The sequence below is a fragment of the Clostridium sp. YIM B02551 genome (assembly GCF_022324735.1).
Lineage (GTDB): Bacteria > Bacillota > Clostridia > Clostridiales > Clostridiaceae > Clostridium_T > Clostridium_T paridis.
The window spans coordinates 1-57,671 of sequence record NZ_JAKGTF010000014.1 but is presented as its reverse complement, the minus strand read 5'-3'; the positions used below and the strand labels follow the sequence as shown (position 1 = coordinate 57,671).

57 protein-coding genes, 1 tRNA gene and 2 other annotated features (1 of these 60 running past the window's edge) are annotated in these 57,671 nt (G+C 29.9%); of the genes, 50 read left to right on the top strand and 8 right to left on the bottom strand.

The window, feature by feature from the left end; genetic code table 11:
- The 3 genes in view from L1S47_RS16470 to L1S47_RS16460 are tightly spaced (at most 52 nt apart) and all read left to right on the top strand, a layout consistent with a single transcriptional unit that may run on beyond the window.
- On the top strand, positions 1–65 hold the 3' portion of the coding sequence (locus L1S47_RS16470; RefSeq protein ID WP_238884886.1) for an ABC transporter ATP-binding protein. It extends 943 nt beyond the left edge of the window; the window shows 65 of its 1,008 coding nt (coding positions 944–1,008); the start codon falls outside the window, past its left edge; its stop codon occupies positions 63–65.
- Positions 66–68: 3 nt separating this feature from the next.
- Positions 69–1,043: an ABC transporter ATP-binding protein gene (locus tag L1S47_RS16465; RefSeq protein ID WP_238884884.1), complete on the top strand. Its 975-nt coding sequence runs from the start codon at positions 69–71 to the stop codon at positions 1,041–1,043.
- 52 nt (positions 1,044–1,095) lie between these two features.
- Positions 1,096–2,742, top strand: a complete 1,647-nt coding sequence (locus L1S47_RS16460) for a peptide ABC transporter substrate-binding protein (protein WP_238884882.1) — start codon at positions 1,096–1,098, stop codon at positions 2,740–2,742.
- 79 nt (positions 2,743–2,821) lie between these two features.
- Here L1S47_RS16460 and dapB read toward each other — a convergent pair whose 3' ends face one another.
- The 3 genes from dapB to L1S47_RS16445 form a co-directional block, all read right to left on the bottom strand.
- Entirely contained in the window at positions 2,822–3,583 is a 762-nt protein-coding gene (gene dapB, locus L1S47_RS16455) for a 4-hydroxy-tetrahydrodipicolinate reductase (RefSeq protein ID WP_238884880.1), read from the bottom strand.
- 10 nt (positions 3,584–3,593) lie between these two features.
- A complete protein-coding gene (dapA, locus tag L1S47_RS16450; RefSeq protein WP_238884878.1) occupies positions 3,594–4,475 on the bottom strand; it encodes a 4-hydroxy-tetrahydrodipicolinate synthase in 882 nt (293 codons plus the stop codon).
- A 124-nt stretch (positions 4,476–4,599) separates the two neighbouring features.
- Entirely contained in the window at positions 4,600–5,589 is a 990-nt protein-coding gene (locus L1S47_RS16445; protein WP_238884876.1) for an aspartate-semialdehyde dehydrogenase, read from the bottom strand.
- A gap of 269 nt (positions 5,590–5,858) precedes the next feature.
- Between L1S47_RS16445 and L1S47_RS16440 the strand changes: the two genes are divergently transcribed.
- From L1S47_RS16440 to hslO, 3 genes are all read left to right on the top strand, one after another.
- On the top strand, positions 5,859–6,110 hold the full coding sequence (locus L1S47_RS16440; protein WP_202766459.1) for a small, acid-soluble spore protein, alpha/beta type: 252 nt from the start codon (positions 5,859–5,861) through the stop codon (positions 6,108–6,110).
- Between the two features lie 62 nt (positions 6,111–6,172).
- Positions 6,173–6,910, top strand: coding sequence for a class I SAM-dependent methyltransferase (locus L1S47_RS16435; protein ID WP_238884868.1), 738 nt, complete (start codon positions 6,173–6,175; stop codon positions 6,908–6,910).
- 12 nt (positions 6,911–6,922) lie between these two features.
- The gene (hslO, locus tag L1S47_RS16430) at positions 6,923–7,813 is read left to right on the top strand and encodes an Hsp33 family molecular chaperone HslO (RefSeq protein ID WP_202766457.1); all 891 of its coding nucleotides are present in this window, start codon (positions 6,923–6,925) and stop codon (positions 7,811–7,813) included.
- A gap of 49 nt (positions 7,814–7,862) precedes the next feature.
- On the opposite strand, the gene L1S47_RS16425 is transcribed toward hslO, so the two are convergent.
- A tRNA-Cys gene (locus L1S47_RS16425) sits at positions 7,863–7,936 on the bottom strand.
- Between the two features lie 120 nt (positions 7,937–8,056).
- The gene (locus L1S47_RS16420) at positions 8,057–8,764 is read right to left on the bottom strand and encodes a DUF6873 family GME fold protein (protein ID WP_238884866.1); all 708 of its coding nucleotides are present in this window, start codon (positions 8,762–8,764) and stop codon (positions 8,057–8,059) included.
- A gap of 143 nt (positions 8,765–8,907) precedes the next feature.
- Here L1S47_RS16420 and ytxC point away from each other — a divergent pair, with 143 nt between their 5' ends.
- From ytxC to L1S47_RS16355, 13 genes are all read left to right on the top strand, one after another.
- A complete protein-coding gene (ytxC, locus tag L1S47_RS16415) occupies positions 8,908–9,801 on the top strand; it encodes a putative sporulation protein YtxC (protein ID WP_238884864.1) in 894 nt (297 codons plus the stop codon).
- Between the two features lie 232 nt (positions 9,802–10,033).
- Positions 10,034–10,151, top strand: a sequence feature (ribosomal protein L20 leader region).
- 20 nt (positions 10,152–10,171) lie between these two features.
- Positions 10,172–10,693 (top strand): translation initiation factor IF-3, encoded by a 522-nt coding sequence (infC, locus tag L1S47_RS16410; protein ID WP_202766454.1) that lies wholly within the window; start codon positions 10,172–10,174, stop codon positions 10,691–10,693.
- A 19-nt stretch (positions 10,694–10,712) separates the two neighbouring features.
- Positions 10,713–10,910 (top strand): 50S ribosomal protein L35, encoded by a 198-nt coding sequence (gene rpmI / locus L1S47_RS16405; protein ID WP_202766453.1) that lies wholly within the window; start codon positions 10,713–10,715, stop codon positions 10,908–10,910.
- Between the two features lie 27 nt (positions 10,911–10,937).
- Positions 10,938–11,297 carry a 50S ribosomal protein L20 gene (gene rplT / locus L1S47_RS16400; protein ID WP_202766452.1) on the top strand — a complete coding sequence of 120 codons (360 nt, stop codon included), beginning with the start codon at positions 10,938–10,940 and terminating at the stop codon, positions 11,295–11,297.
- A 144-nt stretch (positions 11,298–11,441) separates the two neighbouring features.
- Positions 11,442–12,788: a TrkH family potassium uptake protein gene (locus L1S47_RS16395; protein ID WP_238884862.1), complete on the top strand. Its 1,347-nt coding sequence runs from the start codon at positions 11,442–11,444 to the stop codon at positions 12,786–12,788.
- Positions 12,789–12,798: 10 nt separating this feature from the next.
- Positions 12,799–13,467: a TrkA family potassium uptake protein gene (locus L1S47_RS16390; RefSeq protein ID WP_202766450.1), complete on the top strand. Its 669-nt coding sequence runs from the start codon at positions 12,799–12,801 to the stop codon at positions 13,465–13,467.
- A 15-nt stretch (positions 13,468–13,482) separates the two neighbouring features.
- The gene (locus L1S47_RS16385) at positions 13,483–14,274 is read left to right on the top strand and encodes an RNA methyltransferase (RefSeq protein WP_238884860.1); all 792 of its coding nucleotides are present in this window, start codon (positions 13,483–13,485) and stop codon (positions 14,272–14,274) included.
- A gap of 38 nt (positions 14,275–14,312) precedes the next feature.
- Positions 14,313–14,570, top strand: a binding site (T-box leader).
- 175 nt (positions 14,571–14,745) lie between these two features.
- Positions 14,746–15,765: a phenylalanine--tRNA ligase subunit alpha gene (gene pheS / locus L1S47_RS16380; protein WP_238884857.1), complete on the top strand. Its 1,020-nt coding sequence runs from the start codon at positions 14,746–14,748 to the stop codon at positions 15,763–15,765.
- 19 nt (positions 15,766–15,784) lie between these two features.
- Positions 15,785–18,169: a phenylalanine--tRNA ligase subunit beta gene (pheT, locus tag L1S47_RS16375; protein ID WP_238884834.1), complete on the top strand. Its 2,385-nt coding sequence runs from the start codon at positions 15,785–15,787 to the stop codon at positions 18,167–18,169.
- A 215-nt stretch (positions 18,170–18,384) separates the two neighbouring features.
- On the top strand, positions 18,385–18,930 hold the full coding sequence (gene zapA / locus L1S47_RS16370; RefSeq protein WP_238884832.1) for a cell division protein ZapA: 546 nt from the start codon (positions 18,385–18,387) through the stop codon (positions 18,928–18,930).
- Between the two features lie 81 nt (positions 18,931–19,011).
- The gene (locus tag L1S47_RS16365; RefSeq protein ID WP_238884830.1) at positions 19,012–21,345 is read left to right on the top strand and encodes a U32 family peptidase; all 2,334 of its coding nucleotides are present in this window, start codon (positions 19,012–19,014) and stop codon (positions 21,343–21,345) included.
- An 11-nt stretch (positions 21,346–21,356) separates the two neighbouring features.
- Positions 21,357–23,714: an endonuclease MutS2 gene (locus L1S47_RS16360; RefSeq protein ID WP_238884822.1), complete on the top strand. Its 2,358-nt coding sequence runs from the start codon at positions 21,357–21,359 to the stop codon at positions 23,712–23,714.
- Positions 23,715–23,745: 31 nt separating this feature from the next.
- Positions 23,746–24,189, top strand: coding sequence for a DUF523 domain-containing protein (locus L1S47_RS16355; RefSeq protein ID WP_238884820.1), 444 nt, complete (start codon positions 23,746–23,748; stop codon positions 24,187–24,189).
- Between the two features lie 48 nt (positions 24,190–24,237).
- Here L1S47_RS16355 and L1S47_RS16350 read toward each other — a convergent pair whose 3' ends face one another.
- Positions 24,238–25,701, bottom strand: a complete 1,464-nt coding sequence (locus L1S47_RS16350; protein WP_238884817.1) for an aminotransferase class I/II-fold pyridoxal phosphate-dependent enzyme — start codon at positions 25,699–25,701, stop codon at positions 24,238–24,240.
- Positions 25,702–25,838: 137 nt separating this feature from the next.
- Here L1S47_RS16350 and L1S47_RS16345 point away from each other — a divergent pair, with 137 nt between their 5' ends.
- The 9 genes from L1S47_RS16345 (at position 25,839) to L1S47_RS16305 (ending at position 36,380) form a co-directional block, all read left to right on the top strand.
- Positions 25,839–26,429 carry a 50S ribosomal protein L25 gene (locus tag L1S47_RS16345; RefSeq protein ID WP_238884815.1) on the top strand — a complete coding sequence of 197 codons (591 nt, stop codon included), beginning with the start codon at positions 25,839–25,841 and terminating at the stop codon, positions 26,427–26,429.
- 256 nt (positions 26,430–26,685) lie between these two features.
- A complete protein-coding gene (locus L1S47_RS16340; protein WP_238884812.1) occupies positions 26,686–28,419 on the top strand; it encodes a phospho-sugar mutase in 1,734 nt (577 codons plus the stop codon).
- Positions 28,420–28,483: 64 nt separating this feature from the next.
- A complete protein-coding gene (locus L1S47_RS16335) occupies positions 28,484–29,572 on the top strand; it encodes a M48 family metallopeptidase (protein ID WP_238884810.1) in 1,089 nt (362 codons plus the stop codon).
- Positions 29,573–29,794: 222 nt separating this feature from the next.
- Positions 29,795–30,514, top strand: coding sequence for a WecB/TagA/CpsF family glycosyltransferase (locus L1S47_RS16330; RefSeq protein ID WP_202766439.1), 720 nt, complete (start codon positions 29,795–29,797; stop codon positions 30,512–30,514).
- Positions 30,514–32,043, top strand: a complete 1,530-nt coding sequence (murJ, locus tag L1S47_RS16325; protein ID WP_238884808.1) for a murein biosynthesis integral membrane protein MurJ — start codon at positions 30,514–30,516, stop codon at positions 32,041–32,043. The genes L1S47_RS16330 and murJ overlap by 1 nt, the downstream gene beginning before the upstream one ends.
- Positions 32,043–33,317 (top strand): glycosyltransferase, encoded by a 1,275-nt coding sequence (locus tag L1S47_RS16320; protein WP_238884806.1) that lies wholly within the window; start codon positions 32,043–32,045, stop codon positions 33,315–33,317. The genes murJ and L1S47_RS16320 overlap by 1 nt, the downstream gene beginning before the upstream one ends.
- A 3-nt stretch (positions 33,318–33,320) precedes the next feature.
- Positions 33,321–34,454: a glycosyltransferase gene (locus tag L1S47_RS16315; protein WP_238884795.1), complete on the top strand. Its 1,134-nt coding sequence runs from the start codon at positions 33,321–33,323 to the stop codon at positions 34,452–34,454.
- Complete coding sequence (locus L1S47_RS16310; RefSeq protein ID WP_238884793.1) at positions 34,454–35,707, top strand: O-antigen ligase; 1,254 nt, start codon at positions 34,454–34,456, stop codon at positions 35,705–35,707. Before L1S47_RS16315 ends, L1S47_RS16310 begins: the two co-directional genes overlap by 1 nt.
- A gap of 28 nt (positions 35,708–35,735) precedes the next feature.
- Complete coding sequence (locus tag L1S47_RS16305; protein ID WP_238884790.1) at positions 35,736–36,380, top strand: cyclodeaminase/cyclohydrolase family protein; 645 nt, start codon at positions 35,736–35,738, stop codon at positions 36,378–36,380.
- A 22-nt stretch (positions 36,381–36,402) separates the two neighbouring features.
- Here the strand turns inward: L1S47_RS16305 and pdaA are convergent, their stop codons facing one another.
- On the bottom strand, positions 36,403–37,176 hold the full coding sequence (gene pdaA / locus L1S47_RS16300; RefSeq protein WP_238884786.1) for a delta-lactam-biosynthetic de-N-acetylase: 774 nt from the start codon (positions 37,174–37,176) through the stop codon (positions 36,403–36,405).
- A 144-nt stretch (positions 37,177–37,320) separates the two neighbouring features.
- Between pdaA and ychF the strand changes: the two genes are divergently transcribed.
- The 22 genes from ychF (at position 37,321) to L1S47_RS16190 (ending at position 57,331) form a co-directional block, all read left to right on the top strand.
- Positions 37,321–38,418, top strand: coding sequence for a redox-regulated ATPase YchF (ychF, locus tag L1S47_RS16295; RefSeq protein ID WP_238884784.1), 1,098 nt, complete (start codon positions 37,321–37,323; stop codon positions 38,416–38,418).
- 258 nt (positions 38,419–38,676) lie between these two features.
- Positions 38,677–39,105, top strand: coding sequence for a division/cell wall cluster transcriptional repressor MraZ (gene mraZ, locus L1S47_RS16290; protein ID WP_238884782.1), 429 nt, complete (start codon positions 38,677–38,679; stop codon positions 39,103–39,105).
- 11 nt (positions 39,106–39,116) lie between these two features.
- Entirely contained in the window at positions 39,117–40,049 is a 933-nt protein-coding gene (gene rsmH, locus L1S47_RS16285; RefSeq protein ID WP_238884780.1) for a 16S rRNA (cytosine(1402)-N(4))-methyltransferase RsmH, read from the top strand.
- Positions 40,050–40,075: 26 nt separating this feature from the next.
- A complete protein-coding gene (locus L1S47_RS16280; protein ID WP_238884778.1) occupies positions 40,076–40,570 on the top strand; it encodes a cell division protein FtsL in 495 nt (164 codons plus the stop codon).
- An 83-nt stretch (positions 40,571–40,653) separates the two neighbouring features.
- Entirely contained in the window at positions 40,654–42,810 is a 2,157-nt protein-coding gene (locus L1S47_RS16275; protein ID WP_238885053.1) for a stage V sporulation protein D, read from the top strand.
- An 85-nt stretch (positions 42,811–42,895) separates the two neighbouring features.
- Positions 42,896–44,353, top strand: a complete 1,458-nt coding sequence (locus L1S47_RS16270; RefSeq protein ID WP_238884776.1) for a UDP-N-acetylmuramoyl-L-alanyl-D-glutamate--2,6-diaminopimelate ligase — start codon at positions 42,896–42,898, stop codon at positions 44,351–44,353.
- 9 nt (positions 44,354–44,362) lie between these two features.
- Positions 44,363–45,715 carry a UDP-N-acetylmuramoyl-tripeptide--D-alanyl-D-alanine ligase gene (gene murF / locus L1S47_RS16265; RefSeq protein WP_238884774.1) on the top strand — a complete coding sequence of 451 codons (1,353 nt, stop codon included), beginning with the start codon at positions 44,363–44,365 and terminating at the stop codon, positions 45,713–45,715.
- A gap of 24 nt (positions 45,716–45,739) precedes the next feature.
- The gene (gene mraY / locus L1S47_RS16260) at positions 45,740–46,711 is read left to right on the top strand and encodes a phospho-N-acetylmuramoyl-pentapeptide-transferase (RefSeq protein WP_202766426.1); all 972 of its coding nucleotides are present in this window, start codon (positions 45,740–45,742) and stop codon (positions 46,709–46,711) included.
- Positions 46,712–46,731: 20 nt separating this feature from the next.
- Positions 46,732–47,853 (top strand): stage V sporulation protein E, encoded by a 1,122-nt coding sequence (spoVE, locus tag L1S47_RS16255; RefSeq protein ID WP_202766425.1) that lies wholly within the window; start codon positions 46,732–46,734, stop codon positions 47,851–47,853.
- Between the two features lie 110 nt (positions 47,854–47,963).
- Positions 47,964–48,719 carry an FtsQ-type POTRA domain-containing protein gene (locus L1S47_RS16250; protein ID WP_238884766.1) on the top strand — a complete coding sequence of 252 codons (756 nt, stop codon included), beginning with the start codon at positions 47,964–47,966 and terminating at the stop codon, positions 48,717–48,719.
- A 10-nt stretch (positions 48,720–48,729) separates the two neighbouring features.
- Positions 48,730–49,452: a DUF881 domain-containing protein gene (locus tag L1S47_RS16245; protein WP_202766423.1), complete on the top strand. Its 723-nt coding sequence runs from the start codon at positions 48,730–48,732 to the stop codon at positions 49,450–49,452.
- Between the two features lie 12 nt (positions 49,453–49,464).
- The gene (locus L1S47_RS16240; RefSeq protein ID WP_202766422.1) at positions 49,465–49,803 is read left to right on the top strand and encodes a small basic family protein; all 339 of its coding nucleotides are present in this window, start codon (positions 49,465–49,467) and stop codon (positions 49,801–49,803) included.
- A gap of 13 nt (positions 49,804–49,816) precedes the next feature.
- Positions 49,817–50,554: a DUF881 domain-containing protein gene (locus tag L1S47_RS16235; RefSeq protein WP_238884758.1), complete on the top strand. Its 738-nt coding sequence runs from the start codon at positions 49,817–49,819 to the stop codon at positions 50,552–50,554.
- A gap of 406 nt (positions 50,555–50,960) precedes the next feature.
- On the top strand, positions 50,961–51,620 hold the full coding sequence (locus tag L1S47_RS16230; RefSeq protein ID WP_238884750.1) for a YggS family pyridoxal phosphate-dependent enzyme: 660 nt from the start codon (positions 50,961–50,963) through the stop codon (positions 51,618–51,620).
- 14 nt (positions 51,621–51,634) lie between these two features.
- A complete protein-coding gene (locus L1S47_RS16225; RefSeq protein WP_202766419.1) occupies positions 51,635–52,084 on the top strand; it encodes a cell division protein SepF in 450 nt (149 codons plus the stop codon).
- Positions 52,085–52,157: 73 nt separating this feature from the next.
- Positions 52,158–52,409, top strand: a complete 252-nt coding sequence (locus tag L1S47_RS16220; RefSeq protein ID WP_373689102.1) for a YggT family protein — start codon at positions 52,158–52,160, stop codon at positions 52,407–52,409.
- Positions 52,410–52,412: 3 nt separating this feature from the next.
- Entirely contained in the window at positions 52,413–53,180 is a 768-nt protein-coding gene (locus L1S47_RS16215; protein ID WP_238884742.1) for an RNA-binding protein, read from the top strand.
- 16 nt (positions 53,181–53,196) lie between these two features.
- Positions 53,197–53,793, top strand: coding sequence for a DivIVA domain-containing protein (locus L1S47_RS16210; protein WP_202766416.1), 597 nt, complete (start codon positions 53,197–53,199; stop codon positions 53,791–53,793).
- A 310-nt stretch (positions 53,794–54,103) separates the two neighbouring features.
- Positions 54,104–54,721, top strand: coding sequence for a TraR/DksA C4-type zinc finger protein (locus L1S47_RS16205; RefSeq protein ID WP_238884736.1), 618 nt, complete (start codon positions 54,104–54,106; stop codon positions 54,719–54,721).
- A gap of 26 nt (positions 54,722–54,747) precedes the next feature.
- Positions 54,748–55,656: an RluA family pseudouridine synthase gene (locus L1S47_RS16200; protein ID WP_238884733.1), complete on the top strand. Its 909-nt coding sequence runs from the start codon at positions 54,748–54,750 to the stop codon at positions 55,654–55,656.
- 8 nt (positions 55,657–55,664) lie between these two features.
- The gene (gene pyrR / locus L1S47_RS16195; RefSeq protein ID WP_238884731.1) at positions 55,665–56,201 is read left to right on the top strand and encodes a bifunctional pyr operon transcriptional regulator/uracil phosphoribosyltransferase PyrR; all 537 of its coding nucleotides are present in this window, start codon (positions 55,665–55,667) and stop codon (positions 56,199–56,201) included.
- A gap of 14 nt (positions 56,202–56,215) precedes the next feature.
- Complete coding sequence (locus L1S47_RS16190) at positions 56,216–57,331, top strand: class I SAM-dependent RNA methyltransferase (protein WP_238884729.1); 1,116 nt, start codon at positions 56,216–56,218, stop codon at positions 57,329–57,331.
- Positions 57,332–57,390: 59 nt separating this feature from the next.
- Here the strand turns inward: L1S47_RS16190 and L1S47_RS16185 are convergent.
- Positions 57,391–57,671, bottom strand: a 281-nt coding sequence (locus L1S47_RS16185; protein ID WP_238884727.1) for an IS3 family transposase, incomplete at its 5' end; no start/stop codon positions are given.

The window sequence follows — 57,671 nt, the reverse complement described above, 5'->3', positions numbered from 1 at the left end:
CTGCTTGTTGGTTAAATCATCCAAATGCGCCTAAGGTAGAGTCACCTATTAAGAAGGGAGAATAACCAATGAAAGAAAATAAAGTGATTTTAGAAGTAAAAGAGTTAAGTAAATTCTTTCCTGCTAACAAAGGAATATTTTCTAAAAAAAGCTATGTTAAAGCAGTTGATAGAGTTAGTTTCTCCATAAATAGGGGTGAAACTTTAGGTTTAGTAGGTGAATCAGGATGTGGTAAAACTACAACTGGTAGAACTGTACTTAAGTTATATAATCCTACTTCAGGTAGCATAATTTATGATGGTAAAGATATTACTAATTTATCAACTAAAGAAATGATACCATATAGAAAAAAAATGCAAATGATATTCCAAGATCCATATGCATCATTAAATCCAAGAATGACTGTTGGAGATATTGTTGCAGAAGCTTTGGATATTCATAATATATTGCAAGGTAATGAAAAATTAGATAGAGTAAGAGATCTGTTGAATAAAGTTGGATTAAATGGAGACCATATTAACAGATATCCACATGAATTCTCAGGTGGACAAAGACAAAGGATAGGAATAGCTAGAGCATTAGCTGTTGAACCAGATTTTATTGTCTGTGATGAGCCGATTTCAGCTTTAGATGTATCTATTCAAGCGCAAGTTGTTAATATGCTTGAAACATTACAAGAAGAATTAGGACTGACTTATTTATTCATTGCGCATGATTTATCAATGGTAAAACATATTTCTACACACATTGGGGTAATGTATTTAGGTAGAATGGTAGAAAAAGCAGAAAGCAATAAACTTTATGCAAAGCCACTTCATCCTTATACTCAAGCTTTATTATCAGCGATTCCAATCCCTGATCCAGATGAAGCTAAGGAGAAAAAGAGAATAGTTTTAGAAGGAGATATTCCTTCACCTATCGATCCTCCACCAGGATGTAGATTTAGAGGAAGATGTAAATATGCTAAGCCTATTTGCGCTGAGGTAGATCCAGAAATGAAGGATGTTGGAGACGGCCACTTTGTTGCCTGTCACTTATATTAAGCTTATAATTGCAAAGCAATTATTATAAATAATTTATTAAGGGGGAAAATTTATGAAAAAGACTCAGTTAAAAAGAGTTTTTGCTACTTCTTTAGCAGTAGCATTAAGCTTATCTGTATTAGCTGGATGTGGAAAGAAAGAAGATGCATCAGCTAACGTTCCTCAAGTTATAAAATATAACTTAGGTGCGGATCCTAAAACTTTAGATCCAGCTCTAAATTCTGCAGTTGATGGAGCTATAGTTTTAGTTAATACTTTTGAAGGATTAATGAAACTAGATGAAAAGGATAAACCAATACCAGGTGTTGCAGAAAAATATGATGTAAGTGCTGATGGTTTAACTTATACTTTCCACTTAAGAGATTCTAAGTGGTCAGATGGTTCAGCTGTAACAGCTAAGGATTTTGAATATGCTTGGTTAAGAGCATTAGATCCAGCTACAGCTGCTGAATATGCTTACCAAATGTATTACATTAAAAATGGTGAAGCTTTCAACACTGGAAAAGCTAAGAAAGAAGATGTAGGAGTTAAAGCTATAGATGATAAAACTCTTGAAGTTAAGTTAGAAAAACCAACTTCATACTTCTTATCATTAATGGCATTCCCAACATACTTCCCAGTAAAACAAGATGTTGTTTCTAAGGATAAGGATTGGGCTACAAAACCTGAAACTTATATCACTAATGGTGCATTTAAGATGAAAGAATGGAAGCCAAAGGATTCTATCACTTTTGTTAAGAATGATAACTATTATGATACAAAAGATGTTAGCTTATCAGAAATTGATTATAAATTAATTTCTGATGAAACATCAGCATGGGCTTCATACAAAGCAGGAGATCTTGATATGACAGATACAGTTCCTTCTGTTGAAGTACAAAATGCTTTAGCTGATAAAACAGCTACAAACTTCCCTAACTTAGGATCATATTACTATCACTTTAATGTGTCTGATAATGCTAAAAATGTAAACGCAGATGCTGCAAAAGTATTAGCAAATGTTAAGGTTAGAGAAGCATTAAACCTTGCAGTAAACAGAAAAGATATAACAGAAAAAGTAACTAAGGGTGGTCAAATTCCTGCATTCTCATTCGTACCTCAAGGTATTACAGATGCTAATGGAAAAGACTTTTCTAGTAAGCAATACTTTAATCCAGAGGGTGATGTTGCTAAAGCTAAACAATTATTAGCTGAAGCTGGTTACGCAGATGGTAAGGGATTCCCAACTTTAGAATTATTATATAACTCTGAAGGTGGTCATAAAGATATAGCTCAAGCTATTCAAGATATGTGGAAGAAGAACTTAGGTATTAACGTTGAACTTAAGAACCAAGAATGGAAAGTATTCCAAGTTACAAGAAAGCAAAAGAACTATGAACTTGCTAGAGGTGGTTGGTTAGGTGACTACGTTGATCCAATGACATTCTTAGATATGTGGACTTCTGATTCAGGTCAAAACGACTCTGGATACAAGAACGCAGATTACGATGCTTTAATAGAAAAAGCTAAATCAGAAACTGATGCAGCAAAGAGATCAGATTATATGCATCAAGCTGAAGATCTATTAATGAAAGATCTTCCAATACTACCAATCTACTACTATACAGCAGTTAAAGGTGTTAAAGACTATGTTAAAGGTGTAAGAGTTTCTCCATTAGGATTCATATACTTTGACAAAGTAACTATAGCTAAACACTAAAAAATAAAAAAAGAGGCGTAACGCCTCTTTTTTATTTTTCAAACTATAGAATAGAAAAAGTACTGCAAATGCAGTACTTTTAAAACTTTAGATTTAAAACGTCATCCATATTATAAAGCGAAGGTGAAGTAATACCAGCCATATATTCACACGCTTTTAAAGCACCTACAGCAAATACTTCTCTTGATATTGCTTTATGAGTAAGTTCTATAACTTCTCCAGTTCCTGCAAAAATAACTTCATGATCGCCAACAATACCTCCGCCTCTTACAGCGTGAATTCCAATTTCAGAATGTTGTCTTTTTGCAAGACCATCTCTACCATTTACAAAGTGAGTTTCCTCTTTAATTGAATCCTTTATAGTATCAGCTAATAGAACAGCCGTACCGGAGGGAGAGTCTAATTTTTGATTATGATGTTTTTCCACGATTTCAATATCATAATTATCATATAAAAATGGAGTTACTTTTCTTAATATATTATTAATTAGATTAATTCCTATACTCATATTAGCAGAACGGAATATTGGAATTGTTTTTGAAGTAGTACTTATTAATTTTAAAGCTTCCTCATCAAAGCCTGTAGAGCATATAACAATTGGCTTATTGTTTTTAATTGAAAAATTAAGCAAGTTATTAAGTGCTGCAGCAGATGAAAAATCTAGTAGAACATCATATTCTATATTACATTCATCTAAAGATGAGAAAATAGGGTATTTAAGCTCTGGTGCAGTATATTTATCAATGCCACCTACAATTTCTAAGTTAGGAAAGTTGGCGCACGTTGCAGTAATTACTTTCCCCATTCTTCCTGAACAACCATGTAGTAATATTCTTATCATAACAGTCCTCCTATTTTACAAGACCATGCTTTTTTAAAGATTCTAATAACTTAAGTTTATTTTCTTCTTCCATATTATAAAGTGGTAGTCTAAGATCTCCAACCTCATAACCCATTAAATTTAATGCTGTTTTAACAGGAATAGGGTTTGTTTCAATAAACAAATTATTTGTAAGGGTCAGATAATCTAATTGTAATTCTAAGGCACCTTGTAAATCTCCATCAAAATAACGACTACACATTGTGTGAACAACAGAAGGTACAATATTTGATAAAACAGATATTACGCCTTTACCACCTAAAGATAATATTGGGAGTATTTGATCATCATTTCCTGAATATATATCTATTTTTCCTCTTAATTTAGATGCAATTTCTACAATCTGGCTTATATTACCAGAGGCTTCTTTAACTGCTACAATATTTTTAAGTTTAGAAAGTTCCTCTAAAGATTTAGGCGTAATATTCATACCAGTTCTTGATGGAACATTATAAACTATAATTGGTATATTTATTGAATCATTTATTGCCTTAAAATGTTCAAACAAACCTCTTTTTGAAGTTTTATTATAGTAAGGGTTTATAACTAAAACACCATCAACACCTATGCTTTCAGCCCAAACACTCATTTCTATTGAAGCCTTTGTATTGTTTGTTCCTGTACCAGCAATTACGGGAATGCGTTTATTAACTTTTTCTACAGTAAATGATATGGTAGCTTTGCGTTCTGCTTCTGTCATGGTAGAAGCTTCGCCAGTTGTACCACAAACAATAATAGCATCTGTTCCTTCTTGTATTTGCCATTCAATTAATTCTTCAAGTTTATTAAAATTAACGCCTTCATTATCAAAGGGAGTTATTATAGCAACACCTGCACCAGTAAAAATAGACATGGGGTTTACCTCCAAATTTATATTCATAGGAAAGAATAAGTTTTTTTATCCTATGTATAGTATTATAAATGTATTTCAATAAAGAAGGGTAAAAATATTCAATACCTTTACCCTTTATTGATTCTTATTTTTTTGAAATAATAAGTTCAGCTATTTGTATAGCATTAAGAGCAGCGCCTTTTCTGATGTTATCAGCAACAACCCAAAGATTTAAACCATTATCTATGGAAAAATCTCTTCTAATTCTACCAACAAAAACATCATCTTTTCCACTAAATAAAAGTGGGGTAGGGTATTTATCTTCTTTGATATTATCATATACAACCACACCAGTAGAGTTGCTTAGAAGAGAAAAAATATCTTCTATTTTATAATCATTTATAAGTTCTAAGTTTATACTCTCGGAATGAGAATTTAATACTGGAACCCTTACAGTAGTAGCTGTAATCTTTAAATCTTGATTATGAAGTATTTTCTTTGTTTCTTCAATCATTTTAATTTCTTCTTTAGTATAGCCATTCTCTAAAAATACGTCGATTTGAGGAATAACATTTCCTGCAATTGGATAAGGAAACTTTTTAGGTGCATTACCTTTTATTCCATCCTCTAAATCTTTAATGCCTTGAACGCCAGCCCCAGAAACTGCTTGATAAGTAGAATAAACAATTCTTTTAATACCGTACTTATCTTGAATTGGCTTTAAAGCAACCATAGCTTGAATTGTTGAACAGTTTGGATTTGCTATTATTCCTTTGTGCCAACTAATATCTTCAGGATTTACTTCTGGTACCACTAATGGTACTTCAGGATCCATTCTCCAAGCACTTGAGTTATCAATTACTGTAGCCCCATATTTAGAAAAGATAGGAGCAAATGTTTTTGAAGTATCTCCCCCTGCTGAAAATAGAGCAAAGTCAATTTTCTTATCTTTTATGTTTTTTTCTACAGTAGCTTCTACAAGGATATCTTGTCCTTTGAACTTTAAAGTTTTTCCTTCACTTCTCTCAGAAGCAAAAAGATAAAGTTCTTTTACTGGAAAATTTCTTTCCTCAAGAATTTCAATGAATTTTCTACCTACGTTTCCAGTAGCCCCAACTATTGCCACGTTATACAAAATAATCCCCTCCTAAATATTATATAGGGTTTTTATAGAAAACTTAATTTATTCTTGTTTGAAAATGTCAGCTTGTGGACATTTTCAGGCATGAATAAATTATTAGTTGAACTTAAAACCCTAAAAATGATTTTAAAATCATCATAATTTTACTATAGTGAAATGTCACATAAATATCAAGTTTTTTAGAAAATTTATATCATATGTAGGTATATTTTTTAAATTTTAATAGCAGAATAGAAGATGAAATAACTTTATGGGGGTAAATTATGACAAAAACACCACTTAAAAAGATTATTAAGTCTAAAATTAAAGCTAATAAACAATTAACTGAAGCAGAATTATTAAGAGAAAAAATTAAATATGAAATTGCTGATGAGTTAGGACTTAAAGAGAAAGTGGATGAATTTGGCTGGTCAGGACTTACAGCAGAAGAAACAGGAAGAATTGGGGGTATAATGACAAAAAGAAAAAGAATGCTTAAAATTCCTAGCAATGATGAAATTTTAGGTAGAAAATAAGTTGACTTATGATATTATAATTTATAATATAATTTAGTAAGATTTTCTTTGGGGGACATATTATGAGTCAATATAAAAATTTATCCAATATATATGATAATTTAATATATGAGGATATAGATTATGAAAAAATATCAGATTTTATTATGAATGTTGCTAAGTTACATAATATTAATAATGATAAATACTTAGATCTAGCAACAGGAACAGGAAATGTAGCAAAATATATATGCAAAAATTTTAGAGAAAACTTTCTTGTAGATTTATCGGAAGAAATGTTAATGGAAGCTGGCGAAAAAGTAAGGAAAAATAAAAGTAATGCTAAAGTAGTATTGCAAGACATGAGGTATCTTGAATTAAATAGAAAATTTAATTTAATAACTTGTGTTTTAGATTCTACTAATTATATTTTATCTACTGAAGATTTAAGACTATATTTTAATGGGGTATATAATCATCTTGAGGATAATGGGATTTTTATATTCGATATAAATTCTAGTTATAAGATTAAAGAGGTATTAGGAAATAATATTTTTAATTATAATACAGATGAAATATTTTATTCTTGGGAAAACTATATAGAGGATAATGTAGTTGAAATGGAGCTTACTTTTTTTGTTAAAGAGGGTACTAATTATAGAAGATTTGAGGAGTATCATAGAGAAAGGGCTTATGAAGAAAAAGAGATTGAGGATATTATATCATCTATTGGATTTGAAATTTTAGGTAAGCATGATGACTACACTGAGACTTCAGTAATGCCTGAATCAGAAAGAATTGTATATATATTAAAAAAATAGGAGGAATTATAAATGGAAGATAGAATTATTAAAGCCACTGCAAAAGGTGGTTATATTAGAATAATTGCAGGTCAAACAACAAATTTAGTTCAAGAAGGTGCCAGAATCCATGATTGCACACCCACTGCTGCATCTGCGCTAGGTAGAATGTTAACTGGGGCTGCGCTTATGAGTACAATGTTAAAATCTGATAAAGAGGTAATTACATTGCAAATTAAGGGGGGAGGAGAAGCTAAGGGAGTTACTGTTACAGCATATAGTGATGCTACAGTTAAAGGATTTATAGGAAATCCTTATGTTAACCCACCTTTAAATTCAGTAGGTAAGCTAGATGTTGGAGGAGCTATAGGGAAAAATGGTAGTTTAACAGTTATTAAAGATCTTGGCTTAAAAGATCCATATGTTGGACAAGTTCCGATTCATTCTGGAGAAATTGCAGAAGACCTTTCTTATTATTTTACAGTTTCGGAGCAAACACCTTCAGCAGTAGCGTTAGGTGTGTTAGTTGATAGAGATTATTCAATTAAGGCGTCAGGTGGATTTATTATTCAAATGATGCCCGGTGCAGATGAGTTTATTGCAGATATAATAACCTATAGACTTGAAGAAATACCTCAACTAACATCTATGCTTTCACAAGGAAAGAGTATCGAGGATATAATTAAATATATATTCGAGGATATGGACTTAAAAATAAACGAGACAATTTATCCAGAGTATAAATGTAACTGCTCAAGAGAAAGAATGGAAAGAGCATTTTTAAGTATTGGAGAAAAAGATTTAACTGAAATTTATGAAGAAGGTAAAGAAGAAGAGTTAATATGTCATTTCTGTAATACAGCTTATAAGTTTACCAATGAAGAGGTAGGAGAGCTGTTAAAGCAAGTTAAGAAAGATAAATAAAGAGTTGTTTAAACATAAAAAAGCAGAGTGGAAACTCTGCTTTTTTGTTTGGAGGCGCCACCCGGATTTGAACCGGGGGTAAAGGTTTTGCAGACCTCTGCCTTACCACTTGGCTATAGCGCCATGATTTATAAATCTATTTTAGATATTTCAAATATAAAAGTCAATAAAGGAATATATATTTTTTTTGCAACTTAAAATTATATTCAACATGTATTAGTTTTATACATAAAATAATATAGCTTAAGATAAAGTGAATAGAGACCCACGATCGACTAAGGGCCCTTTTCTAAGACATATAGGTTCGATATCATATTTTTTTAAGAATTTTATAACTTCATTCCCTTGATTGTAATAAGATAAATCGCCGAAAATGCCAAGTTCGTTAGAAGATAATAACCCAGTTGAACCCCCAATGAATCCATAGTTTAAACCTGGAAGAAGAATATCTCCTGGATTTAATAGAAGTATATCAAAACCATATTCTATTAATGTTTTATAAATTCCTTTATCTGAGGTAATTAAAGCTTTCTCTCTTAAGATTACTGTGGAGCACTTAGCATATCCTTGTTTTATATTTATTTTTACTTTATCTTTTGAAAAATCTAATAAGGAAGAATCTGTATACTTTAGATTATGAATTAAATAACTTTTTAGAACTATAGCATTTAAAGAAATATTTTCAGGGTATGTGGAACCTATAAATCCATTAGAAAGTTTGAATTTAATATTTAGGTTATTTAATTGTTCTAAAAATGTTGAATCTATATCTTTATTAATAATTAATGAAAAATCTTCTGAATTAATTAATGAAAGTTGAATATCTGGGTGTCCATCAATAGCATTGTATAGTTTAGAGAATTTTGGAACCTTTATTATACTATCTACATATTTTGATAAGTTAGTCATTTCTTCATCAGAAGTTCTATAGTCGACAAAAGCTATATTCATTATCTCACATCCTAATAAATCTCTTAATTTAAGGATAATGTCATATGAGGATTTAATCAATAGAATTGTCGATAATTGATAATTTATTTCTGTATATGCTATGAAAATTAATACATACTATAGGTAAGAAGGGAGTGAATATAATGCTTGTTCTTTCTTTAGCATATGATGGTGAAGTGAATTTCATAGAAGATATACAAGAAATAAGAGCCCTTTTTAAAGAGAAAAATATCCATTTAGGTGTTTCAGAGAGTCTTGAAGGAGAGACTCATTTTATAAAGATTTTTTGTGATGAAGAAGAAGATAAGAAGATATTAAATCTAATTCAATTATATATAAGTAATATACTTTATAAGTTGGTAATAAATACGTATAAAAATAAAGCTTTATTTGAATATTTAAATGATACTTTTTTCTTTTTAAAGCATGATGAGATATTAGAAGTTGAAGATAGAATAATGAAAATTCTTAATGGAGACGAAATAATTAAAGACGAAAATTCTGTATACTGTTATAATAGAATAAATAATATAATTGAAAAGATTAAAATATGCATGGAAGAAAATCATAATATAAATATAAATGGATTTATAACCTTCAGAATGAAGGAATTGGCGTTAGATATAGAAGATATTATTGATAAAGTAGTTGAGAAATACTTAGTTGAAAAAGAATACAAAGAATTTATTAAGCTTCTTAAGTATTTTGTTGATATTCAAGAGAGTAAAATTAAAGAGGTCAATTTAATAGTTCAAGATGAAGGCATTTATAGAATAATCGATGAAAGTGGAAAAGATTTATATGAAGATTTTTTAAAGGAAATTGGTGAGTGTAAGTTAGGAAGTAATACAAATATGGAGGATGTTATCATAAGTGGTCTTATTACTAATGCTCCACAAAATATCATTATCCATAGAAGAGAATTTTGCCAGAATCCTGAGTTCCTAGAAACAATCGAGCAAGTATTTGAGAGTAGGGTTATATATTGTGAAGGTTGCAAATCATGTGTTTCTAGTAGAGTAAAAATTAAAAAGTAAAAAAATCTCAAGGCGATTATGAACCGTCGATTTTTTTCTCGCATCTGCCTTTACAAACGCATGTGAGGAAAACTTGGCAGGCGACTAATTCTATTTTTATTCTTTAATGTAGTCTAGTAAATATTTAGATTATAATTCAAACTTATAATGTTATCCAAAATCTTAAAATATTATAAATTGCTAAAAAATAAAAAAAGTGTTGACAATATTGGGATATCAGAATATAATAATTTAAGTAAAGAAGAAACAGCCGTTTCTCACCTTACAGCATTGCTAGTAGGGTTATGTTATCCCATATAATTTTTGAATTGGATAATTAAGGACGGCGTATGCCGTCCTTTTATTGTTTTTATGGGTATATTTATCGGAGGTGAACAATATTAATAAGAATTTTGCTGTTAATGAAGAAATTAGAGAAAAAGAAATTAGAGTTATTGCTGATGACGGTGAACAGTTAGGAGTAATATCTACTAAGGAAGCTTTAAGGATTGCTGAGGAAAAGGACTTAGACTTAGTTATGATTTCACCAACTGCGAATCCACCAGTATGTAAAATCATGGACTTAGGTAAGTACATCTACGAACAATCTAAAAAAGAAAAAGAAGCTAAGAAAAAGCAAAACGTTATTAATTTGAAAGAAGTAAGAATGAGTCCAACAATTGAGGAACACGACATTAATATAAAAGCAAATAATGCTCGTAAGTTCTTAGATGATGGAGATAAAGTAAAGATTACCGTAAGATTTAGAGGAAGAGAAGCTGATTATTCACACGTAGGTAGAAAAATACTAGATAACTTCTTCTCAAAATTAGAAGAGGTTTGTGTGATAGAAAAGGCAGCTAAGTTAGAGGGCCGTAATATGACAATGATTTTGGCTCCAAAGAAAGTGTAACTGAGAGGAGGATTTTATCATGCCAAAAATGAAAACTCATAGAGGTGCAGCAAAGAGATTTAAGAAGACAGGTACAGGAAAATTAAAGAGAGCTAAAGCTTTCAAGAGCCATATCTTAACAAAGAAAAGCTCAAAGAGAAAGAGAAATCTTAGAACTACAGCATATGTATCACCAGCACAAGAAAAAGTAATGAAGAAATTATTACCATATCTATAATAGAGTAGATCGTAGGAGGTTTAAAATATGGCAAGAGTTAAGAGAGCTGTGAACGCTCGTAAGAATCATAAAAAAGTTTTAAAACTTGCAAAAGGATATTACGGTGGAAAAAGCAGATTATTTAGAACAGCTAATGAATCAGTAATTAGAGCATTAAGAAATGCTTATGTAGGAAGAAAGTTAAAGAAAAGAGACTATAGAAGTCTTTGGATAGCAAGAATAAATGCAGCTACAAGAATAAATGGACTTTCATACTCAAAGTTCATGAATGGAATTAAGTTAGCTGGACTTGATATAAATAGAAAAATGTTATCTGAAATTGCTATTAATGATCCAAAAGCATTTGCAGATTTAGTTGAAATAGCAAAAAAACAAATTAACGGATAATATATAAAATGCGGCTTAGGTCGCATTTTTGTTTTATATAATGATAAAAACTTTATTGGACAATTAATATAACCATTACCATTACCATTTATTTGGGTTATAATAGAAGTATTATTATATTTTGTTGTTTTTGGAGTGATAGTTATGCAGTATAAATTAACAAAAAATATTGGATTTAACGCAGTTCAGGTACTGTCATTAGGTTTCTTTACAGTAATACTAATAGGCGGAATTATACTTTCTCTTCCAATTGCTTCGGCAAATGGAGAATATACAAATTTTATAGATGCGCTATTTACTTCTACAACTTCTGTGTGTGTAACTGGTCTCGTAACAGTCGATACTGGAACACATTGGAATTACTTTGGTAAGACAGTTATAATGTTATTAATTGAGATTGGTGGACTTGGATTTATGTCCTTTGCCACTTTAATAGCAATTATTATAGGTAAAAAAATAACATTAAAAGAAAGGCTTCTTATGCAAGAAGCAATGAATACTTTTAGCTTTCAAGGTATGGTTAAAATGGTGAAATATGTACTAGTATTTACATTTTCAGTGCAGCTTCTTGGAGCATTACTTTTAGCTACTCAGTTTATTCCAGAACTTGGAGTAGGGAAAGGGATTTATTATAGTATATTTCACTCAGTTTCGGCATTTTGCAATGCGGGAATAGATATAATTGGAAATTTCAATTCAGTCACAGCATATCATAACAATCCAGTAATATTGCTTACAATAAGTTTTCTTATAATAATTGGTGGGCTCGGATTTACTGTATGGACAGAGATATATAATTTAAAATCCTTTAGGAAAATTACAACTCATTCAAAGGTCGTAATACTAGTAACAGCAATATTATTAATTGGTGGAACTGTTTTAATGCTGGCATTTGAATGGAATAATCCTAATACTATGAAGGGCTTTTCCATGCCAGAAAAGTTATTAAACTCATGGTTTGCATCTGTATCACCAAGAACAGCAGGATTTAATTCCATATCAACAGATGGAATGTCAGGTGCTGGGAAGTTTTTGACAATTGTACTTATGTTTATAGGTGGATCTCCAGGGTCAACAGCTGGCGGAATTAAAACAACAACTCTAGGGATTCTAGTCTTAACATTAATAGGAGTAGTAAAAGGTAGAGAAGATACCGAGGTCTTTGGCAAAAGATTCTCAAAAGATTTAGTATATAAGGCATTTACAGTATTCTTTGTTGGACTTACTATAGTAATTATTATGACAATGTTATTATCTATTACTGAAGTAGGTGCATCTTTTGAATATATATTATATGAGGTGACGTCTGCATTTGGAACTGTAGGATTAACTCTTGGATTAACACCAAATCTTACATGGATAGGGAAGCTACTAATAATCTTTACTATGTATTTAGGAAGAGTTGGGCCTCTTACAGTTGCATTAGCATTAACTAAAATCAAAACTAGTAAAGGTATAAGATATCCAGAGGATAAGGTTTTAATAGGATAGGAGAGAAATTATGAGTAATAAACAATTTGTAGTTATAGGTTTAGGTAGATTTGGAACTTCAGTAGCCAAAACATTATATAGCTTGGGTCATGATGTGTTAGTAATAGATAAAGATGAAGAGTTAATACAAGAAATATCGGATTCAGTAACTCATGCAGTACAAATGGACTCTACAGATGAAAATGCATTGAGAACTTTAGGAATAAGAAATTTTGATGTGGCTGTTATAACTATAGGGTCTAACATTCAGGCAAGTGTTATGACAACATTATTAGTTAAGGAATTAGGGGTAAAATATATTATATGTAAAGGTGCGAGCGACTTGCATGCTAAGGTTCTATATAAAATAGGAGCAGATAGAGTAATACAACCTGAAAAAGATATGGGCGTGAGAGTGGCACATAATCTTGTATCATCTAATATTCTTGATTATATAGAATTATCATCAGATTATAGTATAATTGAAATTGAAGCTCCAAAAGAGTGGCATAATATGAGTTTAAGAGAATTAAACTTAAGAAGTAGATATGGAATTAATGTTATGGCTATAAAAAAGGATGAGGATGTTAATATATCACCATCTCCAGATGAAACAATAGATGGAAATGACATTCTTGTTGCAATAGGGTCTGCTGAGGATTTAACTAAGTTAGAAGACTTTGTAATAAAAAAGAGTTAGTGAGGTACTTATATTTTGATTAAAATAGAAAGCAAAGAAAATTCTATTTTTAAAGAAGCTAAAAATTTAAAAAATAGGAAAGAAAGAAAGAAAACAGGTAAGTTTTTAGTTGAAGGTTTTAGATTTTTATCAGAAGCTTTTAAAAGTACTTGTTCTGTAGATATTATATTTCTTGCTGAAAATGAAATAGAAAAGTTTAATATTTATTTTAATAAAGAAGAACTAAAAAACACAAAGGTTTTTTTATTAGATTCCAAGTTACTACAGATGTTATGTAATACCGAAGCTCCTCAAGGAGTAGTGGGGGTCGTAAATGTAAAAAATTCAGAAATAAAGAAAGATGGATTTTATGTATTATGCGATCAGGTTCAGGATCCAGGTAACTTAGGTACTATAATTAGAACCTCTCATGCAGCTGGGGCATCAGGAGTTATAATCACAAAAGGGACAGTTGATCCATATAATGATAAAACATTAAGATCAACAATGGGTTCGATATTTCATATACCAATTATAGAGGATATGAACTTTGAAGTAATTAATGGGTTGAAAAATCAAGGTTATGATATTTTGGCTTCAAGTTTAGATACAGATAAAAATTTCTTTCAAGAGGATATAACTAATAATTTAGTAATATGTGTTGGGAATGAAGGAAATGGAATAAGCGATTATATTTATAGTTTATCAAGTAAATTAGTTAAAATTCCAATGCCTGGTGGAGCAGAGTCATTAAATGTTTCAACTGCTGCGGCGATAATGATTTATGAAAGAATAAGACAAAATATGCTAAAAGGTATTGAATTCTAGTAAAATTATGAGTATAATCTTTATTATGAAATTTATATTGAAAGACTGTGAATGAGAAAGTAGATATAAGTAAACTTCTTAAGGGAGAGAAGGTCATAGACTGAGAGCCTTCTTAGTAGTTTTTATATTGAAGTTCCCTCAGGAGTCCTAATGGTGAAGTTTTTAGTTTCTTTGATGAAAACTAATTTTTAGTTAGAGGTTTGGAAACACAAAATAGTAGTCATTAGCGGGAAACCGTTATTTAATGAGTGAGCATATGCTAATTAGGGTGGTACCACGGATACCCCGTCCCTTTGTTTGGGACGGGGATTTTATTTTGTATTATAAGGTTTTAATCTTAAAATTAAAGCCTAATATAGGGTTTTTTGTAGGAAACTTAATTTATTTTTGTTTGATTTCAGGCATGGATAAGTTATTAGTTGAACATAAAAACCTAATATATAACTTTTAAGAAAGAAAGGAGAATTTTTAATGAAAGAAAAGTTAGTTGAAATAAAAGAGGCTGCTTTAGCTGAATTAAAAAATGCAAAGATTTCATCAGAAGTTGAAAATCTAAGAGTAAAGTTTCTTGGGAAAAAAGGAGAATTAACTTCAATTTTAAGAGGAATGGGAGGGCTTTCAGCAGATGAAAGACCACTCATTGGTAAGTTAGCAAATGAAGTAAGAGCTGAGATTGAAGCAAAATTAGAAGAAGTAACAAAAGTAATTAAAGATAAAGAAAAAAATGAGAAAATTGCTAATGAAGTTATTGATATAACAATGCCTGGTAAGAAAAATACTATTGGTAAAAGACATCCTTTAGATTTAACACTAGAATCAATGAAGGAAATCTTTATATCTATGGGATTTACCATAGAAGATGGTCCGGAAGTAGAATTAGATCATTATAACTTTGAGGCTTTAAATATTCCAAAGAATCACCCTGCAAGAAGTGAACAAGATACTTTTTATGTGAATGATTCTTTAGTTTTAAGAACTCAAACATCTCCAGTTCAAATAAGAGTTATGGAGAAACAAACTCCACCTATTAAGATGATCTCACCAGGAAAGGTATATAGAAGTGATGCAGTAGATGCTACACATTCACCTATATTCTACCAAATGGAAGGATTGGTTATAGATAAGGGAATTACATTTGCAGATTTAAAAGGAACTTTAGAATTATTTGCAAAGAAGATGTTTGGAGATAAGGTGCAAACTAAATTTAGACCTCACCACTTCCCATTTACAGAACCATCAGCCGAAATGGATGCTACATGCTTTGTATGTCAAGGAGAAGGATGCAGAGTTTGTAAAGGTTCAGGCTGGATAGAGCTACTTGGATGTGGAATGGTTCATCCTCAAGTTTTAAGAAATTGTGGAATTGATCCAGAGGTTTATAGCGGATTTGCTTTTGGATTTGGAGTAGATAGAATGGTTATGCTTAAATATGGCATAGATGATATTAGACTTCTATATGAAAGTGATATGAGATTTTTAAATCAGTTCTAGAATAGAAAGGAGTAATTATATGAAAGTACCAGTTTATTGGCTAAAGGATTATATAAATATAGATATTAACGGAAAAGAGCTAGGGGATAGATTAACACTATCTGGTTCAAAGGTTGAAGAAGTAATAATTTCAGGAGATGAAATTAAAAATGTGGTTACTGGAAAAATAGTTAAGATAGAGGCGCATCCAGATGCAGAGAAATTAGTAATATGTCAACTAGATGTAGCAGCAGAAGAATTAGTTCAAATTGTAACAGGGGCTAATAATATGAAAGAGGGAGATATCGTTCCTGTAGCATTACATGGTGCAATACTACCTAATGATTTGAAGATCAAAAAAGGTAAACTTAGAGGTGTTGTTTCAAATGGAATGATGTGTTCTGAGGAGGAATTAGGTATTGCAGGAGATGAACCAGTACATGGGCTAATGATTTTAGATCCTAAAACTCAACTTGGAAGAGATATTAAGGATGTATTAGGCCTTAATAAGGAAGTTATTGATTTTGAGATAACATCTAATAGACCAGATTGTTTAAGCGTGATCGGAATAGCAAGAGAAACTGCTGCGACTTTAGGTACATCATTTAATATGCCAAACTTAAAATATTCAGTAGTAAAAGATAAAAATATTAATGATGAGCTTAAGGTTACTATAAATGATTCACTTTGCAGACGATATTTAGCAAGAGGTGTAAGAAATGTAAAAGTAGCTCCATCACCAGCTTGGATGCAAGAAAGACTACTAGATGCAGGAGTAAGACCTATTAATAATATAGTTGATATAACTAATTTTGTAATGTTAGAACTAGGTCAACCAATGCACGCTTTTGATAAGAGGGAAATTAGTTCAAATCATATCGTTATTGAAAGAGCTAAAGCTGGAGAAAAATTCACAACCCTAGATGAACTTGAAAGAAACTTAGATGATACTATGCTTTGTATTAAAAATGGAGAAACAACAATAGCATTAGCAGGTATTATGGGTGGTTTAGATTCTGAAATAAAAGAAGATACTACAGAAGTAATATTTGAATTTGCAAACTTTGATGGAACCAACATCAGAGTAAATTCTAAAAAGCTAAATTTAAGAACAGAAGCATCTTCAAGATTTGAAAAAGATATAGATCCTAATTTAGCACTTTTAGCAGCGGATAGAGCATGTTCATTAATTGAAGAACTTGGCTGTGGAGAGATTATTGATGGAACTATAGATGTATATCCGGAAATTAAAGAAGAAAAGGAACTTAAGGTTTCTTCAAGTTGGGTAAATAAGTTCTTAGGAACACAAATATCTAGCGAAGATATGAAGAATTTCTTAGATAGATTAGAGTTAATAACAAGTATAAATGGAGATGAACTTATTATTAAAGTCCCTACATTTAGAATAGACATAGATATTAAAGAAGATATAGCAGAAGAAATAGCAAGAATATATGGTTACAACAATATTCCAATGACTATAAGCACTAGTACAACTGAAAGAGAACCAAAGTACAAAAAAGAAAGACTTGATGATTTGGTTATTGAAACATTACTTTCATCAGGAATTAATCAATCAATAAGCTATTCATTTGTATCACCAAAGGTATTTGATGAAATAAATTTACCTAAGGATAGTGAGTTAAGAAATACTGTTAAAATAAAGAATCCATTAGGCGAAGATTATAGTATTATGAGAACTACAACAATTCCTTCAATGATGGAGTCCTTAAAAAGGAATTATTCAAGAAACAATAGCTATGTAAGACTATTCGAAATTGGAAGAACTTATATACCAAATGAAAATGAAAATGCATTACCAAAGGAAAATAATATTTTAACAATAGGAATGTATGGAGAGTGTGATTACCTTGACCTTAAGGGTGTAGTAGAAAACATACTTGATGCATTAGGTGTTATAAGAACTTCATTAGTAAGAGAAATTGACAATGTTTGCTATCACCCAGGTAAAACTGCAGCACTTTTAGTTGGAAAACAAAAGGCAGGAGTTTTTGGAGAGATACATCCAGACTTATTAGATAACTATGGCATAGACACTTTAGGATATATGGCAGAATTAAATTTAGATGTATTGTATGAGGTATCAAATACAATAAAAGCATATAAACCACTTCCAAAATTCCCAGCAGTTACTAGAGATATTGCATTATTAGTTGATGATGCTGTTTTAGTTGGAGAAATTGAAGATACTATCGTAAAAGCTGGAGGAAGCTTAGTTGAAAGAGTAACACTATTCGATATCTATAAAGGAAAACAAATACCAGAAGGTAAGAAAAGTATAGCTTACGCTATAGCCTATAGAGATGAAAATAAAACCTTAACTGATAAAGAAGTAAATAAGGTACATGATAAGATATTAAGAAGCTTAGAATATAAATTAGGAGCACAGTTAAGAGATAATTAAAAAATGTAAACAAGTAACCCTGGAATGTAGTAATAATTCCAGGGTTACTTATTGTAATAAATATAAAATATGAGGGAATCCTCAGTTATATAGAAAGTAAAAAAATATTAATTTATTCATAAAGTAAATGCTTGATTCATTGATAAATGCATGGTTATATGCTAAAATTAGTTTGTATTATGTAAAGAAGTTAAAACCTTAAAAAGAGGTGGAATATGAGTTCTGTAATAGTTAAAATAAATGGAATTGAATACAATTTAAAGGGTCAAGAAGATGAAAAATATATGAAGAGTGTTGCAGAATATGTTAATACTAAAATCATGGAATTATTAGATAAGAACCCTAAATTAAATCAACCTTCAGCTACTGTGCTTGCTGCAATTAACATATCAGATGAACTATATAAAAGTGATATGGAATACGAAGTCTTAGCTGAAAAATATAAAAGAATAAAAAAAGAAAACGAACAATTAAAGAATGAGATTCTCGAATTAAATCAATCTAAAGACATTTTAGAAGAACTAAAAAAGGAAGCTGAAAGACAAAAGCTAGAAGGACAAGAGATAGAAAAGGAATATAAAGAGCTAAGAGATAAGAATAAGGTATTATTCAATAGGAATAAGGAAATTAGTCAACAGCTTCATAACTATAAGTATAAAGTTTTGGATTTAGAAAAGAAGTACATGGATATACAATTTAAACTAGCAAGTGAAAAAGGAAAAGATAATTTACTTTTAAAGAATAAAAATAAATTGAAATAAAAGGAGTAAATAATGCTCCTTTTTTTCATAAAATAAATTTGCTTAGATAAGTTAAGGAATTTTAACAGGAGAGATGAAAAGATGAAAAAGGTAGAATTACTTGCACCAGCGGGAAGTTTTGAAAGTTTATATGCAGCTATAAATAATGGTGCGGATGCTGTGTATTTAGGAGGAGATAAGTTTTCAGCAAGAGCTTATGCCTCTAATTTTAATGAAGAAAACATGATAAAGGCTGTAGACTATGTTCATATGTATGGGCTAAAAATATATATTACTATTAACACTCTTATAAAAGAAAATGAAATAAAAGAAGCAATCAAATATATTAAATTTTTATATGAAATCGGGGTTGATGGATTAATAATACAAGATCTTGGACTATTTAATTTAGTTAGAAATATATTACCTGATTTTGAACTACATGCGTCTACACAAATGACTATACACAATGGTGATGGAGCATTATTTTTAAAAGAAAAGGGATTTAAGAGAATAGTTTTATCAAGAGAACTTTCCCTTAAAGAAATTGAATATATATCTAAGGATTTGGATATTGAAACAGAAATATTTGTGCACGGAGCGCTATGTGTATGTTACTCCGGAATGTGTTTAATGAGTTCAATGATTGGAGGAAGAAGTGGTAATAGAGGGAGATGTGCTCAAAGCTGTAGATTACCTTATACTCTAAAATCCTTAAATGGAAACAAGGAATTTAAAGGATATCTGTTAAGCCCAAAGGATATTTGTACAATAGAAGATATTAAAGAAATTATTTCTACAGGAACGAGTTCTTTAAAAATAGAGGGTAGGATGAAAAGACCTGAATATGTTGCAGGTGTGGTTAAGGAATATAGAAAAGCCGTTGATGAAGGAGAAAATAAAAAAGGTAAAGATGTTTTATTAAAACTATTTAATAGAGAAGGTTTTTCTAAGGCATATCTATATAAAAATGAGGGAAAAGATATGATGGCATATAAGTTCCCTAAGAACACAGGGGTATTACTTGGAAAAGTAGATGAGAAGAATCAAGTGGTACTTCATGAAGATTTATCACTTAAAGATGGTGTGCGTGTTGGTGAGGGTGGCTTTGTAGTTTCAAAAATTCAAGTTAATGGAGAAATAAGAGAAATTGCCTACAAAGGTGAAAAAGCCATTATTTATCCTAAGCAGTATCATAGAGGGGATGAATTGTTTAAGACCTCAGATACTCTACTGTTAAAGAACTTAAGTGAATCATATAATAATATTTTTGGTAAAAAATTAAATTTAGATTGCACAGTTATTTTTGAAGTCGGAAAGCCTATTGAAATTACAGTGCAATATGCAGATAAAACATTTTCTGAAAAAGGAGAAATAATTCAAAAGGCTGAAAAAAGACCTTTATCCCAAGAAAGAATTATTGACTCTATAACTAAATCTGGTGATAATCCTTATAAAATAGTTAATGTTAAATTTGAAAAATATGACGAAGGCTTTTTACCTATTTCTGCACTAAATGAAATAAGAAGAAAAGTAATTGAAAAAATTCAAGCTCACGAAATATCAAAGTATAAAAGAACCTTGAAGTCCTCTAGAGAAATTAATAGTTCTTTTGGTTCTGAAGCTAAAGTAACGGCTCCAGAAAAGCTATTCATTGTTAATACTAAAGAGCAACTAGAAGCGCTTCTCGATTCTGGAGAGCAAAATATAGGTGTTAATATATACAATAAAAGCAATAAAGGTATTACAATTGAAGATGTAAAAAAGGTTAAAAATAAAAATATTTACTTAAAGCTTCCTCATATAATAAAAAATGAATATAATCAAATCGTTAAGGATATAGAAGAGAATATCTTACTATTTAGTGGAATTATAACTACTAATTTAGGAATAGTTAAAAGATTCAATGGGAAAATCAATATAATAAGTGATTATAAGAGCAATATGTTTAATTCAAATACTATTAAATTCTTCAAGGAAAACAATGTGTATCCGTATATTAGTCAAGAACTAAATAGGAAAGAAATCTTAGATGTATTGGGAAAAGAAAAAAACTTTGGAATGAGTGTATACGGCAAAACAGAAGTAATGATATCAGAATATTGCCCAATAGGATCAACTGTTGGTGGGAAAAGCTCCTGTAATAACTGTTCTGCACCGTGCATTAATGAGGACTTTATATTAAGAGACAGAATGAATAAAGATTTTAGGATGCTTACAGATAAATTCTGCAGAGCATATATATATAATCCAGATACATTAAACTTAATAAATGAAATAGATGAATTAAAAGAGAAAGGAGTTACTAGCTTTAGGTTTGATTTTATAGATGAATCTAAAGAAGAGGTAACTAACATACTTAAATCCATTAAAAATAACTCAATTTCTCTAAGTGGTGAATATACAAAGGGACATTATAGAAGAGGAGTTGAATAAAGGAGTATAAAATGAAAGAGAGATCTTTAAGAGTACTAGAGTTTAATAAAATAAAAGATAGAATAAAAGAATATGCGATAACAGAAGCATCAAGAGAAATAATTGATGAACTTAAACCATATGAAAATATATATGAAGTACGTGAACACATACAAGAAACAAAGGAAGCTATCCATTTACTTATAACAAAAGGGAATCCTCCTTTTGAAGGATTTTATGATGTTAGAGATGGGGTATCTAGAGCAGCTAAAGGGGCTACATTAAATCCATCTCAATTACTAAGAATAGGAAATGTACTTAAGTCTTCAAGAAACTTCTTAGAGTATATAAAGAGAAAAGAGGGGGAAGAGCAGCACAGAATACTTGAAGAAATATGTGAAAATATAAGACCTTTAAAAAACATTGAAGATCAAATATTTAATGCAATTGTTTCTGAAGAGGAAGTTTCGGATAGAGCTAGTGCTTCATTATATAATATTAGAAGAACGCTTAAGGAGAAGAATTCATCCATTAGAGAAAAAGTAAATTCTTTAATAAGAGAAAATTCCAAGTATCTTCAAGATAATTTATATAGTATGAGAGGCGATAGATATGTAATTCCAGTAAAGGCTGAATATAAAGGGCAGGTTAATGGGTTAGTACATGATCAAAGTTCTTCGGGAGCTACATTGTTTATTGAACCTATGAATCTAGTGCATTTAAATAATGAAATTAAAGAACTAATGTTAAAAGAAAAAGCTGAAATTGAAAGAATATTATCAGCACTTTCAAGCATGATATATAACAATAAGGTAGAAGTAAAAAGAAATTTAGACATTTTAATAGAATTGGATTTTATATTTGCAAAAGCTAAATATGGAAGTTCAATTAGAGCTATTGCTCCTGAGGTTAGTGCAAATGGAGCATTTCATATAATACAAGGAAGACATCCACTTATAGATGAGAGAAAAGTTGTTCCATCTACATCCTATTTAGGAGGAGACTTTACATCGCTTATAATAACAGGACCTAATACTGGTGGTAAGACAGTTACACTAAAGACTATTGGATTAATTCATATTATGGGTATGAGTGGGTTATTAATTCCTGCAGAAGAAAGTTCAGTTATAAGTTTCTATAAAAATATATATGCTGATATAGGAGATGAGCAAAGTATAGAACAAAGCTTATCAACCTTTTCATCTCATATGAAAAACATAGTAGAAATAATTAATGAAGCTTCAAGTGATGCATTAGTATTATTTGATGAACTTGGAGCAGGAACTGACCCTACTGAAGGAGCAGCACTTGCTATATCGATACTTGAATGTTTAAGAGAAAGAAATTGTAAAATAGTTGCTACAACTCATTATAGTGAACTTAAGGCATATGCACTTAAAACTGTTGGTGTAGAAAATGCCTCAGTAGAATTTGATGTAGATACATTAAAGCCAACTTATAAATTGCTAATTGGTATACCAGGAAAATCAAATGCATTTGAAATCTCTAGAAAACTTGGTTTAGATGAAAATATAATTCATAGTGCTAAAGAATTAATATCATCAGAATCGTTGGAATTTGAAGATTTAATCCAAAACCTACAAGAAAAGAGTATAAAGGCTGAGTCAGAGGCAATAAAGGCAAATGCATTAAGGGTAGAAGCAGAAAAATTAAGAGATAAGTATAACAGTAAATTAGAATCATTAGATAAAATGAGGGAGAATGCTTTTGTAGAAGCTAGAAGAGAAGCTAAACAGCTTTTAAGAGATGCAAAAGACCAGGCTGATGAAATCCTAAAAAATATGAGAGAATTAGAAAGATTAGGAGGATCATCTGAAGCAAGGAGAAAGCTTGAAGAAGAAAGAGGAAAATTAAGGGATAAACTTGATAGTACTGAGGAAAAAGTAACTCCATCAGCTAAAAGTAATGGCAAAGAAATTAAAGAAGTAAAGCTTGGAATGGAAGCATTTTTACCATCTTTAAATCAAAAAGTAGTAATTATATCAAAGCCTGATAGTAAAGGAGAAGTAAAAGTTGAAGCAGGCATAATGAAGATAAGTGTAAAACTTAAGGATTTAGTTGCCTCTGGGGATGTAAAAGAGGAGAAGAAAAAAACTAAGAGAGAAGTAAGTTTAAATTTAAAATCAGTAAGCTCTTCAGTAGATTTGAGAGGAATGGATTCAGAAGAAGCCTGCTATACAGCTGATAAATATTTAGATGAGGCATACTTAGCTGGCCTTGGAGAAGTTTCATTAATTCATGGTAAAGGTACAGGAGTATTAAGAAAATCAATAAATGATATGCTAAAACACCATCCTCATGTAAAGGAATATAGATTAGGAGAATATGGTGAAGGTGGAAGTGGAGTAACAGTAGTTAAGCTTAGTTAAAAAAGCTTTGCCCAGAGTGGGAGGTGGAGAAATGATAATAGTTAGCGCATGCTTACTAGGAGTGAATTGTAAATATAACGGACAAAATAATGAAGTAAATGATATTTTAAAATTTATCGACAAAGATGAAATTGTTCTGGTTTGTCCAGAACAATTAGGGGGTCTCACAACTCCTAGACCTCCTGCGGAGATTGATGAATTAGGTAATGTAATTACTAAAAACGGTAATGATGTTACTAAAGAGTTTACTAAAGGAGCAGAAGAGACATTAAAGATTGCTAAACTCTATAATGTTAATGCAGCTATTTTAAAGAAGAATTCTCCATCTTGTGGATTTGGAGAAATATATAATGGGACATTTCAAGGGGTAAAAAAAAGTGGGAATGGAATAACTGCAGAATTATTAAATAAAAATAATATCAAAGTATATAATGAAGAAAACTTTAAGGAATTATTATCTGAATCTACAAAATAAAGAAAAACTCTTGCCATTTGGCAAGAGTTTTTTATTTCATAGCTTAAATTAGTCAATTAAAACATTTATATATTCTACATTAGGATCCTCTGTTCCTTGAACATAAAGACCAGCTCTTTTAAGATCTTTAACATAGTTAACTATATCCGGTGTAATTATTTCTCCTGGACATAAAATAGGTATACCAGGAGGATATGCCATAAGAAATTCTCCGCTTATTTCACCTATAGAATTCTCTATAAGCAAGCTCTTTTTATTTGCATTAAAAGCAACTCTAGGATTAACTTTCATCTCAGGTATTTCAGGAATATCAAGAAAATCAGGTTTAATATTATTTTTTACAATATGCTCATGAGAAATTTCCCTTAAAGCGGAAATTAAAGCATCTAAATTTTCTTTGGTATCTCCAAAAGAACCAACAGCTAATACATTATAAAGATCGGAAAGTTCAACTTGTATATGATATTTTGTTGCAAGAATTCTATCTAGCTCATAGCCAGTTATTCCAAGTTCTCTACAGTTTATAGTTAATTTTGTTGGATCTAAAGCAAAAATACCAGGGTTTCCAAGTATCTCTGATCCAAAACAGTATAATCCTTGGATTTTATTTACTTCATTTCTTGTATAGTTTGAAAGTTCAATAGTTTTATCAAGTAGTTCTTTTCCTTCAAGAGCTATTTGTTTTCTTGAACAATCTAAACTTGCCATCAAAATATATGATGGGGAAGTAGTATGAAGTAAATTTAGTACTTGTTGTACTCTTTTAGGACTTACAAATTTACTGTTAACATGCAGTAATGAACCCTGAGTAAGTGCACCGATTATTTTGTGTGTACTTTGAGCACAAATATCTGCGCCAGCTTCTAGAGCAGACATTGGTAGTTTTTCATTAAATTTTAAGTGTGGGCCATGTGCTTCATCAACTATTAGTGGTATTCCATGATTATGTACTATATCACATATTTTCTTTATATCAGTAGATACACCATAGTATGTTGGATTAATTACAAGAACTGCTTTAGCATCAGGATGTTCTTTTAATGAAGCTTCAACAGTTTCTGGGGTAACGCCGTGAGCAACACCTAGTTTTCTATCAAGTTCAGGAGTCATAAAAATTGGCGTTGCACCGCTTAAAATTATTCCTGAAGTTACTGATTTATGAACATTTCTAGGTATAAGTATCTTATCCCCATCTCCAACTACCGATAAAATCATTGCTTGAATAGCACCAGAAGTTCCATGAATAGAGAAGAATGTAGCTTCTGAACCATAAGCATCAGCTGCTAATTCTTGAGCTTTTTTTATGGCACCAGTTGGATGATGTAAGGAATCTACTTGCTTAAATACCGTAACATCTATCTTAAAGGCATTTTCTCCTATAAATTCTTTAAAACTATCTTCAATACCAACACCTTTTTTATGGCCTGGTACATGAAATGGAATAGTATCATTATTTACATATTCCATTAAGGCATTAAATAGTGGGGTTTCATCTTGATTAAATCTGTACATATCAAACTCCTTCGTAACATAAATAAATTAGAAACAATATTATTATATTTGACTATTATGTCCATTTCAATAAAAAGCTTGTAAAGAAAGTATAAAAATTTTATCAATGGTAATAATACACAATAGGAGGGATTGAAATGGAACTTAAAAATAGAGAAAAACTTCACAATAGTGCGAATAAAATAAGAAGGATGGGAAATGTACCTGGAATTGTTTATGGAAGATCAATTCAAAACTTTATGTTTGAAGTATCAGAATTAGAGTTAAATGAAGAGATATTTAAACATGGAGAACATGGTTTTCTAGAAACTAATTTTAATGGGCAAACACATAAGACAATTATAAAGGAAGTCCAAAGAGATCCAGTTACAAGAAAAATAATTCATATTGATTTAGAAGAATTAAAAGGAAACAACGAAATTTCTTCATATGTTCCTATACAGTTTACTGGAGAAGACTTGGTAACTAAGTCTGGAGCAGTAGTACAAAAAGAGAAAAAATCTATTAAAGTTAAATGTGCACCTGAAAATTTACCTAAGGCTATTTATTTTGATATTTCAAATGGGGGAATAGGCTCTGTATATAAATTAAGTGATGTAGAAGTAGGAGAAGAAATATCAATACTTGAGGATCTTAATACAGTTATTGCAGCAATAAGCTATGAACGTAAAACTGTATCTTTAGACATGGAGTTAAAGGAAGAAGAGATTAAAGAAAAGAGAGAATAATATATAATGCATTAAAGAATTTACGTGTCTCCTCAACTCTTAGAAGATTCGACTAAGAGTTTTAAAATGAAATGTAATATGATTTTTGCATTATATATAAATAAAACTTTATAAACTTAGAATAAATTAAAATTATTATAATATAAATGCTGATGAAGGTAGATTTCATTGGCATTTATATTTTGCATAGGTGGTAAAATACTTGAACATATGAAAAAAATGTATATAATTATAATAGATGATTGGAGGTATATTTATGGATTATAAAGTAAGGTATAGGGAATGGTTAGATTCCAGTATAATTGGGGAAGAAATTAAAAAAGAGTTAAATGAGTTGAGCGATGATAAAGAGATTGAAGATCGCTTCTATAAGGAATTAGAATTCGGAACTGGTGGTCTAAGAGGTATAATAGGATTCGGAAGTAATAGAATGAATATATATACTATTGGTAAGGCTACACAAGGTTTTGCAGAATATATAAATAATGAATATAAAGATAGAGATGCATCAGTAGCAATAGCCTATGATTCAAGAAATATGTCCAAGGAATTTGCAAAGGCTACAGCATTAACTTTATGTGGAAATGGGATAAAAGTATTTTTATTTGAATCTTTAGAGCCAACTCCAGTATTATCTTTTGCAGTTAGACACTTAGAATGTATAGGCGGAATTGTTATTACTGCATCTCACAATCCAAAGCAATATAATGGGTATAAGGTATATGGACCTGATGGAGGACAAGTTACTGATAATGACGCCGCAAATATATTAAAGTTTGTTAATGAGATAGAGTCATTCGATAGAATAAAGACTATGGATGAGAAGGAAGCATTAGAAAAAGGGTATCTTAATTATATCGGTGAAGATGTTGTTAAGGCATATATTGATGCAGTAAAAGAATCTACAATAAGAAAAGAATTAGTGAAAGAAAAAGCTAAAGATTTAAAAATAATCTATACACCAATTCATGGTTCAGGAAATATTCCTGTAAGAAGAGTGTTAAGAGAATTAGGGTATGAAAATGTTAGTGTTGTTAAAGAACAAGAATTGCCAGATGGAAACTTCCCAACTGCACCATACCCAAATCCAGAAGATCCGAAAGTATTTAAGATGGCATTAGAAATGGCAAAAACATCAGAGCCAGATATAATATTCGGAACTGATCCAGATTGCGATAGAATAGGTGTAGTTGTTAAAAATAGCTTAGGAGAATACAAAGTTTTAACAGGAAATCAAACTGGAATGCTATTAACACAGTATATACTAAGTTCATTAAAGGAAAGAAATGAACTTCCTGATAATGGAGTAATAGTAAAAACAATTGTAACAACTGAATCAGCTAAAAACATAACCAAAAGTTTTGATATAGAATTAATTAATGTACTAACTGGATTCAAATACATCGGGGAAAAGATGACTGAATTTGAAAAGGATAATAGTAAAAAATATTTATTTGGGTTTGAAGAAAGTTATGGATATTTAGCTGGAAATCATGCAAGAGATAAGGATGCAGTTGTAGCAGCAATGCTTATAGCTGAAATGACATTATATTATAAGGAAAAAGGAATGAGTTTATATGATGCGTTAATAGCATTATATGAGGAGTATGGATATTTCTTAGAAACTCTAGTTTCATTTGAACTTACAGGAAAAGAAGGGCAAGAAAAGATAGCTAAATGTATTGAAAGATTAAGGGAAACAGATTTTGAAGAGCTTAATGGAGTTAAATTAAGCTTGAAAGAAGATTATAAATTAAGTATTCAAAAAGATTTAGTTAATAAAATTCAGAATACTATTGATTTACCTAAATCAAATGTATTAAAATTTATATTCGAGGATGAATCATGGTTTGTTGTAAGACCTTCAGGAACAGAACCTAAAATGAAATTATATGTTGCAGTAAAAGGTAGTTCTATAAAGGATTCAGAGAATAAGATTAATGAATTTAAAGCTTCTCTAACAAAGCTTATTGAAGATAATTTAAACTAATCTGTATTTAAAGCTATCATCCTAAGATGATAGCTTTAATTTTATATGAAAAGGAGAATTGAATTTGAATTATAATATTTATTTTAAGGAAAAACTATCAAAATTACTTTTTTTAGAGATTAATAAAAATGGATTTTTAAATGCCTTAAAAATACCTAATGTGAAATTAAAAAGTGAGGAATTATATTTACCTATAAGTCCAGATTATTTGGCGCAAAATATAGAACGTGAGAATAAAATAAAAAATTTACCTATATATGAATTTGTCGAAGGAATGAGTTTGGCATTAGGTTCCGACAAAAATCTGAAATATAATGATGACTATAAAGTTCTACTATTAAATATTAAAGATTCAGTTAAATTCATTAAAAGTAGAGTTGCAGAAAAAGTTAAAGAAAATAAATTAGATGATGCATACATAATGTTAAGAGGGTTATCTCAAGTTGATAATTCAGATGAGGTATTCACAAAACTATTATCACTTGGAGAATCAATTAGGGAAACTGATAAAGAATTTGTAACAGTGTTTAAGGAAGATATAGATAGATATAGAGAGATAAATAACACTAATCCAATGCCATATTTATATGATGCCTTAATATTTAGAGACGACTCAAAATATAATGAAGCTTATAAAGCCTTTAAGGAGTATTTTAAGTTAGGCGGAGAAAAAAATGATGTAATTATTGAAATATATCAAAACATCGAAGATATTATTAATTTTGAAGAAGGAAAAGGGTTAATAGAAAATAAGCCAGAAGAAGCAGTTAAAAAACTTATACCTCTAATTGATAGGTTTGGCGATGATGCAACTTTATTTTATTATATTGCCTTATGTTATAGAAAAGTTAATAATTTTGAAAAAGCAATATATTATCTAAATGAAAGTTTAGCCTTAGATAGTGCCATTGTTGAAACTGTAAATGAAATGGGTATTAACTTAGCTTCAATTGGAGACTATGATAATGCAATTAAATATTTCAGGAAAGCCTTTGAAGCAACAAGAGATGTTGAGATTTGTACGAATTTAATAATGTCGTATATTAATTCAGGTGATTTAAAACAAGCAAAGCTGCATTTGGAAATAGCAGAAAAGATAAATAAAGATGATGAGATAGTTAAGCAACTAAGAGATTATATTAATAGCTTATAGGGTTTTTTATAGGAAACTTAATTTATACTTGTTTGAAAATGTTGGCATCTGGACATTTTCAGGCATGAATAAATTATTAGTTGAACTTAAACCCTTGCCTAATTAAATTATTACTAAGAGTTTACAAATTTATATCAATTGTAAGTAATAGGATAAATAGAATTTCACAGATAAAATCCTTTATGGTATTATGTAAAGAGAATGAAAATTAGGAGAAATAATATGTTTGTAGAAATATTAGGATTTAAAATATATAAGAAAAAGAAGAGTCAGATTTTAGAGCATATTGATAGTTATCCAAAGGTTAACATAATTTCAGGTAATCCAGAAATTCTATTTAACGGACTAAAAAATGAGTTTCTTTATAAAAATTTTCATGAAGAGACAACCTTGATAATTCCGGATGGAGTTGGAACAGTAATTGCATCTAAATTGGTTAAGGATCCTGTAGAAGAAAAAATAGCAGGCATAGAAGTAATGCATGAAATAATTGGCAGATGTAATGAAGAGGGAAAAGGAATTTATTTACTAGGTGCTAAAGAAGAAGTATTGAGTGAGTGTTGTAATAAACTACAGTTAAACTATCCAGGTATAAAAATAACAGGTAGACATAATGGATATTTTGATATATATAATTGCGAAAATATAATTTCAGATATTAAAAAGGGTAACCCTTATGCTATTTTTGTTGCAATGGGGTGTCCAAGACAAGAAGAGTTTATAGCTAGATATATGAATGAGCTACCTTGTAAGGTTTATATGGGAGTAGGCGGTAGTTTTGATGTTATAGCTGGAAATGTAAAAAGAGCACCAAGATGGATGATTAATCTTGGATTAGAATGGCTGTATAGAGTATCTAAAGAGCCTTGGAGAATAAAAAGACTTGGATCAATACCTAAATTCCTTTGGATGGTTCTAATGAGCAAAGGTAGGGTGAACTAATGAATAGCAGAAAAATACTGAAGTCTACCTTTATCATTATGGCAGTTTCTATACTAAGTAGGGGAATAGGCTTTATAAGGGATATGTTAATAGCTAGTAGCTTCGGCACAGGTTTATATGCTGATGCATATTCAGTTGCAGTAACTATTCCAGAAAGCTTATTTATGATAATAGGACTTGCTATTTCTACATCTTTTTTACCTGTTCTAAGTGAACAATTAATTAAAAATGGCAAGAATAAAATGCATGAGTTTGCTAATAAGGTGATAACTTTACTAGTAGTTATTTCAATTGGAGTATTTCTTATATCCTTTATTTTTGCAAGGCAAATTGTTCCTTTTTTTGCATCAGGATATAGTGGGGAAAAATTAGAATTAACTATTTTTCTTACAAGAATTACAATGCTAAATCTACTATTTTTAGCTGTAAATGCTTGTTTTAGTTCTATACTTCAAGTAAATGAAGATTTCATAGTTCCATCGATTCTAGGGTTGTTTTTCAATGCTCCTATGATTATATATTTGGTGTTTTTTAATGGATACAGCATTGTTGGGTTAACTATAGCAAATGTTATAGGAAATATAGCAAGAGTACTAGTACAAATTCCATCTCTAATAAAACATGGATATATTTATAAACCAGATTTTAAATTTAAAGATGAAAGAATCAGGAAGGTTCTATTACTTATAGCGCCAGTTATAATAGGTGCAGGTGCAAATTCAATAAATATGATGGTTGATATTAAAATTGCAGGATATTTAGAAGAAGGAAGTGTAGCAGCACTTAACTATTCACAGAAATTAATAGTTTTCCTTAATACAATAATTACATCCTCTATTCTTACAGTAACATTTCCGCTAATGGCAAATAGTAAAAATTCTGAAGATAAAGAGGGATTCATACAATATGTTAAAAAAACCATTATATATACAATGCTATTATTGATTCCAATTGCTACGGCAGCAATTATCTATAATCAAGATATTATAAAGATGATATATATGAGAAATGAATTTACGTTACATTCTGTAAGTTTAACAAGATTAGCTTTTTTAGGATATTTAATAGGACTTGCATTTTATGGAATTAGAGACATTTTAAATTCCACATTGTTTTCAATGGGAAGAACTAAAGATACCACTATTAATGGAGTAATAGGTGTAATAGCTAATATTTTATTTAATATTATACTTTCTAAGATGTTTGGAATTATAGGAATTTCAATTGCAACGTCTAGTGCACTTATAATTACTTCAGTATTATTGCTATCAAATATAAATAGAGTAGTAAGTAATTTTAATATGTTAGAACTTATAATAAAATTATTTAAGATTCTTTTTGCATCTATTATAATGGGAGTTATTTTAGTGTTTATCAATAACACATTTAATATTGTTTTAAATATTAAGACCATAATTCCTATAACATTAATTGGAATGTTAATATATTATATATTCTGCATGATATTAAGAATAAATGAAATTAATGAAATTAGTTTATTGTTTTTGAAGAAGATTAGGAGGAAATAATGAAGATATTATTTATTGCATGCTATTCTCCACTTATTAATAATTCGGCATCTATAGAGACACTACAATATTTAAATAAGTTAAATAAGATTGAAGGCAATGAAATTCACTTATTAACCGTGAATTTTCCTAAAAATTCAATATATTATGATGAATATCTTCTTTCAATGATGGATAGTAGGATTAGTATTCATGCAATAGATGGAGGAAAAATTTTTGACAAAATAATGCCTAAGAAATCTAGTAGCACAGCATCAAATACTAATAGTAAAACTAGCAGAAGATTATTTTTAAGAAAAATTAAAAACTTAGTGGCAGTGCCTGATATGTATGGTATTTGGGCCTTGAAAGCGTCAAGGTATGGAAAGAAACTTCTTAAAGAAAATAGTTTTGATGTAATTTTTTCTATGCATGAGCCACCTTCATCCCATTTATGTGCTTATTTAATTAAAAAAGAATTTTCAAACATTCCATGGATTACATATTGGAGTGATCCTTGGGTAAAAGATTCTACTAGGGAGAAAGCAAATTTTATTAGAAAGTATTTTGAAAAATATTTAGAGAAAAAAGTGGTTAATAATACAGATAGGCTTATTTTTGTAACTAAGGAAAATATGCAAGATTATATTAATACTTATAATTTAAATCCTGATAAGTGTCATGTACTTAACAGAGGATATGATAAAGAAATCTACGATAAACTTAGAAATCAGGAAATACCAAGATTAATTAATAAAAATAAAATAAATATAGTATATGCAGGTGAAATTTTTACTAAGTTAAGAGATGTTAATCCATTTATTAAGGCAATAAAAGAACTTAAAAATGAAAATAGTAATGTATATAATAGGCTAAATATTTTATTTTTTGGTAATATCGATGACGATAAGGTGAAAGATGAATTGACTTCAGAAAAGATCGTAAAAATATCTGGGAGAATACCTTATAATGAAGCTCTTAAATATATGCTCAACAGTGATGTTCTGTTGTTATTTGGGAACAAGAATTCTAAGCAAATTCCAGGCAAGATATACGATTATTTCGGTACAGATGCATGGGTTCTAAATATATACGGAGACGATAAAGACCCTATAATTCCATTGGTAGAAAACCATTATAAGTGTTTAGGCGTTAAAAATGAGAAGGAAATGATAAAAGAAGCAATTGTGAAGTTATCTAGAAAAATTGATGAAGGAGAATATCCTCTAGAAGATATGAACTATGAATGGGAGACAGTTGCAAAAAGATTAAATAAAATTCTAGGAGAAGATTAATATATGCATGTTTTAGTAATACCATCATGGTACTCATCAGAGAGAAAGAAAGTTCATGGAACTTTTTTTATTGAACAATTCAAAGCACTAAAAGAGTCGGGTGTCAAAGTAACAGTTGCATACAATGAAATTTGGCCTATTACTATGATAGGTAAAATTAATGAAGAAAGAGGAATAACGTTAAAAGAAGAATTTGGACTAACAACTTATAGATATAAAGATTATAACTATTTCCCCAAGAATCCAATTATGTTTAAATCATTTAATAAAAGAATGGATAAGCTTTTTAATAGAATACTAAAGGAGCAGGGGAAAGTAGATATAATTCATGCTCACTCATGTTTTTGGGGAGGGATAGCAGCAAATTATATTTCTAAAAAATATAATATCCCCTTAGTAATTACTGAGCACACATCATTAGAGCATAGTAAATATGTAAAAGACAGTTATAAAAAGCATATTTTTAAGGCCTATAATGAGTGTGATAAATTGATTGCAGTTGGAAATGGCTTAAAAAATGAATTATCAAAGTATACCCAAAATCCAGTTAGTGTAATTCATAATCTAGTAAATTTAGATTTGTTTAAAATTGAAAATATTGAGCATTCAGATGAATTTAGATTTTTTTCCTTAGCTTACTTAGAAGAGGGAAAAGGAATGGAGCTATTAATAAAAGCTTTTTCTAATGCCTTCACAGATAATAAATGCAAACTAGTTATAGGTGGGGACGGATCAATAAGAAAAAGTTTAGAAGAACTTGTTTTGAGCTTAGGTTCAGAAGATAAAATTTCTTTTTTAGGAACACTAGATAGAAATGAAGTTGCAAATGAGATGGCTAAATGTGATGCCTTTGTTTTAGCATCAGAATATGAAACTTTCGGAGTAGTATATATTGAAGCAACTGCTAATGGAAAGCCAATTATAGCTACAAAAAATGGAGGTTCAGAAGATATAGTTACTAGTACAAACGGACTTCTGATAGAGAATGAAGAGAAATATTTAATTGAGGCATTACAAAAAATGAGAAATAACATTCATGAGTATGATGCAATGAAAATACGGAATGAGTGCATCGAAAGATATTCAAAATATGTTATAATAGACCAAATCATAAGAGTTTATAAGGAGTTAATATAATGGATACATTAATTAAAGGAATTAATTTTATAAACAACAAATTTTATTTCAAAATCCTTTATCTACTAATGAGTATATCTTTTGTTTCTATAGTTTCAGAAGTACCTGGGCTAAGTTTATTGAATAAAGCACTCATTGTATGGGGAATAATCTTAGTTGTATTAAGTGCAATCACATTAATAAATGAAGGTGTTGAATATTATAAGATACCTCTATATATTTTTATATTGTGTTCTTTTTTATTAGTTGTGTTTAAATATAGAACAGGTGAAAATATTAAAATATTTGCTGTAAATTTAATAATATTCTTTGCAATGTTATCAGTTGATAAGAAAAAAACTGATAAAGAGTTATTAAAAGAAATCAATGTAATTTCAACAATCTATTATGTTGTTGCTTCCATTTTATGTATAGGTTCTGCAATTTTATTTCTAGCAAAACTTAACTTCACAATAAAAGGGCATAATTATGGCATTAACCCTATTGGTGGTGGAGAAGGTAATGTTGGATTATTCTTTAATGAAAATGCTCTAGGTATAGCTGCAGCATTAGCTATAGTAATTGGAGTATATTTGATAATTGACTATAAAAAATTCATATCAAAAACAGTAGTACTATTGACAATAATCCCTAATGGAATTGCATTATATCTTTCTAGTGGACGAAGCGGCTTTTTAATGATAATGATGCTTGTATTTATACTCATATTTATTTATGCTAAAAATATCTTTTTAAGAATAGGAATGATATTATTAGCAGTTTTAGCTGTTATTGGGGCTACTATAAAAGTTGATAATTTCTTGGATCAAGTATTGAGTGGTAGAGATCAATTATGGATTACTGCGTGGGAGTCAATTAAATTGCATCCATTAACAGGAGTTGGTAATACAGCAATGATTCCTACGTTAACAGATTTAATTCCTAAATTAACTTCTCGTGGAATTTATCATTTGCCAGGAATTGAGGCAGGTGGCCTTCACAATATCTACATACAGATTGCGACTGTATATGGAGTACCAATGCTTATAATATTTATGTGTTTTATCTTTATGACATTTATTCATGTTATATTAAAAATAGATAAGCTACGCGGTTCAAAGAAGTTAAAATCAACGATACTTTTTTCAATATGTGTAGGCGTTATATGTGTTAATTTTTTTGAAAGTGACTTAATATATATAATTAGCTTTATCTCAATATTATTCTGGGTTTACTTAGGATACCTGATAAAGTTAGTGGAAAAGAATAAATAATACAATAATCAGATTTGGGGTGTAAATAATGTTTGAAAACTATAGTTTAAGAGAATTTACGGATGAATTAGCATCTAGTAATCCTACACCTGGTGGTGGAAGCGTTGCAGCATTAGTAGGAGTATTATCAGCAGGGTTAAACTGCATGGTTTATAGCTTAACAACTGGCAAGAAAAAGTTTGATGAGCTTGAAGAAGATTGCAAAAATGAGGTATATAATTCTGTAGATAGAACTAAAGGATATCTAAGTAAGTTTTATGATTTTATGGAAGAAGATAAAAGAGCTTTTGAGCTTTTAATGAGCGCATATAAATTGCCTAAAGGAAATGAAGAAGAAATAACCAATAGAGAAGAGAAAATATTAGAGAATACAAAAGGAGCACTTGAATCTCCATTAAATTTTGCAAGAACAGCAATTAACTTATTTAACGAGATTGAAATTGCTACAAAGTATGGAAATAAAGGGGCTATATCCGATGCAGGAGTAGCAGCTATACTAATAAACGCAGCGATTGAAAGTGCTAGTTTAAATGTTAAAATTAACTTAGCTAATATTCCAGAAGGTGAGTATAAGAATTCTATTTCTAGAGAAATTAATTACATTCAGGTTGAATCGGCTTATAAAAAAGATAAACTAATAAGAACTATTAATAATATTATTGATGGAAAATAAAAAAAGGCTTTAAGCCTTTTTTTTATTGAATTTCATTTAATGATTTGAAGGTATAGCCTTTAGCTTTCGCATCTTGTATAACAGATTTTAATATTTTAGCATTTGTTTTTGAAACGGAGTGCAATAACATAATTTCGCCAGGATGGAGGTTTTCTGTTATTTTCTTAAAAGCAAAGTCTTCATTTGGCTGTTCATCCACTATCCAATCTTTATAAGCAAAGCTCCAAAAGACAGTTTTATAACCTAGTTTGGTTGTTTTATCAAGAACTTCTTCAGAGTATTTGCCCATAGGTGGTCTAAATAATTTAGGCATATCATTACCTGTGATTTCTTTATATAATACTTCTACATCTTCAAATTCTTTTTTAAATTTAGTATCATCATGTATTTTTGCCATTGAAGGATGTCTTGCACTATGATTACATACCAAATGACCTTCATCAACCATTCGTTTTATTAGATTTGGGCAATCCTTCAAATAAGGTTTAACTACGAAGAATGCAGCTGGTACATTTTCCTCTTTTAGTATATCAAGAATTATTGGAGTATATCCATTTTCATATCCTTGATCAAAAGTAAGATAAATAACTTTCTCATTGGTATTACCTAAAAAGTACGCTGGGTATTTAGCTATAAAATCCTTGCACTCTTTAGGAGGAGATGGTATGTTTCCCTTACCATTTGAAGCATAATACCAATCTAATTCTTTTGTAGATGAAGCTACTGTTGGTATATATGTTACAAAAGAAACTAAAGATAGAAAAAAGATTAAAAAAATTTTTATAAACTTTTTCATAAAATCACCTCAGTTTTATGTTCTGTAGTTTTAAAAAAAATAGTAAAGTAGTTTATTCCAACATTGGGTATAATGTTGAAATAAAGAAATATATAAAGTATAATTTTAAAGGATGAGTAAAGGAAAGAAAGGAATGTACATAGAATGAAGTTAGGAATAGTTGGATTACCAAATGTAGGGAAGAGTACTCTTTTTAATGCTATAACAAAAGCTGGAGCAGAATCAGCAAATTATCCATTTTGTACAATAGAACCAAATGTTGGAGTTGTAGCAGTTCCAGATAAAAGACTTGATGAATTAGAAAGAATATATAATAGTAAGAAAAAGGTATATACATCAGTAGAATTTTATGATATCGCTGGACTAGTAAAAGGAGCGTCAAAAGGTGAAGGTTTAGGAAATAAGTTCTTATCACATATAAGAGAAGTAGAAGCTATATGTCATGTAGTTAGATGCTTTAATGATGGAAATGTAGTTCATGTAGAAGGAAATGTAGATCCAATTAGAGATGCAGAAACTATAAATTTAGAATTAATATTTTCAGATTTGGAAGTTCTAGAAAGAAGAATGGAGAAGACAGTAAAACTTTCAAGATCTGGTGATAAGAAGGCAAAGGAAGAATATTCTTTAATGGAAAGAATTAAAGAACACATGGAGAATAATAAACCTGTAAGAACTCTTGAAGCAAGTGAAGAAGAGCAAGAATTTATTAAAAGTTTATTCTTAATTACTTCTAAGCCAGTTTTATATGTATGTAATGTATCTGAAGAAGAAATAATGAGCGGGAACTTAGAAAATGAATATGTGAAAAAAGTTAAGGAATATGCAACTGCTGAAAATGCAGAAGTAATCATTGTTTGTGCTAAATTAGAAGAAGAACTTTCAGGATTAGATGATGAAGAGAAAAATGAAATGCTTAATGAATATGGTTTAGATGAATCTGGATTGGATAAATTAATTGAAGCTAGTTATAAGTTGCTTGGATTAATTAGTTATTTAACTGCAGGAGTTCAAGAAGTAAGAGCATGGACAATAATTAAAGGAACTAAGGCTCCTCAAGCAGCAGGTAAGATACATTCAGATATCGAAAGAGGATTTATTAGAGCAGAAATAGTTTCGTATGATGATTTAGTACAATTAGGTTCAGAAGCAGCTGCTAAAGAAAAGGGATTATATAGACTTGAAGGAAAAGAATATGTAATGAAAGATGGAGATGTAGTTAACTTTAGATTTAATGTGTAAATAAATACATCTTTTATAAAGAAGTGATTCAATGTAAAGAATCACTTCTTTTTTTGTTTTAAATTAATATAAGATTTTCTTGAAAACAGTATGAACATTTAATGAAAACTTTGACTAATCTTAAAAAATAGTTAAAAATCCTTCTAAAATCTTGAAGGGTTTTAATTTTTATTATAGAATATATATATAAAGTGGTTAAAAGTGGTGTAAAGTGGTGTATAATAGTTTAAGAGGAATAGTTTTGTGGAGAGGTGAAAAATGTTTATAGGTGAATACCAACATGGTCTTGATTCTAAAAACAGAATGATCATGCCCTCTAAGTTAAGAGAAGAACTAGGAAATAAGTTCATTCTAACTAAGGGTCTAGATGGATGCCTATACGCATATCCTATGAGCGAATGGAAAATTTTGGAAGAAAAACTTAAATCATTACCACTTACTAATAAGGATGCGAGAGCTTTTGTCAGATTCTTTTTTGCAGGTGCTTGCGAAGTAGAATTAGATAAACAAGGTAGAGGGTTGATACCTCAAAATCTTATTGAGTATGCAAATATTGAAAAAGAAATAGTTAGCATAGGTGTGTTAACAAGAATTGAAATATGGAGCAAAGAGAAATGGACAGAATATAATGACGCAAATATTGATTATGATAGTATAGCTGAAAAAATGAGCGATTTAGGAATATAGGGAGTGATAGAATGGAGTTTAAACACTTATCAGTTTTATTAAACGAATGTATAGATGCATTAAAAATTAAAGATAATGGTAAATATGTAGATTGCACAATGGGTGGTGCAGGTCATTCTTTTCATATAGTAACTAGACTTGGTAGAGATGGAGAATTAATTGGCATAGATCAAGATACAGATGCTCTAAATGCTGCTAAAGCAAGACTTAAAATTTTTGATAATGTAAGATATGTTCATAATAATTTTTATAATATATATGAGATTCTAGAAGAATTACATATTCCAAAAGTAGATGGAATACTGATGGACTTGGGAGTTTCTTCATATCAGTTAGACAATGGAGATAGAGGGTTTAGTTATATGAAAGATGCTCCACTGGATATGAGAATGAATAGAGATAGTTCTTTGAGTGCGTATGAAGTAGTAAACAATTACTCTCAAGAAGAGATATATAGAATTATAAAAGAATATGGTGAGGAGAAATTCGCAAAAAGAATTGCTGGATTTATCGAAGAAAATAGAAAAGATAAGCCAATAGAAACAACCTTGGAATTAGTTGACATAATAAAAAGAGCAATTCCAGCTAAAGCAAGGAGAGAAGGACCTCATCCAGCTAAAAGAACATTTCAAGCTATAAGAATAGAAGTTAATGGTGAATTAGAAATACTTGAAAAAGCTATAGAAGATAGTGTAGAAAAGTTAAATTCAGGTGGGAGACTAGCAATAATAACTTTCCATTCATTAGAAGATAGAATTGTTAAGAATAAATTTAGAGATTTAGCAAATCCATGTACTTGCCCGAAAGAGTTTCCAATATGCGTATGTGGGAAAGAGTCTAAAGGCAGGGTGATTACAAGAAAGGCAATTGAGCCAACCGAAGAAGAGGTTGAGAGAAATCCAAGAAGCAGAAGTGCTAAATTAAGAATTTTTGAAAAAATTTAGTTATATAAAATGGGGATGTGAATAAATTGAAAATGAGAGAATATGATTATATAAAAGGGAATAATGCTTTAAATCCACAAAGAAAGTTAAGAGAGCCTGATAGAGAAGAATATGAAAAGTTAAAACGAGCTAGAAAGCAAAGACAAGTAATAATTAACAATAAAAAAGCTAAGTTAAGAGCAGGAATGACTCAAATAATATTATTGGTGTTTATATTAGGTATGGTTACTATATTTAGAGATTCACAAGTTTATAAAATTCAAAAATCTATGGCTTCTATAGACTCTGATATTAAATCAGTAGAGGCAGATAATGAAGCACTTAATTTAGATGTACTAAAGGCATCTTCTCTTGGAAATGTTAAAGAAAAGGCTGAAAAAAATTTGGGTATGACAATACCTAAAAAAGGAGATATAATAAAAGTTGATTTAAGTCAAAATAATTTTAACTTACAACAAGTAGACAATACAAAAGTGGGAGATACAACTTTATTAGAAAAGATGATGGATGCACTTTGGTAGGTGCATCTTAGTTTTTAATCAATTTACACGGAGGTTAAACTGTGAAAAAAAAGTACAGAGATAGTGCCACAATAAAGAAGAGAATGAGAATAGTCTTTATTATGCTTAGTTTAGTTTTCTTTATATTATCAATAAGATTGTCTTATATAATGATAGTAAAAAGAAAAGAATATTCTGCAAAGGCTATCGAACAATGGACTAGTGAAGTAAAAATTGATGCAAAAAGAGGAAAAATATTAGATAGAAATGGTTCAGAACTAGCAGTTTCTGCAAATGTGTATAGGGTTGATTTTGATTTAAATGCAATTAGAACTTACTTGAAAAATAATGATTTAGTTACAGATGATATTGCTAAAAGAATAGCAGAAGCATTAAATATGGACAAGCAAGATGTAGTTAAAAAACTTGAAACTAAGTTACCATCAGGAGCAGCAGCTGGATCTGCTACACTTGTAAGAAGAATTGAAAAAGAACCAGCAGATAAGGTGAAGAATTTAAAAATAAATGGTGTTATAGTTTCACCAGATACAAAGAGATATTATCCAAACAATAACTTCTTAGCTCAAGCAATAGGAGTTACAAATACAGATGGTCAAGGACTAGGTGGAATAGAACTACAATACAATAAAGAATTATCTGGAGTACCAGGTATGAGAATAGCTGAATTAGATAGGAAGAGTGAAGAATTACCATATACAGTTTCGAAGTTTACGCCACCTGTAGATGGTAAGGATGTAACACTAACTATAGATGAAAAAATGCAATATTTCGCCGAGAAAGCAGCAGAACAAGCATTAAATGATAATAAAGCTAAGGCAGTAAGTGTAATAATAACTAATCCTAAAAATGGAGAAGTACTTGCTATGGCAAATAAGCCAGATTTTGACCCTAATAAACCATATGAGGGTGCAGAGAAATTTGATGGAAAGACTTCTGGAGATAAACTTCAAAAAATGTGGAGAAATAGAAGTGTATCTGACTCATTTGAACCAGGATCAATTTTCAAGATTATTACTGCAGAAGCAGCTCTTGAAGAAGGGGTAGGAGTAAATGATACCTATACATGTAGCGGTTCTACAGTAGTTGGTGGAAGAACCATAAAATGTTGGAAGGCTGGGGGACATGGTACTGAAACTTTTGGAGATATATTAAAGAATTCATGTAACGTAGGATTTATACAATTAGGGCAAAAAATAGGTAAAGAAAATCTAAATAAGCATATTGCAGAATTTGGGTTAGGTAAAGTTTCAGGGATAGATTTGCCAGGTGAAGCAAAAGGAATAATAAAACCTACAAATCAAATCTCAGATGTAGACTTAGCAACAATTTCTTTTGGACAAACGAATACAGTAAACCCAATACAATTTATGGCTTCTGTTAATGCAGTTGCAAACGGTGGGACATTAATTCAACCTCACCTTATGAAGCAAATATCTCATAAGGATGCAAATGGTGTTGAAATAATTGATGAGAAGTTTACCCCTGCAACAAAAACAGTGGCAACACCAGAGAAAACAAAAGAACTTAGAGGATATTTAGAAAAAGTTGTATCAGAGGGTTCAGCAAAAAGAACATTTATAGAAGGATATCATATAGCAGGTAAAACAGGAACAGCGCAAAAGGTTAATCCTGAAAATGGGACATATGAGAATGGAAAGTATATTTCAACATTTGTTGGTATGGCTCCAGCAGATGATCCTAAGGTTACAGTTATGATATCTATAGATGAACCAAGTGCTGGTGAATATTTTGCAGGTGTTATAGCAACACCGATTGCTAATATGTTATTTACAGATATATTTAATTATATGGAAAGTGATTTTGATAAAATTGGTTCTACTAGTGTAGTGAAGGATGTAGTTGTACCAGAAATAAGAGGACTTAAGGTTGAAGATGCTAAAAAGAAACTAAAAGAACTTAAATTAGATTTACAAATTGATGGTGATGGAACATATGTTACTGATGTATCTCCAAAGCCTGGATATTCAGTTAAAGAGGGAAGTAAATTAAATCTTTACACTGGTTCTGATGCGAACTATAATAAGGATATAATAATGCCAGATGTAACTGGATATAGCCAAGCAGCAGCTACAGAACTATTGAGTTCTTTAGGAATAACTCCAAAATATGAGGGAGTTGGGTTAATAGATTATCAAAGCGTAGAAGCTGGTGAAATTATTAAAAAAGGTACTACAGTACAATTAAGATTATCAAATGAAACTGGAGATGGAGGATTTTAGCATGTGGTTTTCCACATGCTCATCTTTTGTAAAAAAATAAGTTATTAAGATTATGTTTTTAGCATAATATTTAGGGAGTGTATTTATGTTACTTGAAAAACTACTATGTAATATTGATTATTGTATTACAAAAGGAGAATTAAATATCCAAATAAACGATGTGAAGTACGATAATAGAAAGGTTACAGCGGGAGATATATTTGTTTGTATAAAAGGTACAAAAGTAGATGGACATAACTTTGCAACTGATGCAATTGAAAGAGGAGCTTCTGTTATTATTACAGAAAAAGAATTAAATATAAATTCTGATTATACTGAAGTTGTAGTAAAAGATAGTAGAAAAGCATTAGCGATAATTAGTGCTAATTATTTCGGAAACCCAGTAGAAAAGCTGAAACTAATTGGAGTTACCGGGACAAATGGAAAAACAACTACAGCTTTTATGATTAAGTCAATATTAGAAAATGAAGGTATAAAAACTGGATTAATAGGAACCATCGCAAATTATATTGGAAATAAAGAAATAAAGACTGAACGTACAACTCCTGAATCCTATGAATTACATCAATTATTTAGGCAAATGATAGATGAGGATGTAGAATGTTGCGTTATGGAAGTATCATCACATTCTTTAGAATTAGATAGGGTGTATGGTATTAAGTTTAATGTTGGTATATTTACCAATTTGACAAGAGATCACTTGGATTTTCACGGGACTTTTGAAAATTATTATAAAGCAAAATATAAGCTTTTTGAAAATTCATACTATAAGGTTATCAATATAGATGATAAATATGGAGAACGAATTGTGGAAGAACTTTTAATTAAAGGAGAAAAGGATAGAACCTTAAGTTTTTCCATAAGCAAAGAAGCAGATTTTGAGGGAGAGAATATTACGATTAACGGTGTACTTTCAAGCTTCAATGTTATAAATAAAAATGATATGCATAAAATATCACTTCAAATTCCAGGAGATTATAATGTTCATAATGCTTTAGGAGCAATTGGAGCAACTAGAATTTTAGGTATAAGTTGGGATAGTATAATAAATGCATTAAAAAATACTGTAGTAGCAGGTCGTTGTGAAAGAATCGGCTATGAATTTAATAAAGACTTTGAAATAATAAATGATTATGCTCATACACCAGATGGATTAGAAAATATATTGTCTACAGCTAGAAAATTTACTAAGAATAGACTAATCTGCATCTTTGGATGTGGGGGAGATAGAGATAAACAAAAACGTGGAGAAATGGGTGAAATAGCTACAAGGTTATGCGACTATGTTATAGTAACTTCAGATAATCCAAGAAGTGAGGAGCCTATTGAAATAATTAATGATATCGTTAGAGAGTTAAAGGTAACTAACTATGAAATTATTGAAAATAGGTATAATGCAATAGAGAAAGGCATCTCTATTTGTAAAGATGGTGATGTACTTATAATTGCTGGAAAGGGACATGAAACTTACCAAATCCTTAAAGACAAAGTAATTGACTTTGATGAGAGAAAAGTGGTAAAAGAAATATTGGAACGAAGATAGGTGATTATAATGGAAAAAATAAGATTAGATGAGATAGTAACTGCTGTTAATGCAAAGTTATTAAAAAAAGGTACTCTTGAAATTTTTGATAAAATTACTACTGATAGTAGAAAAATTGAAAAGAACAGTATATTTTTCGCATTAAAGGGCGAGAATTTTAACGGTAATGAATATATTGGAACTGCTATTACAAATGGTGCAAAATTATGTGTAGTAGATGAAGATGTAACATTTGATGAAAATATTGACTGCAGTATCATAAAGGTTGACAATTCTAGAACTGCATTATTAGATTTTGCTGAGTATTATAAAAGTAAGCTATCTATAAAGGTAATTGGAGTAACTGGTTCAACAGGAAAAACTTCTACAAAAGATATAATAGCTGCAATATTATCTGAGAGATTTAAGGTTTTTAAAACTAAAGGTAACTTTAATAATGAAATTGGAGTTCCATTAATGATTTTTGAGCTAGATAATTCATATGACGTAGCAGTACTAGAAATGGGTATGAGTGACTTTGGTGAAATTCATAGGTTAGCTAAAGCCGCAAGGCCTGATATCTCTGTAATAACTAATATAGGAATTTCTCACATAGAAAACTTAGGTACTCAAGACGGTATATTAAAGGCTAAGATGGAAATCACCGATTATTTTAATGAGAATAGTGTATTAATATTAAATTCTGAAGACAAGTATTTAAATACTGTAAAGGACAGGAATTTTAGGATAATTAGGTGCGGTGTTAACGAATCATCAGACTTAAAGGCTGAAGAAATCCATCTGATGGAGGAATGTGTTGAATTTTCGATAAGGTATAATGATGATAACTGTAAATTTAAAATTGATGCACCTGGAGAACATAGTGTCTTAAATGGATTATTAGGCATTGCATGCTCATTAGAGCTAGGGCTTACTTTTGAAGAGATGAAGAAGGGGCTTAATAATCTAGAAAGAACTTCTATGAGATTAGAGTTTATTAGGAAAAATGATATAACAATTATAAATGATTGTTATAATGCATCTCCACAGTCTATGAAGGCAGCATTAAATGTACAGAAAAATACAAAAAGCAAAAGAAAGATTGCAGTTTTAGGAACAATGCTTGAATTAGGGCAGATGTCTTTCGAAGCACATAAAGAAGTCGGTAAATATGCTAAAGAAATTGGAATTGATGAACTTTTAGTTACTGGTGAATATTCGATTGCTTATAAAGAAGGTTTTGGAGATTCAATTAGAAGTTTTGAATCAAAAGAGAAATTAATAAATTTTTTAAATGAATTTATTGATTCGGAGGACTGTATTTTAATTAAAGCATCAAGAGGGATGAAATTTGAAGGAATTGTAAATTCCATTAATAACTAAAGTTCGTTAAAAAGGGGAAAAGATATGGAAAATATGAAAAGTATGCTTAATCCAGATATTATAATGGCAATAATCTTGGGTTTTGCAATAGCAACTATAATTGGGGGACCAATAATTAAATTATTATATAAGTTAAAATTTGGACAAAACATTAGAGAAGATGGGCCGAGAACTCACCTCAAAAAGGCTGGTACACCAACCATAGGAGGCTTAATATTTATTTTTTCAACCATAATTGCTACATTTATTATGATAAGTAACATTAAGGATGAAGCTATTATAGCATTAATTGCATTTGTTGCCTTTGGATTTATAGGTTTTTTAGATGATATATTAAAAATTATCAGGAAGAAAAATCTAGGACTTAGAGCATATCAAAAAATGATATTATTATTATTAGTTTCATTTTTACTAGCTTATTATGGTTATGTAAATGTTGGTACTAAAATAAATATACCTTTTGTAAATGCACAAATTGATATAGGGATTTTTTACATACCATTTATAATCTTCTATTTTGCTTCAGAAACTAATGCGGTAAACTTAACTGATGGATTAGATGGATTGGCCACTTCCATAACAGTGTTAGTTATGACCTTCTTAGCCATATTAAGTTTTAATTTAGGTCACTATAGTTTATCGATTTTTTGTGTGATCTTGGCTGGAGCACTTTTAGGGTTCTTAAGATTTAATGCATTTCCTGCTAGAGTTTTTATGGGTGATACTGGTTCTTTAGCTCTAGGTGGAGCTGTAGCGACAGTTGGATTACTTCTAAAGGTAGAACTTTTAATAGTGATTATTGGCGGTATATATGTACTTGAAGCATTATCAGTTGTGATTCAAGTTACTTCATTTAAACTTACTGGCAAAAGAGTATTTAAGATGGCTCCAATACACCATCATTTTGAACAGTTAGGTTGGAAAGAGACTAAAATTGTTACAGTATTTTCAGTTATAACTTTAATTTTATGTTTTATTGGATTCCTTTCTCTTTAGTAATTCATGGAGGGTAGAGAATGAAAAAATTTAAAAAAGCAGCAATTAAGATGGGGCAAATTGATTATATTTTATTCTATGTAATATTCTTCTTGCTAGCCATTGGAGTAGTAATGGTATACTCGGCATCATCTTTTTATGCGATGTATAATTTTAATGACAATATGTACTTTTTAAAGAAACAAGGGTTTTCAGCAATAGTTGGAATTATAGCCATGCTTTTTATGATGTCATTTGATTATCACAAACTCAGAAAATTAACTGTACCATTAATAATAATCACAATTCCTTTACTATACGTAGTATTTCTTTTTGAAGGAACTAATGGTGCTCAAAGGTGGATACCTCTTCCTGGGTTTTCACTTCAACCTTCGGAGATAGCAAAATATGCTGTTGTAGCATTTTTAGCTCTGAGTATCGATAAAAAGGGTGAAGGTATTAAAAATTTCAAAACAGGAATATTGCCATATATTATTTTCTCAGGATTTTTTGCGGGATCTGTACTTTTAGAAAAAAACTTATCTATTGCTTCAGTTATTATGATAGTAACACTTATTGTGCTTTTTGTTGGAGGAGCAAGACCTAGAGATTTTGCAACAATAATACCGGTGCTTTTTGCTGGTGGAGTATTTTTTATTTTCTCAGAATCTTATAGAAGAGAAAGACTTTTAAACTTCTTAGATCCTTGGAAAGACCCAGCAAATAATGGATATCAGCTAATACAATCATTTTTAGCATTGGGAGCAGGAGGAGTTACAGGGTTAGGTCTTGGGCAATCAAGGCAAAAAACTCTTTATATGCCTGAGCCACATAATGATTTTATTTTCTCTATTATTGGTGAAGAGTTAGGTCTTATAGGATGTCTTTTTATAATATTATTATTTGTGGTTTTAGTCTGGAGAGGAATTTCCATAGCTATGAGAGCTAAGGATACTTATGGTACGTTATTAGCAACAGGTATAACTGGAATTATAGCAGTACAGGCATTAATTAATATCGCAGTTGTAACTGGTTCTATGCCTGTTACAGGAGTGCCACTTCCTTTGATTAGTTATGGGGGATCGTCATTAATTATAAATATGACTGCACTAGGTATATTGTTAAATATATCTAGACAAATTGAACGAAAAAGTAGTACTTAACTTTGCATTTGCAAAGTTAAGTTTTTTTCAACTAAAAATTAAGAAAATTGTAATGAAATATGTAATGTAAAGTGATATTATTAAGTAAAAGGAAATTAAGGAGAATTCAAGTGCAGCCACAAAATAACAAATATATAGAAGTGAGAAGAAAAAAACAGAAGATAAAAAAATTGTTAGCCTTATTTATATTATTTTTAGGGTTATTTATTTTGTTTTTATTAAAAGCCCCAACTTTTAATATTTCTCAAATAAGTGTTAAAAATAATAATGAAAACCCTATATTAAAAGAAGATTATATAAGTGGAAAATTGAATGCTTTTAAAGGGAAAAATATTTTTTCGGTAAAAAGACAAACTATTGAAGAAGTACTTGAAAAAGAAGCCTATGTTAAAGAAGCAAAGGTTTCTAAAAAATTACCGAATAAAGTAAGTGTAGATATTATTGAAAAGAAGCCAACATTTTCAATTGAAGATAACGGAGAAACCTATATATTAGATGAAGAAGGTAAGATAATAGAAATAAAAAATGAAAAAGGAAATACTGCATTAATAAATGTTAAAGGCATTAACATTAATAATAAAAGCTTAGGAAGTTATATAACTAAGGATGAAAAGATGGAAAAGTTAGTAGGTTCCTTTGGAAAGCTGTTAGCAGCTAACACATCTAATATAAAATTCTCATTACTTGATTTAAGTGATACAACAAATATAAATATTTATTATGGTGAAGTAATGATTAGAATAGGTTCCGAATATACTTTACAAAATAAGCTCAACAGTGCAATTAATATTTTAAAGAGTCATAATATGACAAAGGGTTACATAGATGTAAGATATAATACCAATCCGATTATCGTAGAAGAATAGGAGGTCATGTATGAAAAAAATATATTCACAGCTTGCAGTAGCAGTAGTTTGCGCTCTATTAGGCTTCCTTTTATCATATCAGTTTAAGCTTATTAGTAATAAGGAAAAATCTACTCAACAAAATTATAATCAAACTGATGTCTTAGCAGAAATTGAGCAGCTAAAGAAAGAAAGAGATGATGCAAATAAACGTAACGGAGATCTTCAAGATCAATTAAAGAAAATTGAGGATGCGTCAACAAATTCAAGTAATTTAGATAAACAGCTAAAGAAAGATTTAGATGATACTAGAATGATTACAGGTTCAATTGATGTTAAAGGAACAGGTATAACTTTATATATTAATCCTAAAAAGGATATATTTTCAACTCAAAATGATATGGGTAATACAGCATTAGGAGAAACAGATTTAGTTCATATAGTCAACAATTTACTTTATGCTGGAGCTGAAGCTATAGCAATTAATGACTACAGGATAACACCTCAAACTGGAATAAAGTTCTCTAACAATTATATATGGATTGGCAGCGAAGGTAAGGTTGATCCCAAAACTGAAATTGTTGTAAAAGCTGTAGGAGATAAAGCAAAACTACAATCTATACTTAATTTTGGAGGAACATTAGAGGTCGGGAGTTTACACAACTATAATAAGAAAATTGTCCCAGAGGACGAAATTGTCATTAATAAAAGTACAAAAGGTTTGAATACGAATTTTATAAAACCTGTTAAATAAAGGGGTGTTTAGATGATAGCATTTTTAGGATTACTTGTTGGAATTATAATAGGAATAACAACTCAAATCAATATACCAGATAAGTTTTCACCTTATATGTCAGTGGCTATACTTGCTTGTTTGGATTCTGTTTTTGGAGCTATAAGAGCAACATTATCAAAGAACTTTCAAGCAGATGTTTTTATTTCGGGATTTTTTGGTAATGCTGCATTAGCAGCTGCACTTGCTTACTTAGGTGATAAGCTTGGTATACCAATATATATAGCCGCAGTTATTGTTTTTGGAGGTAGAATATTCGATAATTTTGCAATTATAAGAAGACTTCTATTAGAAAAAGCAAAATCTCACTAGTGGAGGTTTAATTATGAAGCAAAATGAATCGAGTGTATTTGTTTTTATAGCATCAATTATTGTTGGAATACTTATTGCATTAAACATAAACTTTTCAAAAGTTTCATCAAACATACAACTAACTACTAAAGAGTATAGCGATGCAGTTGAGAAAAGAAATAAGTTAAGAAAAGAAGTAAGTGACTTAAAAGATGATAACTATAAGATTATTCAAAAGATAAATGAATATTCTTCATCAGGAAAAAAGGATGACAAAGTAGTTGAGGATTTGAAGGCTCAGCTTAAATTAAATAAAATGGTTGATGGTTTTGAAGAAGTAACAGGACCAGGACTTAAAATAACCTTAAATGATGGTGATTTAAGTATCGATGAAAATGGTATGTATGACCCTATACTTACAAGATTAAGAATACTTCATGATGAAGATATGGCAAATGTTATAAATGAGATTAGAAATGCTGGAGGAGAAGCAATTGCAATAAATAAGCAAAGAGTTTTACCTAACTCCTTTATTATATGTAATGCTGCCTTCTTAAATATCGATGATGTTCAGCTTCCTGCACCTTTTGAGGTGGAAGTTATTGGTGATGCTAAGCTCATGAAAGAATCTCTTCAGGATGAAAATGGTTATTTAAGATTTTTAAAGAATAGAGGATTAAGAGTAGAAATTGAAGAAGAAACCAATATTGTTTTACCTGCAATTGAAAAAAAGTCAATAGCACCAAATTTTTTAGCACCCTATATTAAATAGAAGGTGCTTTTTTTACTTTTTAGGAAATTATAATATTTTAATTTTAAGATAATATTGTAAGTTTAAAATATAAACTAAGAATTTACTAGAAGCTTTTAAGTTCAAATTTTAATTTATTTATGCCTAAAAAGGACCAGAAACTGACTTTTCAAACAAGCATGAATTAAGTTTTGTATAAAAGTCCTATATAATCCATTAAAGTGTAATAAATGAATAATTGCATTGACGATTATTTTTCTACATATAACTATAAAAGGTAAGTGATGTAGTTAAAGTTATTTTAATGAGAATTATATATATTATAATATTTATAGAAAAAATCACTACTTTATAGTATAATAAATATGTAAATTTGAAGGAAATTGCTATGTTTTGGAGAATATAATTAGGGTAAGGGGCTGATAGGTTGAGTATAAGAGAAAATATATTTACTATACAAAAGGAAATACCTGATAAAGTAACACTTATAGCCGTTTCAAAAACTAAACCATTACAAGATTTAGAAGATGCATATGAATGTGGAATGAGGGACTTTGGAGAAAATAAAGTTCAAGAACTTATGGAAAAGTACGATAGATTTCATAAGGATGTTAGATGGCATCTCATAGGACACCTTCAAACCAATAAAGTTAAATACCTAGTTGGAAAAGTACACTTAATACATTCGCTCGACTCAATTAAACTTTTGCATCAAATAGAAAAGGTATATAGTGCTGAAAATATGATTGCAAGAGTTCTTATTCAGATAAATATTGGTAAAGAGGAAAGTAAAACGGGTATTTTTGAAGAGGACATTGAAAATATCATTGAAGAAATTGAAAAGTGTAACTATGTTAAAGCTTTAGGAATTATGGTAATAATACCTAAAGGAGATGTAGAAAGTAACAGGTTCTACTTTAGAAAAACAAAGGGAATTTGGAATGCCCTAAGTGAAAAGAATTACAAAAATGTACAAATGGAATATCTTTCAATGGGAATGACTAAAGACTATAAAACTGCAATTGAAGAAGGTAGTAATATGGTTAGAATCGGTGAAGGAATATTCGGCCAAAGAATATATAATTAGGAGGTAAATAAAAGATGGCAGCTAAAATGGTTGATAAAGTAAAAGGATTATTCGGATTTGGAGAATACGATGACGAATACGAAGATTTTGAAGATGATGAATTAATGGATGAGGTTGAAGAAGTTGAACCGATTATCTCTAATAAAAAGAGTAATAAAGTAGTTAATATACATACTTCTTCGTCAGCAAAGGTAACAATTAAAAAACCTACAGTATATGATGATGCTACTGAAATTTGTGAGGCATTAAAAGCTAGAAGAATAGTAGTTATAAACTCTACAGCTCTTGAAACTAAAATTGCACAAAGACTATTAGATTTCGTTTCTGGTGCATGCTTTGCATTAGCTGGGGAACTTCAAGAAGTTGAAAAAGGGGTATATATACTATCACCTTCAAATGTTGAAGTAACAAATGAATTGAAAAGCGAATTATCATCTAAGGGAATATTTAATTGGAGTAAATAGTATAGTGAAGAATACTCTTATTTATACTCAGATTTAAGAATATAATTACTATTAAAGAAGGGATTGAAATCGTGTGATAGCTATACTTTTGCTTTTTAAAATATTAGAGTGGGCTATAATTTTGGATGTTATATTATCTATGGCAGCTCAAATGGGTTATGCTGTTAATATATATCGTTCATTAAATAAACTTACTGGTCCTATAATGGAGCCTTTTAGAAGACTACAAGATAGACTTAATTTAAATCTACCGATTGATTTTTCTCCATTATTAGCATTACTTGCAATACAATTCATACAATCTTTATTATTTAGGTTATTATAAAAAATGATTGATAAAAAAGAATTAATTGCACATTTTACAGGAGAAGAATTAAATTTAGCACAATCTGTTTTGGAGAAGGCTAATATTTCTATGCAATATGAAACTACAATTTTTACACAGGATTTTTTAACCCCTAATATATGGAACTTTTTTTACAAAAGATTATCCAATGTAATGAAAATAGAGTGTAACGGTGTATTTGAGGAAAGTGAAAGAAGAATGATTTCATTCAACAATGGCTATAATACTCCGTACCCTATTACAGTGCTAAAAATAATAAACAATTCAAAGTTTAAAGTTTTAGAGCACAAGGATTATTTAGGTGCAATATTGTCTTTAGGAATAAAGAGAAATAAAATTGGGGATTTAGTTATTAAAGATAATAAGTGCTATTTTGTGGCTTGTGAGGAAATTGGCAAGTTTATAATTGAAAACCTTATTTCTGTAGGCAAAAATCCTTGTACTGTTGAATTGGTAGCTGGTATAGAGGAATTACCACATATGGATTTTACTGAGTCAATTATTAGTGTAGCCTCACTTAGAGCAGATGCAGTAGTAAGTGAAATTGCTAATTGTTCAAGAGCCAATGCAGTAAAACTTGTTGACTCTGGGAAAGTACTTATAGATTATTCTGATGATATTAATAAGAGCTCAGAGGTAAAATTAGATTCGAGAATTACTATAAGAGGCACAGGTAAGTATCTAATTAGTGAAATAGTTGGAAAAACAAAAAGTGATAAACTAAGAATTAAAATAAAAAAATATACATAATGTAGAGGTGATACGTATGAAAATTACTCCAGCAGACATAAGTAATAAGGAGTTTAAAAGAGGGCTTAGAGGATACAGTCCAGAAGAAGTAGATGAATTTCTTGATGAAATAGTTGAAAACTATGAAGAGATTTACAAAGAAAATTCTCACCTAAAGGATACTGTAACAAATTTAACTGAAAAGTTAGATCACTATAATAAGATTGAAAATACAATTCAAAATACTCTTTTATTAGCTCAAAATGCAGCTGAACAAGCAAGATCTTCATCACAAAAAGAGGCTGATTTAATTGTAAAGAATGCAAACGATGCAGCACAAAAGATATTAGATAAGGCTCATGGAGATGTAATACAAATTAATGATGAATATGATAAAGTAAAGCAAGAATTTGTAAGATTTAGAGCTAAGTTTAGAAACTTTATGAATACACAACTAGAAACTTTTGATGATTTGGAGAAAGAAGTAATTAAAAATTATAGCATTGGTACTCCTGTAGAAGAAGTTATAGAAGAAAGAACTATTGAAGAGGAACCAATAACTAATGAATCAATTGAAGAAGAAGTTAGTAATACTGATCTTGATCAAATAAAAAGTTTTTTTGCAAATAAATAGTTTTAAGTGCAAAATCTGTATAGATTTTGCTTCTTTTTTTTTAGAAATCTCTTGAAATTTAGTTAGCTTAAATTTATCATATACTTTATAATATGTAAATTAAGAGTGTATTGTAATAATAATATTACTTGATTTTGATAAGAATATATATGAGTAATTCTAATCGACAATATATTTTTCAATGATATAGGGTTTAAGTTAATCTGATTACTTTTTATGAAAGAATAAATTAAGTTTACTATAAAAAACCCTATAAGTGAGAATCATATATGTTGAAGTTAGATTTAAAAAATCAAAAGAGGGTGGTATTATGGACGACAATTTAATGAATCTTTATAAAAAGAAACTATTGATTGAAAAGGAAGAAGTTAAAAAAATTATAAAAAATCTTAGAGATAATGATATGATTTATACTAACATAGAGGTAGCATCTGAAATATCTCATTATGACAATCATCCAGCTGATACAGCAGGTGAAATTTATACTATGGAAACAGGAATTGCACTAAAAGCCAGAGAGGATAAAATTTACTCTCAAATTGAAAGATCATTAGATTCTATTGAAAATGGTACATATGGTAAGTGTAAGTACTGTGGAAATGAAATATCGAAGGAAAGATTAGATTTTATACCTTATGCGGAGTATTGTATTGATTGTCAAAAGAAAATTTCTTCTGAAACAAGTGAAATAGAGAGACCAGTTGAAGAAAAGGTTTTAGAAAATCCGTTTTACTTTGATCATGCAAATAGAAAAGAAAATATTATAGATGGAACTGTTGATAATTATCAAGATGTATATAACTATAATAAAGTAGATGATTATTATAGCATAGATAATTCAGATAATCTTTATAATGATGATGATGAATATGTTGATCCAATAGAAAAGATTAGCAACGCTCAATATAAAGCAAGTTTACCAGATTAGTTTTGGCGGGAGAGGCAATAATTATTATGGAAGTAAGAAGGTTAAGTGTAAATGAAGAGTTTGTCGATATGCGAATAGATAAGTATTTATCTGAAGTTTTAACGGATAAGTCTAGAAGTTTTATTCAAGAATTGATAGATTCTAAAAATGTTTTAGTAAATGAAAAGAATATAAAAAGTAGTTATAAATTAAAAATAAATGATGTTGTTAGCGTAGAGTTACCTGAAGCTACGAATCTTCAGGTTGAAGCTGAAAATATTCCACTTGATATAATTTATGAAGATAAAGATGTAATAGTAGTAAATAAACCACAGGGTATGGTTGTACATCCGGCTCCTGGAAATTATACAGGAACATTAGTTAATGCTTTATTATTTCATTGTAAAGATCTTTCAGGAATAAATGGTGTAATTAGACCTGGTATAGTACATAGGATTGACAAAGATACATCAGGAGTATTAGTAATAGCAAAAAATGATCAAAGTCATAGCTTTTTATCAAAGCAACTAAAGGATCATTCTATGAAAAGGGAATATATTGCACTAGTTGAAGGTAGAGTAAAAGAATTAAAAGGAACAGTAAATGCACCTATAGGAAGACATCCAAAAGAAAGAATTAAAATGGCAATAGTTGAAGATGGAAGGGAAGCAATTACACATTATGAGGTTATAGAAGTATATGATAAGTATACTCTTATTAAGTGTAATTTGGAAACTGGCAGAACCCATCAAATAAGAGTGCATATGGCTAAAATAGGACACCCTTTAGTTGGAGATCCAGTTTACGGATTTAAAAAGCAAAAAACTTCGACTAATGGGCAAATGCTACATGCAAGACTACTTGGTTTTATACATCCAACGTCTAAAGAATATATGGAGTTTTCTTCAGAGCTTCCTGAATATTTTCAAGATGCAATTAAAAAATTAAGGGGATAGGTGAAAAAATGAATTTAAAATCAATCTTATTAGACGAGAATGCAATAAGACGAAGCTTGATTAGAATATCACATGAGATTATCGAAAAAAATAAAGGTGTTGAAGATATAGTACTTATAGGTATTAAAAGAAGAGGATATCCTTTAGCACAAAGAATTGCTGAACAAATAAAGAATATAGAAGGTATAGAGGTTCCGGTAGGGAAGGTAGATATTACTCTTTATAGAGATGATTTAGGTGAAATTGGTCAAGCTCCTTCTGTATCCGACAATGATATAGGAATTGAGATAAAAAATAAAAAGGTTATTATAGTAGATGATGTTCTATTCACATGCAGAACTGCTAGAGCTGCAATTGATGCTATAATTGATTATCAAAGACCTAAATCAATACAACTTGCTGTACTTATTGATAGGGGACATAAAGAACTTCCTATAAGAGCTGATTATGTTGGTAAAAACATTCCAACTTCAAGCTCTGAGGTAATAGCTGTAGAAATTAAGGAAATAGACAAAGAAGATTCTGTTAAAATATATGAAAAGTAAAAGGAGCATATTTAATGGATTATAATTTAATCGCAACATCTGCCTTTGGGCTAGAATCAGTAGTAGCAAAGGAACTAAAATCTTTAGGATATGATGAATTAATACTTGAAAATGGTAAAGTCCATTTCACTGGAGATGAATTAGATATTGTCATAGCTAACATACATTTAAGGACTGCAGAAAGAATATTAATAAATATGGGAGAATTTGAAGCTAGAAGTTTCGAAGAACTATTTCAAGGTACAAAAGCCATAAATTGGGGGGCATTAATACCGGTAGATGGTAAAATGCATGTAACTGGGAAATCAGTTAAGTCTACATTACATTCAGTACCAGATTGTCAATCAATAGTTAAAAAGGCTATAGTTACAAGTATGCAAGAGAAGTACAATAGAACAATTTTTTCAGAGGATGGTCCTGTGTATAAGACAGAAATATCCTTATTAAAAGATAAAGCTACATTATCAGTGGATACATCTGGACTTGGATTACATAAAAGAGGATATAGAGAAAAAGCTGGTGAGGCACCACTAAAAGAAACACTTGCAGCAGCAATGGTTCTTTTATCAAAGTGGTCTGGCAAAGAAACTTTAATTGATCCTTTTTGTGGTTCAGGAACAATATTGATTGAAGCTGTAATGGTTGCAAGGGATATGGCACCAGGATTAAATAGAAAATTTGTTAGTGAAGAATGGCCCAATATGCCTAAATCTCTTTGGGATCAAGTGAGAGATGGAGCAAGAAAGTCAATAAAGAATAACAATATCAAACTATTCGGTTATGATATAAATGGTAGATTATTGTCTGTTGCTAAGGATAATGCAAGACTTGCTGGTGTTTCAGGAAATATTGAATTCCATAAGCAAGATTTTAAAGAGTTTGAACTTAAAAAGGATGATGTATTTATAATTTCTAACCCTCCATATGGAGAAAGAATTGGTGAGGAAGCAGAAATTAGAGTTTTATACAAGAAGCTTGGTGAGCTAAAAGAAAGTAATCCAAAAGTTCAGATGAATATTCTAACTTCTTATGAAGATTTTCAGAAACTTTTTGGACTTAAGTCAGATAAAAACAGAAAGCTATATAATGGTAGATTAAAATGTTACTATTATGAATATTTTAGAAAATAAAGTTTCTATGAAAGCAGGGCATTAATTTGATCTGACCCCAAAAAGTTAGACAATTTTAACTAAACAGCTATTGAGGATTGAATTCTGTATTGTACAGGACTCAGTCCTTTTAATTTTTGCTTAATTCTTTTATTATTATAGTAGTCGATATATTCCTCTAGTTCGCTCTTAAATTGCTCTAAGGAGACAAAGTCTTGTAGATATATTAGCTCTGATTTTAGTAAGCCAAAGAAATTTTCCATAACAGAGTTATCAAGACAGTTTCCTTTTCGGGACATGCTTTGCATGACTCCCTTTTTTCTTAGCCTAGATTGATAGTTCTTCATCTGATATTGCCAAC

Bases quoted from the DNA above. Each gene is read 5' to 3' on its own strand.
- L1S47_RS16465 (WP_238884884.1), top strand. From the start codon at position 69: ATGAAAGAAAATAAAGTGATTTTAGAAGTAAAAGAGTTAAGTAAATTC.
- L1S47_RS16460 (WP_238884882.1), top strand. From the start codon at position 1,096: ATGAAAAAGACTCAGTTAAAAAGAGTTTTTGCTACTTCTTTAGCAGTA.
- dapB (WP_238884880.1), bottom strand. From the start codon at position 3,583: ATGATAAGAATATTACTACATGGTTGTTCAGGAAGAATGGGGAAAGTA.
- dapA (WP_238884878.1), bottom strand. From the start codon at position 4,475: ATGTCTATTTTTACTGGTGCAGGTGTTGCTATAATAACTCCCTTTGAT.
- L1S47_RS16440 (WP_202766459.1), top strand. From the start codon at position 5,859: ATGACAAAAACACCACTTAAAAAGATTATTAAGTCTAAAATTAAAGCT.
- L1S47_RS16435 (WP_238884868.1), top strand. From the start codon at position 6,173: ATGAGTCAATATAAAAATTTATCCAATATATATGATAATTTAATATAT.
- hslO (WP_202766457.1), top strand. From the start codon at position 6,923: ATGGAAGATAGAATTATTAAAGCCACTGCAAAAGGTGGTTATATTAGA.
- L1S47_RS16420 (WP_238884866.1), bottom strand. From the start codon at position 8,764: ATGAATATAGCTTTTGTCGACTATAGAACTTCTGATGAAGAAATGACT.
- ytxC (WP_238884864.1), top strand. From the start codon at position 8,908: ATGCTTGTTCTTTCTTTAGCATATGATGGTGAAGTGAATTTCATAGAA.
- rpmI (WP_202766453.1), top strand. From the start codon at position 10,713: ATGCCAAAAATGAAAACTCATAGAGGTGCAGCAAAGAGATTTAAGAAG.
- rplT (WP_202766452.1), top strand. From the start codon at position 10,938: ATGGCAAGAGTTAAGAGAGCTGTGAACGCTCGTAAGAATCATAAAAAA.
- L1S47_RS16395 (WP_238884862.1), top strand. From the start codon at position 11,442: ATGCAGTATAAATTAACAAAAAATATTGGATTTAACGCAGTTCAGGTA.
- L1S47_RS16390 (WP_202766450.1), top strand. From the start codon at position 12,799: ATGAGTAATAAACAATTTGTAGTTATAGGTTTAGGTAGATTTGGAACT.
- pheS (WP_238884857.1), top strand. From the start codon at position 14,746: ATGAAAGAAAAGTTAGTTGAAATAAAAGAGGCTGCTTTAGCTGAATTA.
- pheT (WP_238884834.1), top strand. From the start codon at position 15,785: ATGAAAGTACCAGTTTATTGGCTAAAGGATTATATAAATATAGATATT.
- zapA (WP_238884832.1), top strand. From the start codon at position 18,385: ATGAGTTCTGTAATAGTTAAAATAAATGGAATTGAATACAATTTAAAG.
- L1S47_RS16365 (WP_238884830.1), top strand. From the start codon at position 19,012: ATGAAAAAGGTAGAATTACTTGCACCAGCGGGAAGTTTTGAAAGTTTA.
- L1S47_RS16360 (WP_238884822.1), top strand. From the start codon at position 21,357: ATGAAAGAGAGATCTTTAAGAGTACTAGAGTTTAATAAAATAAAAGAT.
- L1S47_RS16355 (WP_238884820.1), top strand. From the start codon at position 23,746: ATGATAATAGTTAGCGCATGCTTACTAGGAGTGAATTGTAAATATAAC.
- L1S47_RS16350 (WP_238884817.1), bottom strand. From the start codon at position 25,701: ATGTACAGATTTAATCAAGATGAAACCCCACTATTTAATGCCTTAATG.
- L1S47_RS16345 (WP_238884815.1), top strand. From the start codon at position 25,839: ATGGAACTTAAAAATAGAGAAAAACTTCACAATAGTGCGAATAAAATA.
- L1S47_RS16340 (WP_238884812.1), top strand. From the start codon at position 26,686: ATGGATTATAAAGTAAGGTATAGGGAATGGTTAGATTCCAGTATAATT.
- L1S47_RS16330 (WP_202766439.1), top strand. From the start codon at position 29,795: ATGTTTGTAGAAATATTAGGATTTAAAATATATAAGAAAAAGAAGAGT.
- murJ (WP_238884808.1), top strand. From the start codon at position 30,514: ATGAATAGCAGAAAAATACTGAAGTCTACCTTTATCATTATGGCAGTT.
- L1S47_RS16320 (WP_238884806.1), top strand. From the start codon at position 32,043: ATGAAGATATTATTTATTGCATGCTATTCTCCACTTATTAATAATTCG.
- L1S47_RS16315 (WP_238884795.1), top strand. From the start codon at position 33,321: ATGCATGTTTTAGTAATACCATCATGGTACTCATCAGAGAGAAAGAAA.
- L1S47_RS16310 (WP_238884793.1), top strand. From the start codon at position 34,454: ATGGATACATTAATTAAAGGAATTAATTTTATAAACAACAAATTTTAT.
- L1S47_RS16305 (WP_238884790.1), top strand. From the start codon at position 35,736: ATGTTTGAAAACTATAGTTTAAGAGAATTTACGGATGAATTAGCATCT.
- pdaA (WP_238884786.1), bottom strand. From the start codon at position 37,176: ATGAAAAAGTTTATAAAAATTTTTTTAATCTTTTTTCTATCTTTAGTT.
- ychF (WP_238884784.1), top strand. From the start codon at position 37,321: ATGAAGTTAGGAATAGTTGGATTACCAAATGTAGGGAAGAGTACTCTT.
- mraZ (WP_238884782.1), top strand. From the start codon at position 38,677: ATGTTTATAGGTGAATACCAACATGGTCTTGATTCTAAAAACAGAATG.
- rsmH (WP_238884780.1), top strand. From the start codon at position 39,117: ATGGAGTTTAAACACTTATCAGTTTTATTAAACGAATGTATAGATGCA.
- L1S47_RS16275 (WP_238885053.1), top strand. From the start codon at position 40,654: ATGAGAATAGTCTTTATTATGCTTAGTTTAGTTTTCTTTATATTATCA.
- L1S47_RS16270 (WP_238884776.1), top strand. From the start codon at position 42,896: ATGTTACTTGAAAAACTACTATGTAATATTGATTATTGTATTACAAAA.
- murF (WP_238884774.1), top strand. From the start codon at position 44,363: ATGGAAAAAATAAGATTAGATGAGATAGTAACTGCTGTTAATGCAAAG.
- mraY (WP_202766426.1), top strand. From the start codon at position 45,740: ATGGAAAATATGAAAAGTATGCTTAATCCAGATATTATAATGGCAATA.
- spoVE (WP_202766425.1), top strand. From the start codon at position 46,732: ATGAAAAAATTTAAAAAAGCAGCAATTAAGATGGGGCAAATTGATTAT.
- L1S47_RS16245 (WP_202766423.1), top strand. From the start codon at position 48,730: ATGAAAAAAATATATTCACAGCTTGCAGTAGCAGTAGTTTGCGCTCTA.
- L1S47_RS16240 (WP_202766422.1), top strand. From the start codon at position 49,465: ATGATAGCATTTTTAGGATTACTTGTTGGAATTATAATAGGAATAACA.
- L1S47_RS16235 (WP_238884758.1), top strand. From the start codon at position 49,817: ATGAAGCAAAATGAATCGAGTGTATTTGTTTTTATAGCATCAATTATT.
- L1S47_RS16225 (WP_202766419.1), top strand. From the start codon at position 51,635: ATGGCAGCTAAAATGGTTGATAAAGTAAAAGGATTATTCGGATTTGGA.
- L1S47_RS16215 (WP_238884742.1), top strand. From the start codon at position 52,413: ATGATTGATAAAAAAGAATTAATTGCACATTTTACAGGAGAAGAATTA.
- L1S47_RS16210 (WP_202766416.1), top strand. From the start codon at position 53,197: ATGAAAATTACTCCAGCAGACATAAGTAATAAGGAGTTTAAAAGAGGG.
- L1S47_RS16205 (WP_238884736.1), top strand. From the start codon at position 54,104: ATGGACGACAATTTAATGAATCTTTATAAAAAGAAACTATTGATTGAA.
- L1S47_RS16200 (WP_238884733.1), top strand. From the start codon at position 54,748: ATGGAAGTAAGAAGGTTAAGTGTAAATGAAGAGTTTGTCGATATGCGA.
- pyrR (WP_238884731.1), top strand. From the start codon at position 55,665: ATGAATTTAAAATCAATCTTATTAGACGAGAATGCAATAAGACGAAGC.
- L1S47_RS16190 (WP_238884729.1), top strand. From the start codon at position 56,216: ATGGATTATAATTTAATCGCAACATCTGCCTTTGGGCTAGAATCAGTA.